Source organism: Flavonifractor sp. An52 (assembly GCF_002159385.1).
Classification (GTDB): Bacteria; Bacillota; Clostridia; order Oscillospirales; family Oscillospiraceae; genus Flavonifractor; species Flavonifractor avicola.
The window spans coordinates 110,939-162,813 of record NZ_NFIB01000001.1 but is presented as its reverse complement, the minus strand read 5'-3'; the positions used below and the strand labels follow the sequence as shown (position 1 = coordinate 162,813).

The following is a 51,875-nucleotide window of genomic DNA, read 5'->3' as shown; positions in this document are numbered from 1 at the left end:
CGTCCCACTGGCGTTATGTTGTAAACAAGGCGGCAGCCGTTTTACCCGTCTGCCGCCCATGATAAATTTCACTCTATTTGCACCGCTTTTGGCGGTTACACAGAATTTGGGATTGCCCCATCAACCCCTACACCGGGAAGCCTTTCAGCAGTTTCAAGGACTTCCTGGCCTACCACCTTCCATGATAAAGGTGCCGCCGCGACGTACATAGACACCGCCTCCGATGCCGCTCTCCACAGTTCCTGTGGACATATTACCAGAGATCGTACCACCCAGCATGGTGAAGGTACCGCAGGAAACCAGCACGCCAGCACCATCATTTTTAGATATATTCCCGATGATTTCTGCGCCAGGATACATAGTGACTGTGTGGCCAGAGAAATTATTGGCCATGCAAATGCCACCAGATTTATTTGTGCTGTAATTGTTTTGTCCCATTTATAGATAAGTATTGGTCAGTGAAACTACACAAATGAGATGGATGGTATCTCATTTGTGTAGTTTCCAATCACTTGAGTTAATATGGAATAAACCTCATTTTCCCTTTTGTTACCACAACCAAGTTATACTTATCTAAGGTTATTTTGTCGCTACCACCCATACTCAGGACATACTTTGGGTAGGTGTTAAGAGTGCCATTTTCCCAAATACCATTCGTTGCCCAAATGCTATATGTTTGTTCATTACCCACTATCTCCAAAAACATTTTCATATCAGGAGCAGTTTCACCTAAATTATATCTGATCCCTATGTTGCTCCAAGCATAGTATCTTTCATCAGAAGGCGGCACAAATTGGTAGATTGCAAACTCTAATGGAGCTTCTACTAATTCCAACTCATACTCTCCAGCAGGTAAATAGTATCCTCTGATATGTTCTCCATTCCCCATAGAGATTTCTTGTTCATAACCATTCTTTTCTGTATAGAGAAAAGTGCTGTCATTATAGTCCCAAGCCCCCTCCGATAGTGTACCACCACAATAAATTGAGTTTCCTTTTGGGACATTCACATCAATCGAGCCAATAACCATTAAAACCAGAAGAACCAGGAATATATTTCTGATTGTGTGTTTTTTCTTAGGTTTAGCCTGCTTAATCTTATAAGTTGGAATAGGGGTTCCACCAATATGCGACATCCCAACATCAAGCTCACCGCAGACGGCGGGGCCGCGCCTTATATCCATAGTCCCCGCTGCCTGTATGCAGAGGAGGATCTGGACTTTATCTTTACATCTTTGGACGACATTGAAATCATTGATGAAATGGAGGAATCTTGAACATGAACAAGAAATTTCTGACGAAGAAAAACGGACGCCGTATCCAGTGTATGTGGGCGGCTTTGGTGCTGGCCGTATCTTTCATGGCAGTTCCCGCTATGGCCGCAAGTGATCCGCTCAGTATCGTCAACAATCTTTCCGATTTTATCTTCTCCATCATTCGTGCCCTGGGCATCATCATCCTGGGCTGGGGCGTGGTGCAGGTGGGTATGAGTATCCAAAGCCACGACGCCTCCCAGCGCACCCAGGGGTTCCTGTGCCTGTTTGGCGGGCTGCTGATTGCCTTTGCCAAGGAAATCCTGACCACCATCGGCGTGGCATGAGCCATGCAAAAGAAAATGGGGAATTGTGTCTCACTGTGAGACGCAATTCCCCAAAGGAGGTGCAGTTTTATCAGCGATAACTGGGTCGTTAATATTCTGGAGGACTCGCTTTCCGGGTGGAACGACAAACTGGCAGAGATATGGACCCTTCTGACCCAGACGCCGGAGACCTTCAAAGGCGGCGATATATGGAACGCTATCCTCGGCATCCATAACGCTTTGGTGGGGGTTGGATATGGCTTGCTGGTTCTGTTTTTTGCCATTGGCATTTTCCAGAGCGCGGCCAGTTTCCGGGACTTTCAACGCCCGGAATTTGCCCTGCGTCACTTTATACGATTTATTTTGGCAAAGCTGGCGGTGGGGAGCTGCATGGAACTGATGACGGCCATATTTGCCATCTGCGGAGGCATTGTCAATACCGTTATGGGCAGTGTAGGCGGTTCAATTTCTACGGCGGCTACGCTGCCCACGGAGATTGTGACTGCGGTGGAAAGTCTGGGCCTTCTTGAGAGTATCCCTCTATGGCTGGTATCTCTATTATCCAGCCTTTTTATCACCATCATGTCCTTTATTTTGCTGCTTACTGTCTATGGCCGTTTTTTCCGGCTCTATCTCTACACCGCGCTGGCCCCCCTTCCATTGGCGTCTTTTGCCGGGGAGGGAACCTCTGCCAGCGGAAAAGCATTTTTGAAAAGCTATATCGGCGTGTGTATGGAGGGCGCGGTAGTGGTTCTGGCCTGCCTGATCTATTCGGCTTTCCTGTCCAGCTCCACACCAGCGGCAGACGCATCCCTTTCTGCTGTAAGCATGGTATGGCAATATGTCGGACAGCTCATTTTCAATATGCTGATCCTCACCGGACTTGTCAAAGGCGCGGATCGGATCGTAAAGGAAATGCTGGGTCTATAACATAAAAAAGCGGGACAGAAAACACCTGTCCCGCTTATGACATATACGCGACTATTCCGTTTTACTTGTCTCCCCTGGGAATGGCCAATAATGGGTGGAAGGGTCGGATAGTATCTGCATTTCCCAAAACCGCTGTTCCTGCTTCCTGCGGTAAATGCGTTGGGCCCATGCCAAAACTGCAAATAGCACACATCCCGCAAAGAGGCCCAGGCACAGGATTTTGTGGTCTGCTGCCCATACAGGGAAAAAGAGTTTTGTAGCAATAAGATAAACGGCCAAGGGTAAAAGGCGGAGCCACCATAGCAGTTTACAGGCCAAAGGGAGAGCCACAAGAATAAGCAGCACGATGAGCAACTGCTTTCCAGCAGTTATGAAAACCTCCATGACAGAGCCTCCTTACTTTGTCAAATTTTCTCGCTTATTTCCTATCTATATTATATTGTTTTTTGCTGAAATGGTCAATTTTCGCAAGAATACGGGGTGATATGTTATCGAAATCAAAATTCCAAAGGAGGTACGCAAGCACCAGGAGACAATCTTTTTCGGACTATCCGCACGACAATTTTTCTGTTCGGTAATCGCTGTGGGATTATCTGTGCTTGTCTATCTGTGTCTTAGTTCCAAAATTGGGAAGGAGACGGCGGGCTGGCTTTGCATCCTTGCTGCCTCTCCGGTGGCTGTGGCTGGTTTTTTCCACTTCAATGGTATGACACTGGAACAATTTCTGTGGGCTGCCATCAAGTCTCAAATCCTTTGCGCCAAGCCCCGACGCTTTGTGTCAGAGAACTTCTACTATGTCTGCCTGGGAAGAAAGGAGCGTGATGACTTTGATTAAATCCTTATTGGCTGCCAACAAAAGCGAGAGAGACCGTTTCGTGATCCCACGCAGCGTTCAGCAGTCCATTCCCATTCGGTGTGTCTACTCCGATGGAATTTGGCATACTGGCCGAAAACATAGCCGTACCTGGCGCTTTGCGGACATTAACTATGCTGCCGCATCAGAGGAGGAGCGCCGGTCCATTTTCCTTTCCTACTGTGCGGTGCTCAACTCCCTACCCACTGACGCCGCCGCTAAAATTACCATCATCAACCGCCGGATCAATCCTGTGGATTTTCAGCGGAAAATCCTGATGAAAGAGCGAGGAGACGAGTTAGACCGCTATCGTCGGGAATCCAATCAAATCCTGACCAGACGGGCCGCCGAAAGCAACAATCTGGTCCAGGAGAAGTACATCACTCTTTCCATCCCACAGCGGAAAATTGAGGAGACCCGGACCTATTTCCGACGGGTAGACGCTAATCTGTCCAAAGGCTTTGGAAGGCTGGACTCCGGGGCAAAACCTCTTAGCACCCATGACAGGCTCCGTATCCTCCATGACTTTTTCCGTCCCGGTGAGGAGCAGTATTTTACCTTTGACCAGACAGCGGCCATCCGCCGCGGGCTCGACTTCCGGGATCTCATTTGCCCGGATGGACTGGCCTTCAAGGCCGGACACTTTGAGATGGGTGACAAGGTGGGCCGGGTGTTGTTTCTGAAGGACTATGCCAGTTACATCAAAGACGAGATGATTGCCGACCTGTCCGACTTCCCGCGAAACCTCATGCTCTCCATTGATATTCTGCCCATTCCCACCGATGAGGCTGTGCGGGAGGTACAGAGCCGTATCCTGGGCATTGAAACGGATATTACACGCTGGCAGCAGCGACAAAACGACAAAAACAACTTTACCGCATCCATTCCCTATGAGCTGGAACAGCTCCGGGGAGAAACTAAAGAATTTCTCTCCGACCTCACAGAGCGGGACCAACGGATGATATTCGCTGTGGTCACACTGGTTCATATCGCGGACAGCCTGGAGCAGCTGGACACGGACACCGAGGCGCTGCTTTCCATTGGCCGGGAGCACCTTTGTCAATTCTCTACCCTGCGCTATCAACAGGAGGACGGACTGAACACAGTGCTGCCCTACGGCCTGCGCCGGGTGAAGGCCCTGCGCACGCTGACCACCGAGAGCGCCGCCGTACTTATGCCCTTCCGGGTCCAGGAAATCCAGGACCCCGGCGGCCTGCCTTATGGTGTCAACGCCATTTCCAAGAACCTGCTGATTTGTGAACGCAAGCGGCTCATTTCTCCCCATGCCTTTTACCTGGGCGTTTCCGGCTCCGGCAAATCGGTGGCTATGAAGTCTACGATTGAAAATGTGGCCCTGGCTACCAATGATGATATTATCATCATCGACGCCGAGCGCGAGTATGGCCCTATCACCAGGTCCCTGGGTGGCACAGTGGTGGAAATCTCCCCGAGCAGCCCCCATCACATCAACCCCATGGAGGTGGCGGATGGATACGGCGATGGAGAAAACCCCATTGCCATGAAATCGGAGCTTATCACCAGTATTCTGGAACAACAGATGGGGGTTGGACGGGTCAGCGGCAGCCATAAGTCTATCATTGACCGCTGTACCGCCAATGTTTATCAGAACTATTTCCATAGCCGAGGTAAGGCTCCTATGCCTCTCTTGACAGACTGGCGCAACGAGGTATTGAAACAGGTGGACCCGGAGGCCCGCGAAATCGCCCTGGCCGCCGAACTCATTACCGAGGGCAGCTTGAATGTCTTTGCCCATCCCGGAAATGTTGATATGAATAGCCGAATCATCACGCTGGACCTCTATGAAATGGGAGAACAGCTCCGTCCTACTGCCCTGGTGGTCACGCTGGAGGCCATCCAGAACCGTGTCATGGAAAACCGAAAGCGCGGCAAGTATACCTGGGTATTTCTGGACGAAGTATATCTGTATTTCAAGTATCATTATTCCGGCGAGTTCCTGTATCGCGCCTGGAAACGGTTCAGAAAGTATGCAGGCATTATGACGGCGGCGACCCAGAATGTGGAGGAGTGCTTAAAGTCTGAAACGGCCCGGCTCATGCTGGCAAATTCTGAATTTCTCCTGCTGTTCAATCAAGCGGCCACCGACCGGGCGGAGCTGGGCAAGCTCCTTCATATTTCCGATACACAGATGGGATACATCACCAATGCAGAGCCCGGACACGGACTTCTGAAGATGGGCGGCTCCCTGGTTCCATTTGACAACTCCATTCCCAAGGATACCGAGCTCTATCGGCTCATGTCCACCACGCCGGGAGAAAACTGATATGGCGCCGGAAATCCCGTCTCACCATGAGATGCAAAACAATACACCACTGACCCTGGGCAGTCTATTTGATGGTATCGGAGTATTCCCCCTGGCCGCCAGCCGCCACGGAATCATCCCGCTTTGGGCCAGTGAAATTGAAAAAGCCCCCATCTCCATCACACGGCGCCATTTCCCGAGAATGGAGCACCTGGGGGATATAACAAAGATGGACGGCGGGCAGATCCCCGCCGTCCATATTCTTACCTTTGGCTCCCCATGCCAAAACTTGTCCCAAATCGGGGACCGTTCCGGATTGGCTGGAGCCAAATCAAGCCTGTTTCATCATGCAATCCGAATTATCAAAGAAATGAGGTGTGCCACTGGAGGTCAATTTCCAATTATCGCTCTTTGGGAAAACGTCATGGGAGCTCTTTCATCAAATGACCGGCTGGATTTTCTGGCCGTGCTCCGATCCTTCCAAGACGCCCCGTTTTCAGTTCCTCCCTCTGGTCGATGGGCAAATGCCGGAATGGTGCGAGGGGGATGTCCCGATTTGGCCTGGCGGCTTATGGACGCCCAATACTGGGCAAGCCCCCGCCTGGCACGACGGCAGCGTATCTTTCTCGTGGCAGATTTTGGAGGGCAGCGTGCTCACGAAATACTGTTTAAGCCCCGCCCAATGTTCCTACTTTCTGAAACTGGCCCAGCGGGCAGGTTGTCCGCCTCCGCCGGAAATCGAGGCCCTTTTCTTGAAACAGGGGGGCGTGTACCCATCCTCCGACCCTTTCAACTGTTCCGTATGCGGGGAGCATCCAAAAAACAGGAACACATCCAGTTCCGAGACAGCTTTGGGTTTCCAACTGACCCTTTTCCCACTATTTTAGCTGGAGTCGTCACGCCCTTTGCCTTCTGGTTTGAGGATGATCCTTTTGGGGGCTGCATCCGTTACCCTACGGAACGGGAGACCGAGCGCATGATGGGATTGCCGGAAGGATGGACGGAGTACGGCGCAGACGGCAAGCCCATCAGTCCAACCCAACGGTATCGTGCCCTGGGCAACTCGATTGCGCTACCCTGTGCTGATTATCTCATGGCAGGGATTGCGGAGGCACTGGGCAAAGATAAAATTGCGTCTCACCGTGAGACGCAAAATGGGAGGTGAATCATGCCGAAGTTAAAAGAGCGCAGTTCTGATGATAAAATCAAGCGTCCCGGTAAAGACCGGAAACCAAAAGGCCCCCTGCGGCAGATAACCGCCAAATTCCGCCGTAGGCTGGTGGAGCGTCAACGGGACAATAGCAGCACCGCAACACCGGACACCCAGGCGGCTGAACAGAGTGTCCAGGCGGGGATGGACGCTGTGGAAGAAGTGGGATACCGAGCCGAAAAGGCAGTTGATCGACTGCTGCACCCAGCGCACCGTCCCAAGGCCCGGAAGGAAGAAATCAAAGAAGGCGGCCGACATCCCAAGGAGAGAACAGATATGGTCCCATCTGCTGATGATACATTGAGAGATGGGAAAACCATTCATCCCAATACCCCGGACAGCTTACACAATGGATCACAGTTTACCCCGGAGACCCGGATGAAACAACAGGCCGTTGAGAAGTTGGAACGCTCCGTCAGAGCCGATCATCCAAAGAACGGCCAATTCCGGGAAGTCCCTCATTATGGCGGTACTCCCCAAAATACATACACCACAAAAAAAGAACACTCTCCAGGAAATCAATCCATCAATCCATCCATCAAGGAGCGCCCCCGGCGCTCCTCCGGGCCAAAAGAAAAGCCGCCCGGTGGGGCATTTACACCCAAGACACGAAAAGCTATGGATAAATCCGCCCAGGTATCAACGAGTGCGGTCAAAACAACTGCCCGAAAGACCGCAGGGACACCCGCAGCCAAGCAAGTAATGGAGCGTGCTCGCCGGAAGGCACAGACCGCCGCCCAGCGGAGTATGCTACAAAAATCCAAACAGACGGCTAAGGCTGCCGCGGAACTTTCCAGAAAGGCCGCTGTTGCGGTGACAAAAGCAGTGGCGGCACTTGTCAGCGCGTTGGTATCATTGGTAGGCGGCGTGGTTTTGGTGGCGGCACTGGCGGTCATGGCCTTGATTGCGGCACTTCTGGCCTCTCCGTTTGGGATCTTCTTTTCCAATGAACCGACCAGAGACGCCGTACCCCTCAGCGCCGCCGTCGCCCAAGTCAATATAGAACTGACGGACAGGCTTGCAGACCTTCAGAACGGAGACGGATATGACCGTGTAGAGATACTCGGCCATCCCCCGGACTGGCGGGAGGTTGCCGCTGTGTTTGCCGTCAAAACCGCCGGAGCGGCGGACGGCGCAGATGTGGCCGCGCTCACCCCCGAAAAGGTGGAACTTTTGCGGGGCATATTCTGGGATATGTGTACCGTGTCATCCGAGATCAAGACCGTGGAACACCCCGCCAGTGGGGACACCGCGGCCTGGAGCGAGGAGGTGCTGTTCATCTCCATCTCCGCCAAAACCGCGGAGGAAATGCGAACCACCTATGCCCTCACGGAGTTTCAGAGCCAGTCTCTCAATGAGCTTTTGGCACAGATGGACACCCTGGGCAGTCTGCTGGGCGACCTGACCATCTCCCAGGCTGACGCCCTGGAGCTGCTGCAAGCCCTTCCCGCCGACCTGGCCCCGGATCGCCGTGCGGTGGTGGAGACCGCCTGCAAGCTGGTGGGCAAGGTCAACTACTTCTGGGGCGGTAAATCCCTGGTTCTCGGCTGGGACTCCCGCTGGGGTACACTCCGGGAAGTCACCGCCGCAGGCAACTCCACAACCGACACCTACCGCCCCTACGGTCTGGACTGCTCCGGCTTTGTGGATTGGGTGTTTTACAACATCACCGGCGGAGAGTATGTCATCGGCCACGGCGGAGGGGCCCACGCCCAGCACACTTATTGTACCGCCATCTCCTGGGAGGAGGCCCAGCCGGGTGATCTGGTGTTTTATCCAGAGGACTCCCATGTTGGCATTGTTGGCGGCAGGGATGAAAACGGCAATCTGCTGATCGTCCACTGCGCCAGCGGAGCCAACAATGTGGTCATCACCGGCCTGGAGGGCTTTACTTCCATTGGACGCCCCTTGTATTACAGGGTATAAAATAAATCTCACGGTGAGACGCAAATGCAAGTGGAAGGCATATTCAGGACTTTGTTGATATGGATGCGCTGTACTCCCGCTGTCCCTTATGTATGTAAAAATCAAAAATGCTTGGTGCAAGCATCTGCTGGAATTTTTGCAGAACCTATGCTATAATACAAATTCAATCAGAAAGAACGGATGATGGGGCAGGCATGATTTTCTCTTGCCGCGGGGAGGTGAAGCAGGTATGATACAACAGAAAAACGATCCCATTTGGAATCTCACCCGGGAACAGTGGTTCCAGGCCGTCTGCTTTTCCCTGTGCTTTTTGGCCTTCATGCTGGCAGAATCGGCGGTCAACGCCCGGGCGGCAGATCTTCTTGGCCCGGGGCGGGTCAACGCCGTTTACGCCCTGGGCTTGGTCTGCACCGGCCTGGGATTTCTGTCTTTTTCCCTGCTGCGCAAATTGGTCGGGAGGGAGCAGGGACGGAAATACGCCGCCTTCCTTGCGGGGGCGCTGTGCGTGGCCTCCGCCGTCCTGCTCCTCACCACCGATCAGACTGCGCTGTTTTCTCTGGGCGCCGCGCTGTGCCTGCTCTCCTGCGGCCACATCGGCGGCTGCGTCTACTACAACCACGCCATGACGTTCCAGGGAAGCAGATGTGCCGGCCGGGTCACCGGCATCGGGATGGGTCTTGCCGTACTGCTCCAGTTCCTGATCCAGAGCGTCATCCCTCTGGATGTCATTTTCCTCATCAGCATGATCGGCAGCATTTTCCTGGTGGTGTTCCTGATGTCCAGGGCGCCCCGGGACTGGGTGCTGGCCGACCCGCTGCCCTATTCCGCGGAGAATGAGACGCCCCGGCGCACCGCCCTGATCCTGCTCTCCGCCGTGGCGCTGATGAGCTTGGTGTCCGGCCTCATCGACGGGGTGATCACCGCCTTCGACAGCGTCGGGACCTATGACATCTACCATGGTGTACGGCTTTTCTATGCTCTGGGGCTGATTCTGGCGGGCTGGGCGGCGGACCTGCGGAGGCGGAGGCTGCTGCCTCTGGCCACGGCCTGTGTGATCCTGCTGTCCTCTGTCTCCACGGCGCTGCTGTCCTCCCCGGCGGGGTACTTTGCGGGCGTGGCATTGATGTATGTGTACAGCGGTTTCTATGTGATTTTCCTGACGGTCCTGTTCTGCGACTTCGCCCCCAGGACCTCCCGTCCGGAACTGTGGGCGGGCCTTGGGCGGGCGGTCCGGAGCTTCGCCGTGGCGGCGGTGGTGCCGTCCATGCCCTGGCTCTATGACGCCTGGGGCAGCACCGCGCTGACGGTGGCCAGCTGTCTTCTCTCCGTGGCGGTGCTGCTGGTGCTGCTGCCCTGGATCAGCCGGGGCGGGCAGAGCGAGCAATCCCTATCACCGGAGCAGGCGCTGGAGCGGTTCTGCCAGAGCTGCCGCCTGACGCCCCGGGAGTCCCAGGTGCTTCGGAAGCTGCTGGAGAGCGACGACAGCCTGCAGCTGATCGCCGCGGATCTGTCCATCTCCGTGCGGATGGTGCAGCGGTATGTGACGGCCATCTACGAAAAGACGGGAGCCAAGTCACGCACGGGACTGCATCAGCGCTATACCCAGCACATGTTGGAAAACCGCTGAATGCTGCAAAAAACAAAACATTTTTCCCACAAAACCAGGGGGTTCGTAAATACGAACCCCCTGGTTTTTCATTTTGGCGGGAATACGGCCTGCACAAATCGGCCCCGGTGGGCTACAATGGCCACATCCTAACAAGGCAATACGGAAGAAAGGAGGAGGCCATGAGCGAGCATAGCGCATGTCGGCTGCTGCCCTATGCCCAGCATTTGGTGAGACTTGCTGTGTGTGATGTGCTGGAACAGGAGGGCTGCCTGGACTTTGTCCGGGACGGGGCCGGCGGGGCCATCCTGGCCCATGTCACGGTCTACGGAAACCCCGGGCGGTTTTCCATCGCGGTCCGGGACGGCCCGGCGGGGACGGAGCTGGCTGTTTCCATCACAGAGCCCAGGCCGGGGCTGTCCCCGGAGGGGCAGCGCCGGGCGGAGAACTACCTGGCCGACCGGGTGGAGCAGCTGATGGAAAATGAGCTGCGGCTGGAGCCGCTGGCCGCGACCCCGGCGAAAAGGGGAGACGTCATCAGAGGACGCCGCCAGAGCTGTCCGGCAGGGTCTGTCTGGCACATCCCGTGAAAAAAGGAGGAGATTTGCATGAAAACCAGAAATTTAAGGCGGCTGCTGGCCAGTCTGCTGTGCCTGTGCATGGTGGCCGGGTTGCTGCCGGCGGCGGGCTTTGCGGCGGAGCTGCCCGCTGCGGACCCGCCGGACGGGAACGGCTTCTCCGACCCCGTCTACCAGGTGGAGGCGGACACAGAGCCGGTCCTGGACACAGAGCCTGATGACGGCACTGGGCCTGACGCCAATACCGACCCGTTTCTCACCACCAACAGCGCCAGCGTCAGCCTGCTGGCGGCCAATGTGAGCAACAACAGGCCCTATCAGGGGGCCGACGCCACCACAGCCAACCACAACACCCATATTTATGTGGTGGAGTCCGCCACAAATAGCGCAAAGTACTGTCCCTACAGCACCTACAGCGGATACACCACCAGCGCCCCGGCGGGTATGCGCTATGATCTGAGCACCAATACCCTGACCCTGGACAACTACAACGGCGCGGGATATTACATCCAGACCAACATGATGGGCAGCGACTTCACGGTGGAGCTCATCGGCAACAACACCCTGGACGGCATGGCCCTCTATGGCTGGCAGTGGGGCTGCGGCCTCACCTTCACCGGCAGCGGCACGCTGACCGTCAACGAATCCAGGGGAAGAAGCTATGGCCTCGCCCTGTATGGCGAGGGGGCGGAGCCCACCCTCCACGTCAGTCGGGAATCCACGGTGACGGTGTACAGCGCCACCGAGGGCCATCCCATCTTTTTGGAGGGCTCCTCCAGTCTGAGCACATCCCCCATCACCTACGATGGCCAGCTCTCCGGCGGAACGCCCGCGGCAAAGCGGCCCAACATGGTCGTGAATGACATCCCCACCGCAAACGGGACCACGGGCAACTGCGTGATCTACACCAAGATCGGGGATACGTCGGGGGACTACTATGGCTTTACCACAGCCTATTCCTACAATCCCAATACAAACGAGTTCCTGAACGCCACCTACCGGCTCTGGAAACTCACCGGCGACCCGGCCGGCGGCTTCACCCTCGCCGAGAGGGTGAATGATGGGAACGGCGAGCAGGTGTCCTATGTGTCCTACATCGAAAATGAGGCGCCCACAGAGGTGGCGGCGGCCTACACCCCGGTGCAGGAGGCCCTCGCCAACTGGTCCATCTCCGCCGACGGCGACTTCCTCCGTCCGGCCCAGAGGGTGGTCTTCTCCCCCTCCGGCGCCGTGGGCGGGGAGCAGGGGATCTCGGCCGTCAACGCCTTCTTCTCCACCTTTAAGTACCAGGATACCCCCAGCATCCGCGGCGGTTTGCCCTATTCCCTCTTCCTCTACACGGCGCAGCCGGTGACGGGGACGGAGAACGCCACGGCCACCGTCCACTACAAGCCCGCCGGCGGGGGGCCGCAGTCCCTTACGGTGAGCCTGACGGGCACGGCCGGCAGCTATCTGCTCTCCGGCGGCGGCGAGGCCTTGGCCAGCGGCGTCACCGGGACCATTGACAAGGTGGTCTTTGCCATGGGTGAGGAGAACAGGGAGGTCTCCGTCGGACTGCCCATTGTCGCCACGGCGCGGGTACACTTCACCGGCACCGTCAGCGCCAACGTTGCCAAATACCTGAAGGTCTATCAGGGGGGTACCCTTCTGGAGACCGTCTCCCTGGGCTGGGACCCCACCCCGCAGGACACCTATGTGACGTGGGCTTCGGCTGACGGCAGCTACACCCTCCAGGTGACTGGCACGCAGTATGGCCGGGAGGTGGTGTACGCCAGTGGCTCCATCTTCTCTGGGTTGGAGACCACCCTGGATCTGGAGGACGTGACCCTCACAAAGGTCAGCCCCTGTGTGGTGGCTACCAATGGCGAGGCATTGGAGCGCTGCTACTATTTAAAGTGGTATGCGAGCAGCGAGGACGATGCCAAGCCCATCGCCACCGGCTCCAGCTATTGCCTGCTCCCGGGTGAGACCCTCTATGTGCAGGCCCACCCGGATGGCGCCTACTTGACCCGATTTGCCTCCGGCCCAAAAACGAAAGTCACCGCTGAAAACCCCACCCCCACGATAAAGCTGGTTGCTCTGCAGCAATACACCGTCTCCGGCGAAGTCCAGCTGGAGGGCGGGACGCCCCTCAGCGGCGTGACGGTCACCGTCTCCAACACCGTCTCCGGCAACGCCGTTTCCGTAACGAAGACCCTCTATAATAGCGGTCCATTTAGCCTCAAAACGCCGGTGCTGGAGGGGGCGGTCCTCACCGTCAGCCGGGGCGACCTGGAGTCGGAAACGCTACCCTTGACGGCCGATCAGGATAACACCGACCTCATCATCACTCTGTCCGCCCGCCAGGGCGTGATCACCCTGCCGACTAGAAATATGTTCACCTCCTGCGAGCTGACGACATGGGACGGCGAATCCGTGGCCTTCACCACCAGCGGCGACAAGAAGTACATCTACCTGACGGAGCCGGGGAAGGCGGAAAACCAGACCCTCCACATGGAGATGTACAACAATCATTACTACTGTGAGACCGACGTGTCCTTGGACAGCAATAGCTGTGCCAACATTCGCAGTACCGAGCTCCCCTCCTTTGTGGAGCTTGGGTCCCTAGCCGTTGCGCTGGCCAATCCCGGTCGCACCGACTGCTACATCCTGCTGTACGATGCGGGGGGCGCTCTGGTGAAAGCGGATCGGTGCCAATCCTGGGGAGATGAGCTCGCCCACTACAACATCTACCTGACGCCCGGCAGGTACACCTGCCTGCTCCTGGGGGATGGCCCCTGGCAGCAGGTCAGCTATGCCCAAAACAGCCTGGCGGAGCTCAAAGCGGCCCTTGCGGAGGCCGGACTCAGCCAGTATTCTCTGGAGCGGTCCGTAGAGATTCAATACAAACATAGCGAGTCGATCAACGGCACGATTCCCGCGGATACCGTAAGCTCCCCGCTGAATCTGGAGGCCAGTGGTCTGACCGTCACCACTGAGGGCGAGGTGGTCTCCGTCCGCATGACGGTGGCGCCCAAGGACCTGGAGAGCGCCCCGAAGGACCTCAGCGTATCCCTATACACCAATAATTTGGGGAAGGAAGCCAGCAGCTACATTCAGGTCATCAACGGCAGCCTCTACGTCAACGGGAAGCGCCCCGGGGATGGGAATACCTACGTTTACCCCAATGAAAGTGATCATGTTACTAAATTTGACGGTGAATACCAAATCCGGATTTATGACGTGGACAAGTACGGCGGCTGGCCGGTCACCCTCCAGTGGCAGTACCGCCGCGGCGACCCGGAGCGGGTGGAGGCCCTCGCCTATGCCAGTCTGGGCAAAAAAAACAGAGCTTATTTTGTGGGGGCGGCCACCCTGTATGAGCCGCTGATCACCCTGTACGCCCCGGAGGCGGTGGCGGAGGCGTCCTTCTACGTCTACGGCAGCGCGCCCGAAAAGAGTAACCTCACGCTGTTTGTGGACGGGGTGGAGACCGCGCAGCTCCAAGCCAACGAATATGGCCGTTACAACGTGCAGCTGAGCCTGGACAACCCCATCGGCCCCGGCGAGCACACGGTGTCCGCCAAGGCGGTCACCAAGGAGGGCCTGACCCTCACCTCCAACGTGATGACCGTGCGGTACAACGCCTCCCTGCCGGTGCTGACTAAGATCCAGCTGACGGATTATATGCATATCCCTGTTACGATGTGGGATTCCCAAAACGGGGTGGACGTCAATTCCAGCCACTTTTATTATTATATGCCCAATACGGCCATGAGATACTTCCTGACCTTCAGCGGCGATGCCAGCGGAGATGCCCTGGAAGAGGTCATGGTCTACCTGCCCCGGGCGGACGGGGTGGAAAAGCTGCCCGCCACCTATCGGGACACCGGACGGTGGGAAACGGACTATTATTACTGCGGCGACAACCCGCCCACCGGCGCGTGGGTGTACTATGTGCCCAAGGAGCCGGCCGCCCAGCTGACCGAGGGGGAATATACAGCCCTCCAAAAGGCAGTCGAAGCGGAAAAAAGCGATAAGGTAACTGAAAGCGGCAAGCAAAATGCAGTCGAAACTGCATTGGGCAATGCCGGCCTGAACAATGTCACCTGGGAAGACGGCAAGCCCACGGAAGGCACGCTGACCTTTACCAACGGCAGCAATACCTACAACTTCAAGATCACCCGCAAGGAAGAAGCCACAGGTGCTGCCGATGCGATCAGCAAATTGCCCACCATGCCCACCGACGACGAGTTGACTGACCAAATGAAGCAGGGCTTCACCTTCATGAACACCGGCGACAACACCCAATACACCCGCATGGGCACGGTGGACGGGGAATTCACCGTGGAGACGGTGAGCAAGTACCAGGCGGGGAACAGCACCATCTGGAAGCACGAGACCATGACCATGAACCGGTATGAGCAGGTGGTCTATGATGAAGCCAGCGGGGCCGTGTCCACCACCATCTACGAGAATACGGCCGCCGGGGCGGCGCGCATCGCGGAGCCCCAGGGCGACCCGGACACCAAGCTGACCGGCTCGTATAAGACTGAGGCGGACAACATGTACAACGCCCAGCAGGTGCTGTCTGTGTGGCAGGCCTTCTACGCCGCTCTGGACGAGACAGAGCAGAAACTGGAAGGCAACGGCACCGCGTCCTCCAATGCGTTGACGCGCAGCATCACGCAGCGGTCTTCCACTGGAGACGACGGCCTCACGCCCTCCGGCCCGCCGCCCACGCCCCCCAGCGGCCCGCCCATCGGCGTGGACCCGGATATGGCCTACATGAGCATTTTGCTCCAGATGCTGGAGCAAAACGGCGTGGACGACATGAACTCCGAGCTCTTCTGGACGGCCAACGCCAACCGGGAGACCCTGGGCGGCGGCCTCTACAACAACCTGAAGTGGAAGGTGGGCGAAAAGCAGCTGGAGATGGTCAAGGACTATCTGAAAACCGCGACGGATGCCACCAAGGCCGCCGGCAAGAGCACAGAGGAACTGGCAAAATGGGCCATGGAGCAGCTGGAGGACGGCATCTGGAACCAGATCACCAACACCCTGGGCTTCGGCAAGAGCAAGGAGATGCGGGAGCTGACCAAGAAGGCCTACGACGCCCTGCTGAAGGCCGAAAAGAACGGACAGGAAATCGACTGGACCGGCTTCCCCTTCAACGACGAGTGCCCCGACCCCCGGAAAAAGCAAGACCCCGACAAGGACAAGGACAAGGACAACGATGGCGGCGGTTCCGGCGGCGACGAGCCCGGCGGCGGCGACGAGCCCGGCGGCGGCGACGAGCCTGGCGGCGGCGACGAGCCTGGCGGCGGCGGCGAGCCTGGCGGCGACAGCCCCCAGGGGCCCGGCATCTCCGAGCCCGTCCCCGACGGGCCCAAGCCGGCCATCGACCCCTCCGGCTATGTCTACGAGGCGGTGGAGAACAACCGCCTGGAGGGCGTGAGCGCCTCCGTTTACGAGGTCAACACGGCCACCGGCGAGAGAACCCTGTGGGACGCCTCCGTGGCGGATCAGGTCAACCCCCAGACCACCGGCGAGGACGGCTACTACGAGTGGTTCGTGCCCGAGGGCGGCTGGTCGGTCACCGTGTCCAAGGAGGGGTATGAGGCCTATACCACCGGAGAAAACGACGGCAGCGGCGCAACACAGGCAGGCGACGGCAGCACCTGGTACATGCCCGTGCCGCCGGTCCAGCTGGATGTGAACATCGGGCTGACCAGCCTGGCCGCCCCCGAGGTGGAGAGCCTGACCGCCGCCACCGACGGGGTGTACATCGCCTTCTCCCAGTATATGAAGGTGGATAGCCTGACCCAGAGTGTGTTTACCCTGAAGGCCAACGGACAGGATGTTCCCTTTACCGTGGAATGTGCCACGGAAAAGGCACCCGACGACACCGAACTGACCCGGTCGGTCGTGCTGAGACCCACCTCCGGGGCGCTGAACCTGGGCGATACGGTGGTTGTCAATGTGGATTCCACCGCAGAGAACTACGCGGGCAAGACCCTGCGAGCCAGCCGATTCACCCAGGCGCTCTCTGTGGTGGCGACGCCCCAGGCGACAAAACCCTCCGCCACGGTTGGCAGCGGCAAAGTAGCTGCCAATACCTCTGTAACCCTGACCTGCGATGCGGGTGCCCGCATCTTCTACACCACCGACGGCAGTGAGCCTAACCTGAACAGCAAGCTCTATACCGGTCCCATCCTCATCACCGCAACCACCACCATCAAGGCCATTGCGGTGCAGGCGGGCATGAAGGACAGCGAGATCGCCACGTTCACCTACACTGTGGACACCTCCGGCGGTACCACTCCCGGCGGCACCACTCCCGGCGGCGATGACACCCCCGGCACCACCCCCGGCGGCACCACCCCCGGCGGCGGAGGCGGCGGAGGAGGCGGCGGCAGCGGCTACTCCGTCTCCGTTCCCGCCAGTTCCAGCATCAAGGGCGGCTCCATCACCGTCAGCCCCCGCAGCGCGGACAAGGGCGACACCGTCACCATCACCGTGAAGCCAGACGACGGCTACGAGCTGAACAAGCTCACCGTCACCGACGCCAAGGGCAACGAACTGGAGCTGACGAATAAGGGCAATGGAAAGTACACCTTCTCCATGCCCGGCTCCAGCGTGAAGATCCAGGTCTCCTTCAAAGAAATCGCGGAGCAGGTGACCAACCCCTTCACCGACGTCTACGAGAGCGACTACTACTATGACGCGGTGCTGTGGGCGGTGGCAAACGGCGTCACTGCTGGCACAAGCGCCACTACTTTCAGCCCCAACGCTCCCGTGACCCGGGCCCAGATGGTGACCTTCCTGTGGCGGGCCTACGGCTCCCCCAAGGCCACCGGCAGCAACCCCTTTGCCGACGTGAGCGCCGGCACTTGGTACTATGACGCGGTGCTGTGGGCGGTGGCCAACGGCATCACCAACGGCACCAGCGCCACCACTTTTAGCCCGGATGACCCCGTGACCCGGGCCCAGGCGGTCACCTTCCAGTGGCGGGCGGCAGGCACCCCGGCGGCCGTCGGCGGCGGCTTTGACGACGTGGCGGCGGACACCTGGTACACCGACGCCGTCACCTGGGCGGTGGCCAAGGGCATCACCAACGGCACCGGCGGCAACAAATTCAGTCCCGAGGTGACCGTGACCCGCGCCCAGGCTGTCACCTTCCTGTGGAGAGAACTGGCGTAATGGTTCTGTAGGTTGGGTGATGATATGATGTTAAATCGCCCCTTTTGCCTTACCGGAGGCGAAACCTCCACCTAATCGAATACGACCACCTGCTGAAAAGGCGCAGGCAACCAACTGGTTGTCTGCGCCTCAATTTTTTCTCGACAAATTACCCGAGTATCTCTCAAAAAATTCTGAAAGATATTGGGGTGATGTGTCGAGGTATGGATGTGTTTTTTGCACATCTCTTTCCCGGTCGGGAAAAAACATTGAAACTTTAGAAAAATTTTTGCATTTTGGCGGAAAAAGATACTCCTGCCGCTCTCCTCCCGATTTTCGTTGACCATCCACGAATCAACGAAAATTAAAGGAGGAGCCAATATGTTTGACCGAAACAGTGACTATGCTCTGAACAAAAAAGACCCGGACGCCATCGTATGCAAAAGCGCCACCGGAATACATATCCGCCTGACCCGTGCCGACTTCTCCAGTGCGGAGGAGTTTGAAAAATGGAAACGCTGGTCCGATGAAAACTACCACGCGATTGAGAAAGCGGATCACCGGCACAGTAACCGGACAATTTCACTGGAAGGACTGGCTGAACTATCCTTTGCGGTGCTCTCTGCCGAAACGGAGGTCATGGATCAATACGACCAAGAGGAACGGGCCCGCCTATGCCGCCTGTTGGCCGAGGGCCTGGACGCCTGCCTGACTGCGCCTCAACGCCGCCGTCTTTGGCTCTACTGTGTGGAGGGACTGACCATAAAGGAAATTGCGGCGCAAGAGAAGGTCAAACACCAGAATATATCCAAGAGAATATTGGCAGCCAAAAAAATTCTAAAAAAATTTTTGGAAAGGTGGGTGCAAAACGGGACCAAAAACGGCGGTAAGTGAAGGACGAGTTTTATTCCTTCGATCTTTCTGACAACTGAATAGGACGAGCCAGTTACTTGCCGTATTCTGTTGAGCCAAACGCTGGGTGCGCCGGGATCTTCTGCCGGGAAAGGAGGTGACAGCTCCGGCAGAAAGGAGCGAACTACACCAGCAGCGTAACACGGTTTGGCAAAGCCGCAGGCCATGACACAAATACGGGATCATGCTACTTGCGTCGGCTATGCGTCACAGAGTAGGACGCCCCGCCCACGGGAATGGGGGGAGGTTTATTGCCTATGGAGCGGTTGCCACCCGCCGCTGGCTTGTCTATCCTTACTTGCACCTATCAGTGGACACTCCGAATGATATGGCTTTTTGCGTCTCACCGTGAGACGCAAAAGATGGGAGAAGAATATGAAACCTTTGGAGACAAAACAATTTCCGAGTGAAGTAATCACGATTGATGGCTGCACTGTAATTATGCGATATGCAGAAAAGCCTGTCCCCGGTGTGATGGACAAGGTGAAAGACACCCTTGTAAATCAGAACTTTATTGACAAAAATTGCTCTATTTCTTGCAAAAACGACTAAAAAATGCTATAATAATAGTGTAAAGTGTACCTTGACAAATAGATAGAGAAATAGAGAAAACAAGGATACATACACTGTTCCCATAGCGAATGAGGTGTATGTTATGGAAAATGTAGTGCGAGTCGATTGCCTTTATCGTGTATCTACGGTAGGACAGGTTGAGAAAAACGACATCCCTATGCAGAGAGAGTTTTGCCGGGCTTTTATTGCAGAACACCCTAATTGGAAACTTGAAAAGGAAGTGTACGAGAAAGGCGTTTCCGGCTTTAAGAAATCTGCAAAAGAAAGAGACGCCATCCAGGAGCTTCAACGTGACGCGGTAGAGGGAAAGTTTGATATTCTTTTGGTCTATATGTTTGACCGCCTGGGCCGCAAGGATGATGAAACTCCGTTCATTGTTGAGTGGTTTGTGCGAAATGGAATTGAAGTTTGGAGTGCAACAGAGGGACAGCAGCGGTTTGACAATCATGTAGATAAGCTGTTGAACTACATACGCTACTGGCAAGCGTCGGGTGAGAGTATCAAGACTTCTGTACGCACCAAGACCCGGCTGGAGCAGCTTACAGAGAGCGGCTTTTATACAGGCGGCTCTATTGCGTATGGCTATCGCCTGGATAAGCGAGGCCGTACCAATAAGCGGAACAAAGAAGTCTTTGATTTGGCGGTAGACGAAAATGCCGCGAAAATCATTCAACTGATTTTTCACAAGTATGTGAACGAGGGATATGGTGCCCAGCGTCTTTCCCGGTATCTGGAAGAAAAGAAAATCCGCAAGCCTAACGGAAAGAACTTTCCGAATACCTCCATCAATCGTATCATCAAGAATCCTATCTATACGGGAGTAATACGGAATGGGGATGCCCAATCGGAGTTTATTCCAGAATTGCAAATCATCGACCAGGAGACCTTTGACCGGGCACAGAAAATCATGTCTGACAGAACGACACACCATGCAGAAACTCCATTGAACCTAAAAGGACAATCTCTCCTGGTAGGGAATATTTTTTGCGGCCATTGTAAAAATCGGCTAACTTTAACCACTGGAGGCAGGAACCGAGTGCGAAAGGATGGCAGCATTTACCACGACATTCGTGCCAGGTATCAGTGTCACTATAATGTCCGTCATCCGGGAGAATGTGATGGACAGTCAGGCTATGGAGTAAAAAAATTGGATGGGATTATAGACCGGATCGTGCGCTATCAGCTTTCTAAAATCAGTGCCGCATCCGGGGAAGATATTGTTGCGAAACAGAACCGGAAAGCCATCGAATTAGCAAAAGCGAGACACCATCTGGCAACGGTGCAGTTAGCAGAAAAGCAAAGAGAACTGGTTGATTACCAGAATGAAGGAATCAAGGTCATTCGCGGGCAGAGCAAGTTTGATATGGAGTTTCTGAACGAACTTGTCAGCAAAGCGAAGGCCGAGGTAACAGAGCTTGAGGCCGCAGTAGAGGCAGCGAGGGAAGAACTGGACATTCATCTTGCGAACGCTGATGTAGAGCGGAAAGAGTATGAGAAGATAAAGACCTGGGCTGACCTCTATGATAACTGTAACTTTGCTGCCAAGAAGATGATTATTTCCCAGTTCATCAAATCTGTTTATGTCTATCGAGATTACACACTGGAAATTGAATTTAATGTCTCCTTTGAGGAGTTCCGCACAATGGCAACAGAGTGCCAGGATCAGGGAACAAATGAACAACCTTTGGTATATATCACGGCATAAAAAAGACAGGCTTGCGCGAACAAGCCTGTCTTTGGTGGACCCAAAGGGATTCGAACCCTCGACCTCTCGGATGCGAACCGAACGCTCTCCCAGCTGAGCTATAGGCCCATATTATTTCAATGTATTCACTCAACACTCCAGTATTATAGCATAATTAAAACGGTTGTAAAGAGGTTTTTGAAAAAAACTAAAAAGTGATATTGATAAATGGTCGGAAATGATGTATGATATCAAATACAGCCTTCCAGCGGACGGCGCTGATGCGTCCGGTCCAAGGCAAGGCCGCACTAGTCGGGGAGTTAGCGGTGCCCTGTACCTGCAACCCGCTACAGCAGGGATGAATCCCGGCCCCCGGATCTGCGTTGTGTCGTCTGACCCCGGTAAGTAGTGATGATGGATCGGTCCCGCGCAAGGTCGCCCCGTGAACCGTGTCAGGCGGGGAACCGAGCAGCACTAAGCGGACCGCGATCTGTGCCGCGGGGTTCCCGCTCCTGAGCCGGCTGCCAGGGTAACGGGCATAGCGCTGATTCCAAAGGTCGGTGTGCGGTCTTGCCATGAACCGGATGTACAAGGAGGGGCGAAGCGACGCGGCTTTCCGCATCCTCCGCCCCTCTTTTTCACTTTTATGACGAGGTGACCGGCGTGTATCAGGCTTTATACCGAAAATGGCGGCCCCGTACCTTTGACGACGTGGTGGGTCAGGCCCATATCACCGATACGTTGAAGCGGCAGGTGGAGACCGGACGACTCTCTCACGCCTATTTGTTTACAGGTACCAGAGGCACAGGCAAGACTACCTGTGCCAAAATCCTGTCCCGGGCGGTCAACTGTGAGCACCCGGTCAACGGGAACCCCTGCAACCAGTGCCCGTCCTGCCTGGGCATTGAGAACGGCTCTATTTTGGATGTATTGGAGCTGGATGCGGCCTCCAACAACGGCGTGGACCAGGTTCGTGCCCTGCGGGATGAGGCGGTATATACTCCAGCGGCGGTGCGGAAACGGGTGTACATTGTGGACGAGGTCCATATGCTCTCTACCGCGGCATTCAATGCGTTGCTGAAGATCCTGGAAGAGCCTCCTGCACATCTGATGTTTATTTTGGCCACTACAGAGCTGCATAAAGTGCCGGCTACCATCAAGTCCCGCTGTCAGCAGTTCTCCTTCAAGCGCATTCTGCCCGGCGATATCGCTGCCCGGCTGGCCTATGTGGCGCGCCAAGAGGGTCTGGAGCTGAGAGGAGAGGGCGCGGAATTACTGGCCCGGCTGGCGGACGGTGGACTGCGTGATGCCCTGTCCCTGCTAGACCAGTGCGCGATACCGGACGGCCCTATCGGTGTTCAGGAGGTGCTGGACGCCTTGGGGTTGGCTGGGAACCTGGAGACAGCCCGCCTGATGGAGCAGATCGGACAGGGTGATACCGCTGCTGCCCTGGAGACCCTGGCCAGACTGTATGGTGCTGGCAAGGAAGTAGGGAGCCTGCTGGGTGAGCTGTCTGCTCTGACAAGGGATCTTCTGGTACGAAAGACGGCCCCTAAGGGTGGAGCAGCACTGCTGACTGGTGGCTACGACGAGAATACCATGCGGCGGCTGTCCAATCTGTTTCAAACGCCCCGGCTGGCCCAGATGCTGGGTGTGCTCCAGTCTACCATTGCCGACCTGTCCCGCAGCGGCAACCGCCGCACAGATGCTGAGCTCTGTCTGATCCGTCTCTGTGATCCGGTGCTGGATGAGAGTATGGCGGGAATCAATGCCCGTCTGTCCAGAGTAGAGGAACTACTGGCAGGTGGGATACCTACCGCCTGTGCGGTACCGCCTGTACCGCAGAAAAAGGTGCCGGATAGCCGGAGCGGGCAGAAGGATACCCCGCCCAGGGAAGAGGAGCGCCCCCCGCTGCCAGAGGAACCCGGGGAGCGTATCGCTTATGAAGCAGAATCGGAGCCTGCCCCGGCGCCTGTTTCTCGGGTGGAGAAGAAGCCTGCCGATACCCCGGTTATGGCGGCGCCGTCTGGTGATTTGTGGCCAAGGCTGGTGGCTGGGCTTCGGGGAAAGTTCCCGGCAGTCTATCCCTTTCTCAGCAATCCGTCCGCAGTACAGGGCCTGCTGGAAGACAGCGTGTTAACGCTGTGGGTGGATACGGATTTTACCAAAAACATGGTGGGCACTTCTGCAGTGCTGGAAGCGTTGGAAAAGCTGGCTGCTGCGCAGACCGGCCGGGCTGTACGGTGTACTGTAAAGGTGGGTGCACCGCCAAAAACAGCTCCGGCGGCACAACAGCCAGCCGAGCATGATAATCTGGATGATCTGTTGGCAATGGGCCAGCAGTTTGACAACATTATTATTGAAGAATAAAGGAGTTGCGACCTATGGCAAAGGGATTTAACAGCCGCGGATTTGGCGGCATGGGCGGCGGCATGAACATGAACATGATGAAGCAGGTCCAGAAGATGCAGCAGGATATGATGAAGATGCAGCAGGAGCTGGAGACCAAGACCTACACTGCGGCAGCCGGCGGTGGTGCGGTCAGCGCCACTGTGACCGGCAAGCGCGTGCTGGAGAGTGTTACTATTGACCCCGATGCGGTAGATCCTGAGGATGTGGAGATGCTGCAGGATATGATTGTGGCAGCCGTGAATGAGGCGCTGCGTGCGGCGGAGAACGACTCTGCCTCTTCCATGCAGCAGCTGACCGGCGGCCTGAACCTGCCCTTCTGAATTTGAAACGGGAAATGGCCGCCTGTGGGCGGCCATTTCCCATTAAAAGCAATGAACCTGAAAGCGGAGGAACATGAACATGGAGACGGCCAAGGGGTTGCAGACATCGGAACGATTTCGGATCGGTGCGCTGTTGGCGGTAGCAGGTGGCCTGCTGGATGCCTATACCTATTTGATGAGGGGCGGCGTATTTGCCAATGCACAGACAGGTAACATTGTTTTGTTAGGTGTGCGGGCAGTGGAAGGGGACTGGAGCGGTGTGCTACATTATTTGCTGCCCATCCTGGCATTTGCAGCTGGTGTGATCGCCGCTGAGTGTATCAAAGAACGATTGAAGGAAGCACGTGTCGTTCATTGGCGACAGGTCACAGTTTGTTTGGAAATTATCCTGTTGGTGCTGGTGGCTTTTCTTCCGCAGCAGTTGAATGCACTGGCCAATATCATGGTCTCATTTGTATGTGCCATACAGGTAGAGAGCTTCCGAAAGGTCCGCGGTAATGCCTTTGCTACCACCATGTGTACCGGTAATCTGCGCAGCGGCACGGAGCGTCTGTATCAGTTTATCCGTACTGGGGAGAAGGATCAACTTTTGCGGGCCGCACAGTACGGTGGAATCATTCTGTTTTTCATTGGTGGTGCGGCGTTGGGTGCATGGTGCAGCAGCTTTTTAAGTCTCTGCACGGTGGCTGTTGCCTGTGTTCCATTGCTGATTGCATTCCTTTTGATGCGCCATTGATAGAAAGGTGTTTGGACACGGAGTCTTGGTATGTATTTTTCCTAAAGTAAAAAAAGATAAAAAAGAACTTGACAATGGGAATCAAAGCTGGTAAAATACAACCTGTTCCGTCGGTGAACAAACACATTTGGGGGTATAGCTCAGCTGGGAGAGCGCTTGAATGGCATTCAAGAGGTCAGCGGTTCGATCCCGCTTATCTCCACCATGAAAGTACTGGGAAAGTACACGAGAAAGCCTTGAACCCGTAAGGGTTCAGGGCTTTCCTTGTTACTTGGCTAAGTGTCGTGAGGTATTGGCTTTGTAGCCAATACCTCGTGTCTTTTCGTGCCTAATCTTGGCTTTTGATGGGGAGTTCGGAGCGTTGGCTATGGATTTGGCTCCTGGCTACGAGCCAAAAATCGGGGAAATTCCTCATTTTTTAAGTTCATTTGACAACCGTGGACAAAGTTTCTGACCTGTGATAAAGTGTAACTAATCTAGCGGTGATGATTTTGACAAAAAATAGTCACAGGGGGAAATGACCATGGCAGCACCAGTATGGAGCATAGATAACAAAGAGCTGGCAGAACAGCACGTAATAGAAGGCAACAGCTTTCGGCTGGAAGTCGAGCGACTGAAGGATAGATGGAATAACGAAGAAAAAGTTTCAGTCACGGCGTATCGTTTGGGAAACGCTGAACCTGCCCTTTTGGGGACGACACAGCTGGAACCAGTAGACCTTGAGGGCGGCTTGGCAGCGTTTAAGAAATACGGTGTCATGCTCTCCCGATCTGATTGTATCGAAATCGCAAAGTGTATTCGGGAAAACTATTATAGTTTCCATCCCCTCCCCTGCTACGATGGCAGTACCATTGACGAGAGCTGCTTACAGGATATTCTTGAACTGCTGGGCAACATGATTGAGGGCAACCATATTGAAGCTGCCACCGTAAAGCCCCGGCATCTGCCTGACAGCTGCATCATATACCCTATTCCCGTCAAACTCTTTAATGAGGAGATACAGCGGAGCCAGTTTCAAGCGATCACCCCGAAAGCAATCCAGGAGTACCTATATCAAGGCGGATTTACACTGGTAAACCGGGGCAGCTTGGATTATGTGGCCTCCACAGGAGACGGAAAAAGCAAGCAAAAGTGTGTTTGCCTGTATAAAGAAAAAATGAAAGATTTCGTCGAACAAGCTGGGCAAGAAGGGCCGCAGGCATGAGAAACCAGACATTGAGCGCCTTTCCCTACTACGGCGGGAAAGCGGCCCTGGCCCCTGTCATCTGTGATATGCTGGACTACACCAACACAGAAATATTTATTGAGCCCTTTGGGGGCGGCGCCCGTGTCCTGCTCAATAAGCCGAGGCACCCTGTTGAAATTTATAATGACGCCAGCGCCGGTCTCTGTGCGTTTATGCGGTGCATGAGCGACCCTCAGAAAGCTCAGGAGGTCATTTACCGGCTTTATGATACCGACTATACCCCTGAGACCTTCTATGCCGCTGTGAAGCTCAGAAACGAGGAAGAGGACGACTATTTTTCCGAGTTAAAACGCCAGTTCAAACAATATCTGAGCCTGCTAGGCAAGAAATATACAGCTACGGATATGGTTGAAAACTTCCAGTTGCTTCGACAAAGCATAAATAAATGTACGGTACAAATGGACTGGTCACCCCTCCAGCGGCTAAAGTTGAGAGGGACACTGACAGAAACAGAAGTTGCCCAGCTTACCCAGTTTCAGAAGGAGACTGAGGATTTTTTGACACTACTCCGCCCCATCTATGCAGATGTACTACGGGAGCAAAGCGATGAGCTTGCGCCTGAGGCTGTCCATACTTATATTCAAAGACTGTCGGCCCAGGTGAAAAAGTTATCAGCCGAGGTAGAACCTGAAAAGCTTGCCCGGAAAGCTGCATTGGAAAAGAGAATACAAACAATTCAGCATGGGAAGCCAAACCGGATTGACGCAAAGCGGATAGAGGAACAATTCAGACAGCAGCTCTATCAGTCTGCCTACTTCCATACACTTAACAATCATGAATTCAGTTTTGCGGATGATGTTAGTTTAGCGGTTGCAACATGGATCGTTTATACCATGAGCCGTGACGGAATGGGGACTGCATTCAGCCCTCAGAAATTCAAAACCAATGAACAATACCATGCACAAATCAGCAGACTGTATGATGTGGCAGAGCGTATGAATGGCGTACAGGTCAGCCAGTCAGGTGCATTGATGTATCTGATGGAATGTAGTTACTTAAATGACAAAACCGCTTGCTTTTACCTGGATCCTTCCTACCTAGATCCGGAAGATGAGCAAAAGAATTTGGGGAGTGTATATAAACTCTCCTCCGATTACGCAAACCATGAATTGCTGCTCAAAACCATTTGTAACGCAAAGGCAAAAATTGTAATCAGTAACTATGATGTTCCACTATACAACGCATATCTCCAAGCGCCCCAATGGAAGAAATACGAGGTTGATACCAAGACAAGCGTGGGAGGTAAGGCCGACAACTATCGGACGGAAGTAATCTGGAAGAATTTCGATTGACTTTGAACGGCAAGTGTAGTATTCTGATTATGATAATAGTAGCTTTAAGAAAGTTACCGAGTTACTAAGTTACAGATAATCAACACAAAATCCTGTACTCATTTATATGGGTACAGGACTTTCTGCTTTTACCCCTCCCATCTCACCAATCCATAGGTGCATATTCCGGCTATTTCGTCAGCAGTCAAGAGGGCTGTGTCAGCGTTATAGTTTAGTTGTGGTTGAGAGATAGAACTTGACCGATAACTAATTTAAGGAGTGTGTACTATGGATAAGAAGTTCATCATTAACCGGGTTGACCTGGGGCAGAGAGTGACTGGGTATGAGGTCTTTAACCCCGGTGTGAATGGCGGCGAGGTGATTGGTATGACCGCCAAGCAGTTGAGTGAGGCGGTCAAGTCCGGTGAGGTGCTGGGGATGGTGCTGGACGGTAGCGGGGCCTTGAAGCTGGACGAGGCCAAGGGGTTCCGGGCCATCATGGTCAAGACGGGCGTGGGGACTCTGACCAGCACCGACCCGGCAGCGGTGGCAAATCTGATGTACACGGTGTACCACCGGGACGGAGAGAACTACAAGGTAATTTCCTCCCGGTTTGGCCGTCAGACCTTCTGCGCCGATAAGATCAAGGCTCTGCTTGACCTGGGAGCTGTGAATGGTGTGGTGCTGGACGGTGACACCATCAAGTGTGCCTGGGAGTGGGAGGAAATGCCCCAGGGCAAGACAGTGAAAAAATAAGGAAACAGTAAGCGGGTCACCCGGTCAGGGTGGCCCGCTCAGTTTAAAAGGGAGGTGAAGCAGATGTGCCATATTGCAGAGCTGGTGATTGGGGGTTGTGTACTGATTGCCATGACCACCCTGGGAGTGGTGGCGATCCTGGGGGTTCTGGGGGTGCTGGAGAGGACTTTTGGGGTGCTGGGGGGTATGTGGTATGCAGAGGAGGAAAAGGGGGTGAAACAAGCCCCAGAGGGTGAGGAAAAGATGTAAGGGGGCCTTTGGAGCGGCGTAGCCCGGCAGTGAGCAAAAAATAGGGATACTCTGCTGTTCCCAGCATTTTTATATTATAATATTGAGGAGGTGAACAAGTACAAAAGATAAGAAAACTGGTTTTTACATTTGAAAATTAGGATAGACAGTAAGCGATACATGGCTTAGAAGAGTGGGGATACAGTAGAGGCGGTTTGACCAAATTACCAAATTACCAAAAATTTTGTGATAAGAGAGGCGTAGAAAGATAGTGACAACAAGTTTTATGGAAAGGGGGTGTGAAAATGTTTGAAAATTATATTGATAGTAATGAGCCATGGGGAATTTCCAGTACCCAAGAAGATAGTTGGGACCCCAATGCACCGGAAGAGGTGCAGGATGATCTCGAAGACCGTTATGCTAGGATGCTTGATGAACTGGAAAAGAAGGAGCGACTTGAACAGGAGCGGCGGGCATTTGAGGGGAAACGCTTGCAAGGGAAAAATGCCCATGCATATAAGCACGGCTTAGATAATCAAAAAATATACAGTTTAAAAGTAGAAGGAAAATCATACCGTGAAATTGGGCGGCTATTGGGGTGTTCTCCTAATACCGTAAGAAATCGGCTCAATAAGTTTCGCAAGTAAATAGAACATAGGTCCCGAATCTGCACAGACGTATTTTGCACAGGAAATACATAGGTATTTTCAAAGAGAACAAGGCTATATAGAAGAGTTTACAACTAAAAAAATTCTTCTACCGCTACGCCTACATTGGAAATATGGGAGATAGGGATGCACACAGATGTACCCTTCAAATATAAAAAAAGAAAGGAGACTTGATGTTAAATTTAAAAACAGATGTTAATGCCTTGGCTTGCATTTTCTACCTATATGGTTTAGAATGAGGTTACGAGGCAAAAAAATAGTGCGGCAGGGATAGAGGGCGGCAACCCTCTATCCCCTGTACAGGTGTCGTGACCACCATGCACAACTGCGTCAGCAGTACCACATCCACAGTATAATGCAATCTTGTTGAATTAGCAAGGTGCGTTATACGAGTTGTGTAAAGCACATAGCAAGATCATTTCGTGCGTGCATGGGTATCTTTATACCTGTGTGCGCTCTTTTTGTCTCGGCGGCAGAAGCTCAAGGGGAGACAGATTGGCTCTGTCCCCCTTGGGTGGAAGCTGTTGAGAGTCAATAAAAAAGCCGTCACTGTGACGGCACGGGAGGAAAACGTAATGAAAAAGGCGATCATATATGGTATGTCCCTGGCCCTGATTTTATCCATGACAGCCTGCGGTGGTTCCAATGAAAACGCCGCTGATAAGAGCCAGGAAACCAGCACCCCCGAAGTCTCCCAGTCCATGGAGAGCAGTACCCCCACCCCAGAGCAGACCACCCAGACCGCACCCGAAACCACCCCCACCCCGGAGAGCGTTTCCACTCCTGCCCGGGATGATACCACGGAACAGGAGCAGCTTTTCACCGATTGTAGCGAGACCTTATATGCAACCACCACAGTAAATGTACGAGATACATATAGCACCTCTGGTAACAAGTTAGGTAGTTTGGCAAAGGCCCAGGAGATTACAAGAACCGGTATTGGAATCGGGGATGCAGACGGTTGGAGCCGTGTTGTGTTCCAAGGGCAGGAGGCTTATGTCAGCAGTGACTATCTCAGTGCTACCAAGCCACAGGTCAGTAAGCCGAGTACACCTACAGGTGGTTCTTCTAGTGGTCAAACCAGCAAGCCAAGCACTGGCGGACAAATGAGAATACCAACTGAGGAAGAGTTGGATGCAATCAATGATGAAGGCAGGAAGGCGGTTGAAGCGGCAGGCCAAGGTTTGTCAGGACTTTTAAATGCAAACAATGGCGGAAATCCAGATGCTTTTAAAGACAACCAGTCCGTGGGCAACGCAGGTATCAATGTTAATTAAGAGATCATACTTAAGAGGATAAGAGGTACAATCAATTATGAATCGACTGAAAAAGATGCTGTGCGGAATTCTGGTAGCCTGCATGATGTGCGGTTTGCTGGCGGGCTGTGGCTCGGATGGTATTCCTGAGACAGGCTATGTGCATTTCAATACTTCCGGTGGTGGAGTTTGGAATATGTATGGCTGGATGACTCAGGATGAGCTTGACTGGTACAAGGAAAATGCCATTGACAGCTACCAGCAGTATTATGCAGACAAGGTGACCGACCTCAGGGTGGTAGGTAATGACGGTAAAACGTATGTAGCTCTGGACAATGAGGAGAATTTCAGCAATGTGCAGTCTATCCTCTACGCCTTTGAGAACGACTATCTGCTGGAAAACATCTCTGCTGGTATGACCACGGAAAATGGTCAGAATTATATGAATATCAGCTTTACAGTCAAGAGCCAGCCTGAATTTGATGCTCGAATTGAGAAGGAAATTGCGGAGCAGTATCCTCATATTGGACCTGTTGAAGTCGCAGATCAGCAGGCCGCAGATGCCCGAGCCAATAAGCTGGTAACCAGTTTTGCTGAGTTTGACTTTACTTTCCCTGGTGAAGTGACAGTTAGCGGCAACTCCAACATTGTGAAAAGGACTGGCACCAACACTGCCCATATTACCCTGGATCTTCAGGATAAGAAGGAGACCATTACCATCAAGGGCAGTTTGACTGATAACGGTAATGGTACGGTTACCCCTCCTGCTCAGGGTAGCTTGGATAACTTTAAGAAGGTCAACACCTACAACGGCCAGTTTACCGATGTTCCCGCCAATGCCTGGTACAAGAAGGACATGGCTACTGCCTATGAGCTTGGTCTGGTGTCTGGTACTTCTGCCAACTCCTTTAATCCCAATGGGCAGCTAAGCATTACGGAGGCAATGGTGCTTGCGGCTCGTGTTCGTTCTATTTATAACGGTGACAACCATGACTTTACTGCTAAGGCGGGCGAATACTGGTTTGATCCCTATTTTGATTATGCATTTGAGCAGGGGATCATCAATGAGGGCACCTTCCATCTGCTGAATGGTGGCTTTACCAATATGAGTTCTGGAACGCCTGATTATGGCCCCATTACCCGTTCCAGTATGGCTTATCTGTTTGCCAGCGCACTGCCCGATACTTGCTATCCTGCCATCAAGAACGTGACCAACATTCCCTATGACAAGACGGATGGAAAGCCTGGCTATGCAACTTGGTGTTTGCCCATTGAGCTTTGTGATTCCGCAATCTACAAGCTGTACAATGCAGGTATTCTTAACGGTGAGGACAGCAAGGGAACCATGAGTGTTTATAAGTATATTACCCGGGCAGAGGTTGTTACTATTCTCTCCCGTGTAGTAGACATTGACTCCCGTAAGTAACACCATTTCCTTGAGACTCCTGACAGTTTGCAGAACTGTTTGTCGGGTAAAAGACGGGAAGTCTCCTGTGAAATGGTTGTGCCCTTTGGAGATAGCCCGGAAAGAAAGGTGGCAAGACAAGGAAGTCAGGCACAACCACAATTTTAAAGAGAGAAAGGGAACATGGATTATGAAAAGAATTGTTGCTCTGTTTTCGGCTGTGGTTCTGTGCATGGGACTGGCTGTCCCGGCAATGGCAGCTGGTGGATATGGCCCATATTCAGTAAAGGATAGCGCCGGAAAGGATTGGTCATTTACCTCTGCCAAGGTGGAGGAGCGGACCATTACGCTGGACTGGTTTGGCGAGACCATGGAAGAAAAGGCTTCCGTTATTGTGGTAGAGCCTGGCAGCAGCATTACTTACTCCGAAGGCTATGGTACCTATATGGAGTACATCAAGAACGGTGATCGTTATGCTCCTGTGGAGGCCACTGTGGGAGAGATCAGTGAGACAGTAACTACTAATGAGCTGTTCCGGGACAACATTGGCATGATCAGCTTCTCCACGGGCACAAACTTTACCGAGGTTTATGTGGTCTTGGGGGACGGCTCTAGCCAGCCTCAGCCTGACAACGGCTTTTCCGATGTTGCCGCCAATGCCTGGTATGCTGAGCCTGTCAAGTGGGCAGTAGAGAAGGGCATTACCAGCGGTACCAGCGCCAATACATTTTCTCCTGATATGACCTGCACCACTGCTCAGATTTTGACCTTCCTGTGGCGTGCCAATGGGTCTCCCGCCCCCACGATCAACAACCCCTTTACCAATATGGCAAATGACGCTTACTATGCAAGTGCCGCTGTGTGGGCCTATGAGAAGGGGCTGGTTTCCGGTTCTTCTTTTGAAGGCGATACCCCCTGCACTCGCAGCGCCACTGTGACCTATCTGTGGAAGCTGGCGGAAAAGCCTGTTGTAGCGGCTGCTGATTTTACCGATGTAGCCGCTGACGCAGAATATGCTCAGGCAGTGGCTTGGGCGGTGCAGCAGGGAATTACCGCTGGTACCAGCGCCAAAACATTTTCTCCTGATATGACCTGTACCCGTGGTCAGATCGTCACCTTCCTGTATCGTGATATGGCATAATGAATAGAGTGACCGCCCCACCTAAACGCAGGTGTGGGCGGTCATTTTTATAGGCGCTGTGTTTAGTTGGGTACTGTAGACTCTGAGCAAGTAGCGTGTGGGGCGGCAATTCGTCCGATTAGAAAGCATATATGTGCAACTTTGCAAATTAAGAGTATATCCTTGTTAAATACTCCATTTACAGATGGAGTATATTTTTTATTGGGAGGGAATTTAGCCATGATGAGTGGTATGTATGTGGTTCAGCGGGGTCAGCAGTATGCAATATTCACGCCCCAGGGCATACAGGTGGGGTATTTGTTCCTGGGGCAGGATGGCCAGTAGTCTATGACAACGGTATGCGACTCTCGCAGCTCTATGATGGGCGTCATTTTCCGCAGTATTTCTATGAGCCTCCCCTGCTGACCCTGACGGTACAGCAGAGTATCACAGTACAACGCAGGAGGCTATGGGTACTATGTGATGATTGATCACGGTAATGGGCTCTCGACGCTCTACGGTCATAACTCCAGACTGCTCGTTCAGGTAGGCCAGACCGTAGAGGCTGGAGATATCATCGCACTCTCTGGCTCTACCGGCCGTTCCACCGGGCCTCATCTGCATTTCGAGGTTCGTGTGGACGGTGAACAAACTGACCCTCGTGCTTATCTACCTACAGCGGGAGGGTAAAATCACGAGTCGTAGTGATGAGAAAGGAGGATGGAAGTGAAAAATATAGCTCCTGAACAGCTCGCACTGCTCTCCCAGCTGGAGGAATTCAGAAAAAGACATGAGAGCAAAAGCGAGCCTTCTGATTGGGCCATTCGCATGTGTCAGGCCATTGTGGAGCATAGTCTGGGGTTTACCGACCGGAACCAATGGACGGACTTGCTGAAAAAACAGGGTGAAACTCTGTTCAATTTTGAATGGACGGAAGGCAGCGTCAGCGAACATGTGATCCGCTGGTGCAAGGAAACTGGTCGTGATTGGCGGTACAGCCATCTGGGCGAGTTGCAGGTTGCCAGCGGCGGTGAGTGGCGGCGCATCGATTACGAATGCGGCGAACACGCGCAGACCAGGGTGTTCCTCGCTCCAAAACCGTTGCCCGAACAGGAACTGAAAGCACTCGCGCAAGAGCCTGCCATCCGGCTGAGGAATCTGCTGGAACTCGGCCTGCCGGAGCATGATGTGTATCTGGTCCACACCACTGCCGATGTCGGATGGGTGCCTGCGGCAGAACTGACCCAGCTGAGCGACCGTGGGAAGGAGCAGTTTGCCGAACTCCTGGATGCCAAGGTTTCCGCTGTACGCTCCGGTCCCTACGGGACAGAACTGGTTCTTGCTGGCGTAGACCCTCAGTTGTTGGTCCAGTATGACCAGGCAATCGCGGACTGTGCCAGAGCAGAGAGTGCCATGAAGATGTTTATGTGAGGAGGATGTATATGAAAAAAACAAGTATCAGCATCGACATGGAAGCGGAAAAGCTGCGGGCGCTCCGGTTCTATACAGAGAAGAAGGAAACGACTTTGGAAACGGAGCTGGAGGATTTTCTCGCCAAGCTCTACGAAAAGTATGTTCCGGCTCAGACCCGTGAATATATCGAGAGCATGGAGGAACCTGCTGAACCTCCACGCCCCCGCATCAAACGCCAGCCCCGCACTCCGGTCGATACGCCCACTGCGGTGAGCGAGGAGGTGGTGTAATTGGACTCTGTTTCTATCGAACTCTGGCTGGACAAGCGCCAGCTTGCCGCACTGGAGCAGGCTCTGACCGAAGACGGAACCACCGTCGAGAGAACCATGCAGGAGCAGCTCAATGAACTTTACGCTCAGCGTGTTCCGCTGGAGCAGCAGGAGAAGATCCAACAGGCGCTGGATGCCGAGCGGCTTGAAAGCCAGCGAAACGCTGAAGCCAGTGCCCGGTATGCAGGACTCCACATCACGGAGAACGGGCAGGAACACTATCTCTCCACCAAAAGCGGCCAGGAATTTTTGGATATGGCGATCCTCATGCGACGCTATGTGCGCGGCACATTCGGTGACAAAGAAAAGGGATTCGCCCGGTGTATCTATGGTGCAGAGGAGATTTCACCTCAGCGGTTTGAGCAGCTGGCCGCATGGAGGCTGGAGAATTTCGGCAAAGTCACCGGTCTGGTGGAGATCGACTTTGACAAAGGACTTCTCTCCGCCCTCAATATTATGGATGGCTGGCAGAGCTTCCGGCTCAAAGATGTGTCCTCCGCCGCCTACTTTGCGGACAAGGGCGGCCATGTGAACAAGGAGGTTCGCTGGAATATTTTCCTCTCCCGGCTGGAGGGCAAGCAGCTCACCAGCCATACGCAAGCCCCAGTCGAGCTCCACGGCTCACGCAGATTGCGTCCAGAGGAAATCATTTTCTCCGACGAGATCTCCGAGCTCGACGGCCGATTGAACTTCTACATGGACTGCTCTTTCAATCCCGATGAGGTCTTTGGAACCCATGTAGATTCGGCGGACAACAACAACTGGCTCAATATCTATGCCGAATATGACCTGGAGAACAGCCAGGTATGCGACGCTCTCAAAGTCATCCTCTGCCGTGAGGATGGCTTTGATTACTGTGAAGGTGTCCAACAGCCGTCCTTCTGCCGGGTTGACAGTCACTGTAACATTGACTCCCGACGAGGGCTACAAGGCCGATGGTGTTACCGTTACCGATGCCAAGGGGAACGCCGTTGCCGTGACTGACAAGGGCGACAGCAAGTATACCTTCAGAATGCCCAGAAGCAATGTCACCGTGAAGGCCTCCTTCACTAAGGACGATACCCCCGTGGAGACCGGCCTGCCCTTCACTGATGTGAAGTCCGGCGACTGGTTCTATGAGGCGGTGAAGTACGTCTATGATAATAAGCTGATGGACGGCATCTCCACCACCACCTTTGCTCCCCTCATGACCACCAACCGGGCCATGGTCGTCACCATCCTGTGGCGGCTGGAGGGTCAGCCTGAGACCGACGCCACCCTGCCCTTCACCGACGTGGAGAGCGGCGTGTGGTACACCGACGCTGTGAACTGGGCTGCCTCCAAGGGCATCGTCAAGGGCTACAGCGACACCGTGTTTGCCCCCAACGACACCGTGACCCGCGAACAGCTGGCCACCATCCTGTACCGCTACGCTGAGTACAAGGAGTACGACGTGTCCGCTAAGGGCGACCTGACCACCTTCGCTGACAGCACCGGTACCTCCTCCTGGGCCGCTGAGGCTATGGAGTGGGCGGTAGGCTCCGGCTTGCTCACCGGCAAGGACGGCGGCAAGCTGGATCCCACCGGCACCGCCACCCGCGCTGAGATTGCAACCATCCTCATGCGGTTTGCGGAAAACGAGAAATAAGCATCTGCCAACAGGCGTTTCTCCTCCGAAAGCGGGGCGGAAGTTTTTGACTTCCGCCCCGCTTTTATTTGAACTCCGCAATGGGATTTCGCAGAGTTTTCTTGCTGTGCGAAGAAAGGGGATAGTTGTAGAAAAGACAAAGGTGTAGTATAATAATTGACAATCTGTAAAATATCGGAAGGCCTTGTGGCGAGAATCATCTGCTGCATATTGGGTCGGGAGCAGCAACCAAATGGGAAGGAGAAGTGAGCACTCATGGAAATTGATGTATTTGTCAGCCATCATACCGCGTCCTCCTTGCATATTGTGGAAGGTATTGTCAATAAATTGGAGGCCGACGGCGTTCGCTGCTGGTATGCGCCCAGAAATACAGAGGGCGCGTATGCCTCCAGCATTGTAAAGGCGATCAACCAATGCGCAATTTTTCTCCTGATCCTGAATCGTCAGGCATCGGAGTCTGTTCATGTGCTGAACGAAATCGACATGGTGAGCCGCAGACTTACCCGGAATGAAGAAGTAAAGATTATCCCATTCCATGTAGCCGATGATGAGATCGGTGAGGAGGCCCAGTATTACTTGGGCCGGCTGCACTGGATCGATGCTATGACGCCGCCCATGTATAAGCGCATCGATGAGCTGGTGGAGCGCCTGGAGATGCTGCTGGGCAAGAAAAAGGGAGAGCGTACACAGCAGACGCAAAGCCCCGTCCGTCAATATCGACTGCTGGCCCGTATGCCCCAGGCCAGAGATGTATTTGAGGGCAGAGAGACACTTCTGGAGCAGATTCACGCTCACCTTGCTCAGGGGAAACGCTGCATCTTTCTGGAGGGGATCGGCGGTATCGGGAAGAGCGAACTGGCAAAGCAATATGCGTTAAGATTCCAAAAGGAATACGAGCAGACGCTGTTTGTCAGCTATCAGGGCAGCCTCCAGCGCTTGGTTTGCGACGAAGAGGCGGTCTCCATTGAGAATCTGGAGCCGCAGAAGCCCACAGAAGATGAGCGGGCCTTTTTCCTGCGGAAGCTGCGGGTGCTGCAGAGCATTACCAGTGAGAAAACCTTGCTGATCGTAGATAATTTTGATGTGGATGGGGACCCGGACCTGGACAAATTCCTGGAGGGCAGCTACCATGTGATCTTTACCACCCGCAATGCCCATCCGGGGTATCCGGCGCTCCGGGTGGAGGCCATGCAGGATTTTGATGTGCTGCTGGACATTTTCCAGAAAAACTATGGCGAGTGTGTGGAAGAGGGCGACAAGGACAGCCTGAAGAAGATTTTTGACAGGATTGCCTGCCACACTTATACGGTGGAACTGATTGCCAAGCAGATGAGCGCCAGCTTTCTCAGTGCGGACGAGATGTTGGCACTGTTGGAGCAGGGAGATATGCAAAGCGGACTGGCGGAGACCGTATCCGGCCGACAGTCTGTAAATACCGCTTTTGGGCATATCTGCTCAGTGTTTAATACCAGTAACCTGAGTGACGAGGAGAAGCAGATCCTGCGATGCCTGTCTCTGATGGGGCACAGCGGTGTGCCTGCGGTCCGTTTTCGGGAGTGGATGGATCTGCCTTCCTTTGAGCCCATCAATCAGCTGATCCGCAAGAGCTGGGTGCTGAAAGGGGCGGAAAGACGGATCTCTCTGCATCCTCTGGTGATCGAGGTGGTCCATGCGGTTTTACGGCCTGATGTGGATCAGTGCGGCAAATTCCTGGACAATATGTCCCGGTTCCTGTTCACTGCCTGGCTGCGGCCTTATCAGGAAAATCTGGCGGTTACCGACAGTGTGCTGGCTCTGGCGGATTATTTTCCGGAGCCGGATACCCGGGCAATCGATGCCTTTGAGCCGATCTCCGGCTTTCTATGGCAGGTCGGGCGTTTTGATGCATCTATTGAAAATGCCCATCGTTTTTATGATGCCTGCCGCAAACAGCTGGGAGAGGACAACCCCATGACCGGCTACGCGGCGAAAAATCTGGGAGGATGTTACTTCAACAGCCGCCGCAACAAGGAATCCATCCCCTGGTACCGACTGGGACTGGAGCTGATGCTCCGCAGCGGTATGCCGGAAAATGAGGATCTGGCCATGGCCTATGAAAAGGTGGCCCGTTGCTATACCTGGGAGTACGACCAGGACTTTGACAAGGCGCAGACCTATTTTCAACAGGCTCTTGCCATTCGCCAGCGCAACATTGCAGCCCTGGAGCGGGGAGAAAAGCGGGATATGCTCATGAAAAATGAGCAGTATGACCTGGCACTGGCTCAGGAGCGGGTGGGCGAGACCTATATGGAAATGGGGCGGATGTACCAGAGACAGAGAAACTATCAGAAGGCGCTGGAATGTACCCTGTTGCATGAGCAGACACTATCAGAGCGAAACCCGTCAGGACTTGCTTATTCGCTGTACGATCAGGGCGTATCCCATTATCACCTGGGTCTGGAAGCGGAGGCGGATGGGCGCGGAGAGGATGCACGGGCTCAGTGGGCACAGGCGGAAGATAAACTTGTCCGGGCCCTGGAAATCAACCAGCATATGCGGGGCGCCCTTGCGGCGGATACCATTGAGAATCAGGAGATGCTTGGCGACCTGTATGCCGCGCAGGGGCGCTATGGCGAGGCCTCCAACGCTTATATGGCGGTTATTTCCATGGTAGAAAAACTGTTTGGAAAGGATTCAGACAGGATTGAGTCGGTAAAGCAGAAAATGGATTTTTTCGGGGCGGATACTTAAACTGCAAAAAGCCACCTGCGCACCAAAGGGCGCAGGTGGCTTTTATTATCATGCGGTTGAACGGAATGGTGTGAGATCAGCCGGGTGGGGCATAGTTGGCCAGCCAGTTGAGAAAGGAGGATAGGGCGGGGGTGACCAGCTGGCGGTCCCAGGCGGCCACCAGATCAAACAGATGGCTGGAGGGCTGCTCTTCCTGTTCCAGTGGGATAAAGACCACGCCGGGATGCTGCCGGAACTGAAAATCGCTCATCAAGCCGTAGCCGTTGGGGTCGATCTGGAGTTGAAGCAGCACGGACTCGTGGCTGGTCAGCCTGCGGGTCTCTGACGGGCGGAAGTGGTGCTCCAGAAAGTAGTTCAGAATGCTGGCATAACCGTTGGGGCTGACGTCGGGCCGCATGGTGTAGTAGGTGGCCCCCGCCAGATCGGCCAGCCGGAGGGTGGTCAGGCCAGCCAGGGGACTTTGCTTTCCTACCAGCACGAACAGGGTGCCGTCCTCCAGCTTTTGAGAGGCCAGACGGGGCTGATCCAGCAGCTCAAAGCTGACGGTGAAGGCGCCGTCCAGCTTTCCATGGACAAGGGTGGGGACCAGCGTGCCGAATTCAAACCAGTCCAGAGTGACGGAAATCTGGGGAAAGTCCTGGCAAAACCGACGGAGCAGGTCCGTGATCTCGGTGGACAGGGCGCTGAATGCACCAAAGTGCAGCTTGTCCGGCAGCGGCGCGGCGTCCTGCCGGAGGGCGGCGGCGGCATTTTCCATCCGCTCCAGCAGATCAGTGGCCTCCCGGTAGAAGCGGGTCCCGGCGTCTGTCAGCCGGACCATACGGGTGTCCCGCACAAACAGATGGACCTGCAGCTCTTTTTCCAGCTGGTGGATGTGCTTGCTGACGGCGCTTTGGGCCAGATAAAGCTCCTTTGCCGCGGCGGTGAAGGAGCAGTGATCGGCTACCGCCAGAAAGGTTTTTAATAATTTATCATCCATAGAGCGCTCTCTCCTGTATGCCTCTATCTCAATTTGGAATGGGCTTATCTGCAATCATGATTTCTCTTTGGGCGGGAACTGTGCTTTAATGCAGGTACCATAGACAAAATTAGGGAGGAATCACGGTGCTGAACAATTTACTGACGGTAACCGGGCAGGTGGCCACGCTGTTTTTGATGATGGCAGTGGGATTTGGCCTGGGAAAGATGAAAAAACTCTCCTCCGCAGGACTGAGCCAGATGTCGTTTTTGCTGCTGTACATCGTATGTCCCTGCGTCATGATCGAGTGTTTCCAGGTGGAGCGGACGCCGGAGCTGGTGCAGCAGCTGTGCGTGGGCGCGGTGATCGCTGTGGCCTGCTATCTGGTCTACCTGGCGGTATCCATGCTTTTCTTCCGGAAATGTCCGGCGGATACCCGGGACAGCCTGCGCTTTGCCATGGTGTACGGCAATGTAGGCTTTATGGGAGTCCCTCTGGTGGAATCCATCCTGGGCAGCGAGGCACTGGTGTATGGCGCCCTCTCCCTTGCGGCCTTCAACCTGACCACCTGGACGCTGGGTGTGGTCATCATGGGAGGCAAACAGGCCTTTTCTATCAAAAAGGCCATCATCAACCCGGGTGTGATCGGCCTGGCGGTGAGCCTGGTAATCTTTTTCGGCGGATTTCGTTTCCCCGACGCAGTGTCCTCTACCATCTCGTTCCTAGGCGACCTGAACACGCCGCTGGCCATGATCGTCATTGGCGCGCAGCTGGCCGCAGCTGACCTGGGGGGCGCCTTCCGGCAGCCGGTGCTCTATCTGGCGTCCTTCCTTAAGCTGATCCTGGTGCCCGGGCTGACGGCGCTGGTCCTGCTGCCCTTTGGACTGCCCGCCGGACTCTACTGTGCCCTGGTGCTTCTGGCCGCCACCCCGGTGGCCGGTACCACCAGCATCTTCGCCCAGCAGTTTGGGCGGGACACGGTGCCCGGCGTGCAGGTTATTACCCTTTCCACCCTGCTGTCTATCATCACTCTGCCGGTATTTGCGGTCATTGCCAAGACCATCAGCGGCTTTTAACACAGTGTAACACATTTCAGGGAGGCGGTCCATTGGACCGCCTCCTTTTTGCATTTATTGGATCAGCTGCAAAAAGGCCAGCGTCAGCTGGATCCGCATCCGCTCGCTGCCGTCCTCCAGATGCAGGCCGAAGCGCTCCTTGATTTGCCGGATGCGGTAAAACAGGGTGTTCTTATGGATAAACAACTCATCTGCCGCTTTGTGGGGGGTCTCAGCGTATTTCAGATAACTGGACAGGGTAGCCAGATACTGGGTCTGGTTGGCATGATCGTACTCCGCCAGGCGGAGCACAGCGGGATGGCAGAAGGAGCGCAGGGGGGCATGGCGTGACAGTAGCTCTCCGATATGATAGGGCAGGTAGTCCCGATAGCAGTAGACCGTCTGGCCGGGATTGACCCGGCAGCCCAGTTCGAAGGCGGCCAGGCTTTGCTGGTAGGCCTGACGGAGTTCCAGCAACGTCTGAAAACGGCCGCTGATGGCGGCGGAGAGCTTATTTTTGGACAGATATTCCAACAATCCGTCATTTAAGGCTTCCTCCGCGTAGCTATCGGCGGGATAGGTAACGAAATAGACGATTTTATTGTCATAAATGACCCAGCGGCTGTTAGGCAGCAGGGAATGGAGCGCTTCCGATACCAGTCTGGCTTTTCGATCAAAAACGCCGAAGTGCTGATCGAACACCGTGATGATATACATACTGTTGCTCAGCACCCAGCCCAGCTGGGCGCTGCGGACGGTGGCGGTCTCTCCGTCAGTTACATCGCCGTTGAGCAGGTCGCCCAGCAGCACGCTGTGCTGCAGGTTGACGTTGGTGCCGTAAAAATCATTTTTCTGCATATCCAGTGCCACCAGCCGGCAGAGGAAATGGACCAGTTCAAAGTCGTAGCGGTGAAACGGCCGGTTGCAGTCCATCACGCCGATCTGGGCTACTTCGATGCCGTCGGAGTACACCAGGGCGGTAATCCAGCCGTGAGCAGCCTCCGGATCCTTCCGGTAGTAAGGATAGTGGAATTGCCGGGCGTGTTCGTACAGCTTGACCCGCTTCATGGCCTGAATATTGGCATCCAGCATATAACCGATATCCTTCTGACGAGCCAAGTCGGCCCGCTGAAGGGCCAGGTCGGCATTGATGGCCAGGATTTTATAGCTTGTGTCTACTACGATCAGTGGGTTGCCCAGTACCCGGTAGGCGCAGTCCAGCAGGTGCTGAAGTCCCCGGCCGGTGGATAAGGCGCCTACCAGTTCTCCGCAGGCAGACTGATAGCGGTACTGCTGGGCCAAGCTTTCGCTGACCCGCCGGATCACATAGTCAGGGGGACTGGAGGTCCAAACCAGATTGACCCCCTCCCAGGCGGGCAGCTGACTGTCATCCGGCATGGGGCCGGTGCACAGATAACTGATACCGAATCGGGGGGAAGGCAGATGTTCCAACGGCCCCACATAGAGAACCCCGATCTCCGGCGCGTCGTTATGATCGGAGGCAAAAAGGTATCGATCTCCGCGTGACGGTCAATGGAACGCAGCCAGACTACGTCTTCAAATTTCGACTCCTCCAGCAGACGAAACAGTTCCAAGCATACTTCCCTCCATCCTGGTTCCATTGTGCTGAAGCACAAATGCGCCGCGCATTTTACCGGGTCAGTTTACACTCCAGCACATTTTGAATCGCTTTTTATTATAGTACAATACACCACATGAAAGCAAGGAAAGTTGCTGAATCTATTCAAAATTAACAATGGAGGGTATAAAAATGTCTGCATCTGTGCGTGAAGAAGTAAAGGCCAAGCTGATCCAGCGGGCAGCGCCCCTGTTTGGGAAAAAGCCCGAAGAGCTCACCGAGGACCTGCGTTTTGTGGAGGATCTGAACGCGAAATCCGTCCATTACTCCCAGATCACCACCTTCCTGGAGGACGAGTTTGACGTAGAGATCCCCTACATGACCTTCCGCCGGAAGAAGACCATCGGCGAGGCCATTGAGTATGTGTACGATCTGGTCGAGAACGGCTAAAAAAGCGAGAGGAGCTGAATACCATGGCAGAGTGTCCCAAGGGTGAATATGTAGTCAAGAAGGAAGTGTTCGGCGGCGAGGAGCTGGAGGCCATCTACCGGGTGGCCCGCAAGCCGGTGGCCAATCAGGAAGAGATCGACCTGGCCACCAGCGACGACCCCATGGCCCGGATGGGTCAGGGCTTCTGCCCCGCTTTCAACCAGCGTGTCTATGAGGCCGCCCCCGGCATCCTGTGCGAGCAGGACGTTCCCGTGAAGATGCGGGACGGCGCGACCATTTACTGCGATATCTTCCGTCCCAAGGATGAGAGCCGCACTTATCCCGCCATCGTGTCCTGGAGCTGGTTCGGCAAGCGCCCCGGCGACGGCATGAGCGAGTGGCAGATCATGGGCGTGCCCCCTCACACCGTCTCCAAGCTGGCCAAGTTCGAGAGCCCCGACCCCATGTACTGGTGCTACCAGGGCTACGCGGTGGCCAACGTGGACGTGCGGGGGGCCGGCCACTCTGAGGGCGACGTACATATGTTTACTCACCAGGACCGGGAGGACGGCTACGACTTCGTGGAGTGGCTGGCCGTGCAGCACTGGTGCAACGGCAAGGTAGGTATGTCCGGCAACTCCGGCGTTGCCATGCACCAGTGGGGCATCGCCGCCATGCAGCCCCCCCACCTGGCCTGCATCGCTCCCTGGGAGTGTACCACCGACCTGTTCCGTGAGAGCCTCTACGAGGGCGGCATCCCCGCCCTGAGCTTCAATGAGTTCATTGCCGCTCAGGTCACCGGTACCGGCGGCGTGGATGACCAGGTGGCCATGGCCCGCAAGTACCCCTTCATGAACGCCTACTGGCAGGACAAGATCGCCGACTGGGCCAGCGTGAAGATCCCCGTCTATCAGACCGCCGGCTGGAGCCACTTCCACCTGCCCGGCTCCATCAACGCCTGGCGCCGGTGCAAGAGCCGCCGCAAGTGGCTGCGTATCCACCGGGACTTTGAGTGGCCCGACACCTACACCCCCGAGAATCTGGAGGATCTGAAGCGCTTCTATGACCGCTATCTGAAGGACATCCACAACGGCTGGGAGATGACCCCCAAGGTGCGTGTGGACGTGATGGACGCATTCGATCTGGATCATGATGACCGCCGTCCCGAGACCAGCTTCCCCCTGGAGCGCACCCAGTACAAGAAGCTCTACCTCAACGCCGCCGACACCAGCCTCCAGACCACCCCTGTGGAGACCGAGAGCCAGATTTCCTACGACGGCAACACCGGCAAGGTGGAGTTCGACATGGCCTTTGACGAGGATACCGAGCTGACTGGCTATATGTACCTGCGCCTGTATGTGGAGGCCGATGGCCACGACGACATGGACCTGTTTGTCAACATTCAGAAGGCGGACGCCTCCGGCCGCTGGATTCCCTGGTTCACTCTGAACGAGCCCCACCCCGGCGCCTGGGGCAAGATGCGTGTGTCCCGCCGTGAGCTGGATGAGAAGCTGTCCACCAAGTTCTGCCCCGTGCTGGCCCAGAAGCGGGAGCTGAAGCTGTCCAAGGGCGAGATCGTGCCTGTGGACATCGCTATCGTGCCCTCCAGCCGCTTCTGGCACAAGGGAGAGCGCATCCGGGTCCAGATCGCCGGCCGCTACATCCGTGAGGGTTGGTTCGAGCCCCTGGCCTGGGATACCGACAACCACGGCAACCACATCATTCACACCGGCGGACAGTATGAGAGCTTCCTCCAGGTGCCCATGATCCCCACCAAGTACGACTACTACATGGACATGGGCTTTGAGAGCAACTGATTGATAGAAAGGCGTGGAGTGTGGTATGGTAGTGGGAATTGGCACTGACATCGTGACCAAAACGGAGCTTCGGCCGGAATGGCTGAAGCCGGAGGACCCCTTCTGCCATGCCACCTTCACAGCCAGGGAGCAGCGGGAGGGAGCGGAGCGCCGGGACCGGCACAGCTACTTCTGCGGCCGGTTTGCCGCCAAAGAGGCGGTGTTCAAGACCCTGGGCCTGCCCACCGACACCAGACTGCCCCTCCGGGAGATTGAGATCCTGGGCGGTGATCTGAGCGCCCCGGCGGTGCGCCTCCACGCCAGTGCAGCGGAGGCTGCCCGCCGCCGGGGGATTCGCTCCATCCTGCTGACCCTGACCCACAATGCAGATTACGCGGTTGCCTTTGCCCTGGCGCAGGGGGGACCGAACAGCAATGAGGAGGAACTATGGCAAACCTGATTCAGGAACTGATTCAGAAGGCGGCTCAGAACCCCAAGCGGGTGGCGCTGCCTGAATGTGAAGCAGAAAAGACCCTGCTGGCCGCCCGTGCGGTGCTGGACTCCGGCATCGGTATGCCTGTGCTGGTGAACGATCCCGCCGTGATCCGGGAGACCGCCGAGAAAGCAGGGGTTTCCACCGAGGGCATGGAAATTGTGGACATCACCGACGAGGCCGGCCGGGCCGATCTGGCCGCCCGCTTCCCCAAGGAAGAGATGATGCTCAGCGAGAAGGCCTGCCTGCGGAAGATGAAGAACCCCATCTACTATGCCATGATGCTGGAGAAGGTGGGAGATGTAGACTGCACCTTCTGCGGCCACACCAATACCACCGGCGACGTGCTGCTGGCAGCCCAGACTGTGATCGGGATGCAGGAAGGTGTGGAAGTGCCCTCCATCTTCGCCCTGATGGAGGTGCCCGGCTTTGAGGGCCCTGAGGGGGACCGCATTGTGCTTACCGACTGCGGCCTGAACCCGGCCCCCACCCCCAGCGAGCTGGCGGGCATCGCCATTGCCACCTGTGACAATGTGAGGGCCCTGATGGGCTGGGAGCCCAGAGCGGCCTTCCTGTCCTTCTCCACCCTGGGCAGCGGTGCCGCCGACAGTGTGGACAAGATCACCGAGGCCCTGCGCATTGCCCAGGAGCGCCGCCCCGACCTGAAGCTGGACGGTGAGTTCCAGCTGGACGCCGCCCTGGACCCGGCGGTGGCAGCCAAAAAGCTGGGCCGGGAGTCCTCTGTGGCAGGCCAGGCCAACATCCTGGTGTTCCCCGAGCTCAACGCCGCCAACATTGCCGTCAAGCTGATCCAGCGCTTCGGCCACGGCAAGGGCTACGGCCACACCCTCTCCGGCTTCCAGAAGCCGGTGGCCGACTCCTCCCGCGGTTCCAGCGTGGAGGAGATGACCGGCGACATCGCCATGGTGGTCATTGCTGCCGCCAATCAGTAAGAGAACAGGAGGAACACCATGGGATACAAGATCTTTACCCTGAGCCCCGGCTCCACCAGCACCAAGCTGGCGGTTTTTGACGGGGAGGAGCGTATTTTCAAAGCCAACGTCACTCACGATCCCGAGACCCTGAAGAGCTTTGCCAAGGTCAACGATCAGCTGCCCTACCGGGTGGAGACCATTCTGGCTGAGCTGGGCAAGGAGGGCATCTCCCTGGAGGAGATGGACGCCTTCGCCGCCTACTCCGGCGGCCTGGAGTCCACCCCCGGCGGTATTTTCCCTGTGAATGACAAGATCATTGCCGACTGCACCAAGCCCCGGATCTTTGAGCACCCCGCCATTCTGGGCGCTCAGATCATCCAGCGCTTCAGCCAGCAGACCGGAAAGCCCGCCCTGCTGGTCAATCCCCCTGACACCGACGAGTTCCAGGACCTGGCTCGTGTGTCCGGCATCAAGGGCATTTACCGGGAGAGCCACGTCCATGTGCTCAACCAGAAGGAGGTGGCCATGCGGGCCGCCAAGGAGCTGGGCAAGACCTACGAGACCAGCAGCCTGGTGGTGTGCCATGTGGGCGGCGGCCTGTCCATCACCGCCCAGCAGAATGGCCGCATCATCGACGGCAACGATGTGCTTCAGGGCGAGGGCCCCATGGCCCCCAACCGCTCCGGCAACGTGCCTCTGATGCCGGTGATCCGGATGTGCTTCTCCGGGGAGTACAGCCAGAAGGAAGTGGAGAACAAGGTCAGCAAGACCGGCGGCTGGCTGGGCCTGGCCGGTACCGACAGCGCCCTGGAGCTGGAGCGCCGCATTGCCGAGGGCGACAAGTGGGCGGAGCTGGTCTTTGACGCCATGGCCTATCAGCTGGCCAAGAACATCGGCAGCTATGCCTGTGTGCTCCAGGGCAAGGTGGACGCGGTGGTCATGACCGGCGGCGTGTCCAACAGCAAGCGGTTTGTGGACAAGGTCAAGGAGTACGCCGGTTGGGTGGCTCCCTTCATTGTCTACGGCGGCGACTTTGAGATGGAGGCCCTGGCCAGCGGTGCCATCCGCTACCTGACCGGCGCCGAGGCCCCCAAGGAATACACCGGCGTACCGGTGTGGTCCGGCTTTTCTTTTGAACCCTGAGGTAAGTTCCGTGTAACAGAATCAGCGCAGGCAGCGGCGCTTTTGAACCCCATGACCCATTTCGGCGCCGGATATGATGCCTTGATTCAATGAGAAAAGAGGAATGGAATATGAAAAACAAACATAAGGTTTCCTCTGCCGTCAACTTCGGCGGCTGGGGATGGTTTCTGGTCCTGATCTGTATCGTCTACCAGATGATGTACTCCGCCTTTGCGGTGGACGGCATCAACGGTTACGGCGCCAGCCTGGCCGCCTACCTGTCTCAGGTCAGCGGTACCGAGATCACCAGCGATATGCTGACCGCCATGCTGACCCCCATCGGCATCATCTGCTGCCTGTTGGGCCTGCTCTTCACCACCCTGGTGCTGAAAAAGGGCACCAAGTTGGTGGCCGTGGTCTCCTGCTTCGGCATGGCTATCGCGGTGTTCTGCTTCGGCCGTATCACCAACTTCACCAACTATACCATCGGCCTGTTTTTCGTGCAGATCTTCGGCACCTGTCTGGCCTTTGCCGTCCACCACGGCTTTGTGGGCTCCTGGTTCCCCACCCTGAAGGGTGTGGTTATGGGTTGGACCACCATGGGTCTGCCTCTGACCAGCATGATCCTGGTGCCCTTCGTGACCTGGTGCTTCGCCGGCAGCTGGGGCTGGACCGGCTTCTGTAACGCCCTGGCTGTGGTGCTGCTGGTGCTGGGCTTTGTCACCCTGATCTTTATGACCAATACCCCTGAGGAGAAGGGCTGCTATCCTGACAACATCCGTCCGGAGAACCGGGCCCATCAGGACACCCGGGAGGACCTGACCCGCTACTTCAAGACCAAGTATTCCATTGTAGACCTGCTGAAGAACAAGAGCGTGTGGATGATCGTCATCGGCTTCGGTATTCCCTGGGCCACCACCGCCGGCGTCATGAGCCAGATCATCGTGCGTATGATGAGCACCGGCTATTTCGCCGATCCCTTCGGGCCGGTGGCCATCCTGTCCGGCTGCACCCTGGTGGGTCTGATCGGCAGCTTCTGCTGGGGCTGGCTGGATACCAACATCGGCACCAAGCGGGCTGGCGTGCTCTACAACCTGGCCTATGTGGTGTTCCTTATCGGCATGATGTTCCTGCACCAGATGCCCGTCATTATGTGTACCGTGCTCACCGCCTGCCTGTGCTTCACCGCCGGCGGCATCCCCAACCTGATGCCCAGCATGGTCATCTCCAAGTTCGGCCGCTATGAGTTCATGTCCGCCAACCGGGTGTGCACTCCGCTGGCCACCATCATCCAGAGCTGCGGCTTTGCCATCCTGGTGCTGGGCAAGAGCCTGGGCGGCGGCAACAACTGGTTTGCCGGTTACGGCGTGTTCGTGGTAGTCCTCTGCTTGTTCGACTTCCGTTATCTCCCTTGCTGTTGCGGTTACAATCCGTATGCCTTTATCGCTCATACCGTCCAGCAGCGCGTCAAGCTGCCGCCGCCCGGTGGATTTCTCCGCATTGCTGTTCGGGAAGAAAAATTGATCTACCGAAATATGATACCGGGTTACAAGGTCATAGAATACCTGTAAACTCGGCTGTTGTCCCTTGTTCTCGATATTCGCAAGGTAGCGCGGGGAAATATATAACTCGTCGCTTACCTTTTTGCGGCTCTCGCCGTATTCATTTCTCGCGGCTTTTATAGCTGCCCCGAAAGCCTTAAAGTCGTACAATGGTACGGGTCTTTTTGCCATTTTCATTCACCCTGTTACATTTTACAGTTCACCTTTCTTTTTGGATATGTCCACACAATTCATATCATTAGGTTAAATACTTCCTGTTGTGTATTGACAGTAGACTGATTTTCTGATAAAATAAAATTTATGTAAAAGGAGACGGCGTTTATGTTGCATAGCATGCGTATTAGATAAGCATTGAAAAAAAGGATTTTCCCATTTTCAACATGGGCTTTTTTGTCATGCTTATTTTGCGGATGCTATACAAAAAACTAACGACGTATAGATATAGTATAGACATAGTGCAAGCTATGCCTTAGTTTTGTTGTACTGCTCTGTGCATTATAAATGCAGGTCAATGCTCATGTTGAGGATTGACCTGCATTTTTTTGTGTAAAAAGGACGAGTGAAATATAATGCTTAAAAAATATTGGATAAAATGTCCGATTTGTAACGGAAAGACGAGAGTTCAAGTATTTCATAATACTGTATTAAAAGATTTTCCTCTTTTCTGCCCTAAATGCAAATTGACGCATATCATTGATGTAGAAAAATTAGAGATTGTAATCAAAAATACAGAAAAACAAACTTTTATTATTTAGAAGAAAGGATATAAAAATGAAACGTTTACCTAAATATACGCCTGCGGAAGTACGGAATGATCCATACGGATTTACTTACAAAGAAATGTCGGAAGTTATTGGCGAGAATGAAGCAAAAGCCTTATATGAAGAATTATATAAGCAATTACCACGCAAAAAAAATCTATCAATGTTGGTAAAAAATATTTGCAAAAGCAGTGATACTGAAAAGTATGTTTACGAACTGAAAGACAACAAATACATTGAAACGGTTTTTATCAAGCGGCGAGATGGTGGAACTGTTTGCGTGAGCACACAAGTCGGTTGTCCTGTTGGTTGTATTTTTTGTGAGTCCGGGCGAAATGGCTTTGTTCGTAATCTAACATCGTCAGAAATCGTACAACAGATTATATTGTTGCGTCGAAAAGTAAACCGTATCGTTTTTATGGGTATGGGAGAGCCTTTATTCAATTATGACAACTTGATAAAAGCAATCCATATTCTCCGAGATAGATATGGGCTCAACTTTCCAACCGACGGCATTACCATATCAACAGTTGGTCCGGTCGATCAATTAAAAAAATTGCGCGAGGAACATCTTAAAATTCAGTTGACAATATCTTTACACGCAGCAACACAATCTGCAAGAAATCGTATTATTCCTCACATGCGCATATATGCTATTGAAGATGTTGTTAAGCAAGCCTTATCCTATTCTGAAAGGCATAATCGCAAAATTGTCTTTGCGTATTTGCTTTTACCGGGTATAAATGACCGGCCCTCAGATGTAAGACAACTTGCAAAATGGTTTCGGGGCAAAAAAGTTATGATTAACGTGTTACAATACAACCCAACAAGCAATTCAAGAATTAAAGCACCACAGAAACGGGAAATAGTTGCATTCAAACATCAATTAGAGCAAGCAGGACTTGAAGTTACTATGAGAGTTTCTCATGGCAGAGAGATTAACGCGGCTTGTGGACAGTTAGCTAACACATATAATAAATTCAAAAAAAAATGATTAAAAGTGCCAGACGCATAGACGCAGAGCCGATAACGCATTAGGTCAAAAAACCTATGTGTTATCGGCTTTTTTATTTAATATTGCGCAAAAGCCGCTGTTCCCTATTATAGAATGGATTGCGGGTAGTGTATTAAAGTCGCCCTTTTTTAAGGATACGGCGGTATCGGGGAGGTATCGCCGTGTCCATTTTTATTTACTGTAACCCGCCTAATGCTTTGCGGTCAAAAAAAGCTATGCTCCGCAAGCGGGATATTCCGGCTATGAATGTGAACTGTCAATACATTTAGCTACTGCTTACATTTCCTTTGCGCCCGTCCGCGTCTTGCGGACGGGCGCATTTTGCTTTTTTCAACTTTTTTCTGAAAAGCGCACTCAAGAGCCATCTCCCGAACGGGTACGGAGCGAAAGGGGCAGAGAGGACAAGCCCTTAACTCCCGTCCTCTACTCCACGCGGGAAGGAGGTGAACTCTATGGAGCTATCTTCTTCCGACAAGGAAAGAATACAACATCAGTACGACGCATTAGCAAAGAAAACTTTGGTCGGCGAAGCGAAAAGCCACCGTCGCACTCTTGCGAAACGCGCAGCACGCGAAGTTACTTTTTCGGATTTGAGCGAAAGCGAACTCGCGCAGCTTTTCACAACGGACGAATACGAAAGCGATTATTTCCGTTTTCAAGTGTCCGGCTTTGATGTACTCGTCAAAAATGAACTGCTTGCCGAAGCCCTTAACGCTTTGCCCGAAAGGAAACGCGACATTATCCTTTTGTCCTACTTCTTGGATATGAGCGACGCGGAAATTGGCGAACTGCTGAATGTTGTACGCACGACGGTTTTCCGGCACAGGAAATCCGCGCTTGCGAAAATCAAACAGTATTTGGAGGGAAAAGCAGATGATGAATACCGTTAGGAAGTCTGAAAATCTGTTGCCGTTCCCTGTCATTTCCGCAGCGGCAAACGGCGACACAACCGCCATGTGCGCGATCTTGAAGCACTACGAGGGTTACATAGCGAAACTTTGTACCCGCACGCTGAAAGACGACGCGGGCAATACCTATTCCTATGTGGACGAGGAAATGCGTAACAGGCTGCAAGTGCGCCTTATTACCCGCACCCTTGCTTTTCATGTAGGATAATCTTTTAGCCCATGCGGGGAGCGTGTCCCCTTTCCACGCTTCCCGTTATGGGCTATTTGTCGTTCCGCAAAAGCATATCCGCTGTTGATGTGCTTTTGCAGGCCGACAAAGCCTATTGTTCTTTGACAAAGAAAGCCTTCGGGCAGCATAAGGCAGACGGATACGATCTGTCTGTGTGGAGCCGATCGGCCGGTGCGCCATGACCCTGTTGCAAGTCCGCAGGACGGGACCCCTACCAAACAGGC

General features: G+C 54.5%; 44 protein-coding genes, 2 tRNA genes, 1 other RNA gene and 3 pseudogenes. 42 read left to right on the top strand and 8 right to left on the bottom strand.

The features are described 5' to 3' along the window. Positions 1 to 153: 153 nt before the first annotated feature. Both B5G06_RS13800 and B5G06_RS13795 read right to left on the bottom strand, forming a co-directional pair. Positions 154 to 393: a hypothetical protein gene (locus B5G06_RS13800; protein ID WP_143382688.1), complete on the bottom strand. Its 240-nt coding sequence runs from the start codon at positions 391 to 393 to the stop codon at positions 154 to 156. Positions 394 to 517: 124 nt separating this feature from the next. After that, on the bottom strand, positions 518 to 1,183 hold the full coding sequence (locus B5G06_RS13795; RefSeq protein ID WP_143382687.1) for a hypothetical protein: 666 nt from the start codon (positions 1,181 to 1,183) through the stop codon (positions 518 to 520). Positions 1,184 to 1,326: 143 nt separating this feature from the next. On the opposite strand from B5G06_RS13795, the gene B5G06_RS00795 reads away from it, so the two are divergent. The 5 genes from B5G06_RS00795 to B5G06_RS00770 all read left to right on the top strand — a co-directional run bounded on the left by B5G06_RS00795 (position 1,327) and on the right by B5G06_RS00770 (position 6,807). Then, positions 1,327 to 1,599 carry a glutamyl-tRNA amidotransferase gene (locus tag B5G06_RS00795; protein ID WP_242955296.1) on the top strand — a complete coding sequence of 91 codons (273 nt, stop codon included), beginning with the start codon at positions 1,327 to 1,329 and terminating at the stop codon, positions 1,597 to 1,599. Between the two features lie 69 nt (positions 1,600 to 1,668). Next, positions 1,669 to 2,508 (top strand): hypothetical protein, encoded by an 840-nt coding sequence (locus B5G06_RS00790; protein ID WP_087187202.1) that lies wholly within the window; start codon positions 1,669 to 1,671, stop codon positions 2,506 to 2,508. Between the two features lie 490 nt (positions 2,509 to 2,998). Then, the gene (locus B5G06_RS00780; RefSeq protein WP_087187200.1) at positions 2,999 to 3,343 is read left to right on the top strand and encodes a PrgI family protein; all 345 of its coding nucleotides are present in this window, start codon (positions 2,999 to 3,001) and stop codon (positions 3,341 to 3,343) included. Then, complete coding sequence (locus B5G06_RS00775) at positions 3,336 to 5,663, top strand: VirB4-like conjugal transfer ATPase, CD1110 family (protein ID WP_087187199.1); 2,328 nt, start codon at positions 3,336 to 3,338, stop codon at positions 5,661 to 5,663. The genes B5G06_RS00780 and B5G06_RS00775 overlap by 8 nt, the downstream gene beginning before the upstream one ends. A 1-nt stretch (position 5,664) precedes the next feature. Continuing rightward, entirely contained in the window at positions 5,665 to 6,807 is a 1,143-nt protein-coding gene (locus tag B5G06_RS00770) for a DNA cytosine methyltransferase (protein WP_343286344.1), read from the top strand. Positions 6,808 to 6,819: 12 nt separating this feature from the next. Here the strand turns inward: B5G06_RS00770 and B5G06_RS00765 are convergent, their stop codons facing one another. Then, positions 6,820 to 7,176: a hypothetical protein gene (locus B5G06_RS00765; RefSeq protein ID WP_087187198.1), complete on the bottom strand. Its 357-nt coding sequence runs from the start codon at positions 7,174 to 7,176 to the stop codon at positions 6,820 to 6,822. Between the two features lie 194 nt (positions 7,177 to 7,370). Further along, a complete protein-coding gene (locus B5G06_RS14245) occupies positions 7,371 to 7,799 on the bottom strand; it encodes a hypothetical protein (RefSeq protein WP_242955291.1) in 429 nt (142 codons plus the stop codon). A gap of 151 nt (positions 7,800 to 7,950) precedes the next feature. On the opposite strand from B5G06_RS14245, the gene B5G06_RS00760 reads away from it, so the two are divergent. From B5G06_RS00760 to B5G06_RS00735, 7 genes are all read left to right on the top strand, one after another. Next, on the top strand, positions 7,951 to 8,778 hold the full coding sequence (locus tag B5G06_RS00760; RefSeq protein WP_242955290.1) for a C40 family peptidase: 828 nt from the start codon (positions 7,951 to 7,953) through the stop codon (positions 8,776 to 8,778). 229 nt (positions 8,779 to 9,007) lie between these two features. Continuing rightward, on the top strand, positions 9,008 to 10,405 hold the full coding sequence (locus tag B5G06_RS00755) for a helix-turn-helix domain-containing protein (protein WP_087187196.1): 1,398 nt from the start codon (positions 9,008 to 9,010) through the stop codon (positions 10,403 to 10,405). A 161-nt stretch (positions 10,406 to 10,566) separates the two neighbouring features. After that, a complete protein-coding gene (locus tag B5G06_RS00750; RefSeq protein ID WP_087187195.1) occupies positions 10,567 to 10,974 on the top strand; it encodes a hypothetical protein in 408 nt (135 codons plus the stop codon). Between the two features lie 18 nt (positions 10,975 to 10,992). Then, complete coding sequence (locus tag B5G06_RS00745) at positions 10,993 to 18,144, top strand: S-layer homology domain-containing protein (protein ID WP_087187194.1); 7,152 nt, start codon at positions 10,993 to 10,995, stop codon at positions 18,142 to 18,144. 318 nt (positions 18,145 to 18,462) lie between these two features. Next, positions 18,463 to 19,017 (top strand): RNA polymerase sigma factor, encoded by a 555-nt coding sequence (locus B5G06_RS00740; protein WP_242955289.1) that lies wholly within the window; start codon positions 18,463 to 18,465, stop codon positions 19,015 to 19,017. A 393-nt stretch (positions 19,018 to 19,410) separates the two neighbouring features. Next, entirely contained in the window at positions 19,411 to 19,587 is a 177-nt protein-coding gene (locus B5G06_RS13975; protein WP_158094648.1) for a hypothetical protein, read from the top strand. 103 nt (positions 19,588 to 19,690) lie between these two features. After that, positions 19,691 to 21,313 carry a recombinase family protein gene (locus B5G06_RS00735; RefSeq protein WP_087187192.1) on the top strand — a complete coding sequence of 541 codons (1,623 nt, stop codon included), beginning with the start codon at positions 19,691 to 19,693 and terminating at the stop codon, positions 21,311 to 21,313. Between the two features lie 32 nt (positions 21,314 to 21,345). On the opposite strand, the gene B5G06_RS00730 is transcribed toward B5G06_RS00735, so the two are convergent. After that, positions 21,346 to 21,421 (bottom strand) — tRNA-Ala (locus B5G06_RS00730). Between the two features lie 174 nt (positions 21,422 to 21,595). Here B5G06_RS00730 and ffs point away from each other — a divergent pair. From ffs to B5G06_RS00635, 19 genes and pseudogenes are all read left to right on the top strand, one after another. After that, positions 21,596 to 21,860: signal recognition particle sRNA large type (gene ffs, locus B5G06_RS00725), an RNA gene on the top strand. A 95-nt stretch (positions 21,861 to 21,955) separates the two neighbouring features. Then, a complete protein-coding gene (dnaX, locus tag B5G06_RS00720; protein WP_087187191.1) occupies positions 21,956 to 23,662 on the top strand; it encodes a DNA polymerase III subunit gamma/tau in 1,707 nt (568 codons plus the stop codon). Positions 23,663 to 23,676: 14 nt separating this feature from the next. Beyond that, complete coding sequence (locus B5G06_RS00715; protein WP_087187190.1) at positions 23,677 to 24,024, top strand: YbaB/EbfC family nucleoid-associated protein; 348 nt, start codon at positions 23,677 to 23,679, stop codon at positions 24,022 to 24,024. 79 nt (positions 24,025 to 24,103) lie between these two features. After that, positions 24,104 to 24,760 (top strand): YoaK family protein, encoded by a 657-nt coding sequence (locus B5G06_RS00710; protein ID WP_242955288.1) that lies wholly within the window; start codon positions 24,104 to 24,106, stop codon positions 24,758 to 24,760. Between the two features lie 129 nt (positions 24,761 to 24,889). Beyond that, positions 24,890 to 24,965: transfer RNA gene (locus B5G06_RS00705), tRNA-Ala, on the top strand. 318 nt (positions 24,966 to 25,283) lie between these two features. Next, entirely contained in the window at positions 25,284 to 25,964 is a 681-nt protein-coding gene (locus B5G06_RS00700; protein WP_087187188.1) for a hypothetical protein, read from the top strand. Beyond that, positions 25,961 to 27,298 carry a DNA adenine methylase gene (locus tag B5G06_RS00695; RefSeq protein WP_087187187.1) on the top strand — a complete coding sequence of 446 codons (1,338 nt, stop codon included), beginning with the start codon at positions 25,961 to 25,963 and terminating at the stop codon, positions 27,296 to 27,298. Before B5G06_RS00700 ends, B5G06_RS00695 begins: the two co-directional genes overlap by 4 nt. Before the next feature lie 267 nt (positions 27,299 to 27,565). Beyond that, positions 27,566 to 28,033, top strand: coding sequence for a hypothetical protein (locus B5G06_RS00690; RefSeq protein WP_087187186.1), 468 nt, complete (start codon positions 27,566 to 27,568; stop codon positions 28,031 to 28,033). Between the two features lie 63 nt (positions 28,034 to 28,096). Continuing rightward, positions 28,097 to 28,282, top strand: coding sequence for a hypothetical protein (locus tag B5G06_RS00685; RefSeq protein ID WP_087187185.1), 186 nt, complete (start codon positions 28,097 to 28,099; stop codon positions 28,280 to 28,282). Between the two features lie 284 nt (positions 28,283 to 28,566). Next, on the top strand, positions 28,567 to 28,908 hold the full coding sequence (locus B5G06_RS00680; RefSeq protein ID WP_087187184.1) for an RNA polymerase sigma factor: 342 nt from the start codon (positions 28,567 to 28,569) through the stop codon (positions 28,906 to 28,908). 596 nt (positions 28,909 to 29,504) lie between these two features. Continuing rightward, positions 29,505 to 30,206 carry an SH3 domain-containing protein gene (locus B5G06_RS00675; protein WP_087187183.1) on the top strand — a complete coding sequence of 234 codons (702 nt, stop codon included), beginning with the start codon at positions 29,505 to 29,507 and terminating at the stop codon, positions 30,204 to 30,206. A 37-nt stretch (positions 30,207 to 30,243) separates the two neighbouring features. Then, positions 30,244 to 31,611, top strand: coding sequence for an S-layer homology domain-containing protein (locus B5G06_RS00670; protein WP_087187182.1), 1,368 nt, complete (start codon positions 30,244 to 30,246; stop codon positions 31,609 to 31,611). A 169-nt stretch (positions 31,612 to 31,780) separates the two neighbouring features. Next, positions 31,781 to 32,731, top strand: a complete 951-nt coding sequence (locus tag B5G06_RS00665; protein ID WP_087187181.1) for an S-layer homology domain-containing protein — start codon at positions 31,781 to 31,783, stop codon at positions 32,729 to 32,731. Between the two features lie 423 nt (positions 32,732 to 33,154). Beyond that, a pseudogene (locus B5G06_RS00660) lies at positions 33,155 to 33,400 on the top strand (M23 family metallopeptidase); the annotation flags it as partial. 30 nt (positions 33,401 to 33,430) lie between these two features. Continuing rightward, positions 33,431 to 34,141 carry a hypothetical protein gene (locus tag B5G06_RS00655; RefSeq protein ID WP_087187180.1) on the top strand — a complete coding sequence of 237 codons (711 nt, stop codon included), beginning with the start codon at positions 33,431 to 33,433 and terminating at the stop codon, positions 34,139 to 34,141. Positions 34,142 to 34,152: 11 nt separating this feature from the next. Continuing rightward, positions 34,153 to 34,413 (top strand): DUF6103 family protein, encoded by a 261-nt coding sequence (locus B5G06_RS00650; protein ID WP_087187179.1) that lies wholly within the window; start codon positions 34,153 to 34,155, stop codon positions 34,411 to 34,413. Further along, positions 34,414 to 35,436, top strand: a complete 1,023-nt coding sequence (locus B5G06_RS13970; RefSeq protein ID WP_158094647.1) for a hypothetical protein — start codon at positions 34,414 to 34,416, stop codon at positions 35,434 to 35,436. Continuing rightward, on the top strand, positions 35,342 to 36,079 hold the full coding sequence (locus B5G06_RS00640) for an S-layer homology domain-containing protein (protein ID WP_242955294.1): 738 nt from the start codon (positions 35,342 to 35,344) through the stop codon (positions 36,077 to 36,079). Before B5G06_RS13970 ends, B5G06_RS00640 begins: the two co-directional genes overlap by 95 nt. Before the next feature lie 255 nt (positions 36,080 to 36,334). After that, positions 36,335 to 38,809 carry a toll/interleukin-1 receptor domain-containing protein gene (locus B5G06_RS00635; protein WP_087187176.1) on the top strand — a complete coding sequence of 825 codons (2,475 nt, stop codon included), beginning with the start codon at positions 36,335 to 36,337 and terminating at the stop codon, positions 38,807 to 38,809. Positions 38,810 to 38,885: 76 nt separating this feature from the next. Here the strand turns inward: B5G06_RS00635 and B5G06_RS00630 are convergent, their stop codons facing one another. Next, positions 38,886 to 39,788: a LysR family transcriptional regulator gene (locus tag B5G06_RS00630; RefSeq protein ID WP_087187175.1), complete on the bottom strand. Its 903-nt coding sequence runs from the start codon at positions 39,786 to 39,788 to the stop codon at positions 38,886 to 38,888. Between the two features lie 125 nt (positions 39,789 to 39,913). On the opposite strand from B5G06_RS00630, the gene B5G06_RS00625 reads away from it, so the two are divergent. After that, positions 39,914 to 40,843 (top strand): AEC family transporter, encoded by a 930-nt coding sequence (locus B5G06_RS00625; RefSeq protein ID WP_087187174.1) that lies wholly within the window; start codon positions 39,914 to 39,916, stop codon positions 40,841 to 40,843. Between the two features lie 54 nt (positions 40,844 to 40,897). Here B5G06_RS00625 and B5G06_RS00620 read toward each other — a convergent pair whose 3' ends face one another. After that, entirely contained in the window at positions 40,898 to 42,274 is a 1,377-nt protein-coding gene (locus tag B5G06_RS00620) for a PucR family transcriptional regulator (RefSeq protein WP_087187173.1), read from the bottom strand. 319 nt (positions 42,275 to 42,593) lie between these two features. Here B5G06_RS00620 and B5G06_RS00615 point away from each other — a divergent pair, with 319 nt between their 5' ends. From B5G06_RS00615 to B5G06_RS14240, 6 genes and pseudogenes are all read left to right on the top strand, one after another. Further along, a complete protein-coding gene (locus B5G06_RS00615; RefSeq protein WP_242955287.1) occupies positions 42,594 to 42,851 on the top strand; it encodes an acyl carrier protein in 258 nt (85 codons plus the stop codon). A gap of 23 nt (positions 42,852 to 42,874) precedes the next feature. After that, the gene (locus B5G06_RS00610; RefSeq protein ID WP_087187172.1) at positions 42,875 to 44,647 is read left to right on the top strand and encodes a CocE/NonD family hydrolase; all 1,773 of its coding nucleotides are present in this window, start codon (positions 42,875 to 42,877) and stop codon (positions 44,645 to 44,647) included. Positions 44,648 to 44,672: 25 nt separating this feature from the next. Beyond that, positions 44,673 to 45,086 (top strand): holo-ACP synthase, encoded by a 414-nt coding sequence (locus B5G06_RS00605; RefSeq protein ID WP_087187171.1) that lies wholly within the window; start codon positions 44,673 to 44,675, stop codon positions 45,084 to 45,086. Continuing rightward, complete coding sequence (locus B5G06_RS00600) at positions 45,074 to 46,072, top strand: phosphate acyltransferase (protein ID WP_087187170.1); 999 nt, start codon at positions 45,074 to 45,076, stop codon at positions 46,070 to 46,072. The genes B5G06_RS00605 and B5G06_RS00600 overlap by 13 nt, the downstream gene beginning before the upstream one ends. Positions 46,073 to 46,090: 18 nt before the next feature. Continuing rightward, positions 46,091 to 47,197: a butyrate kinase gene (gene buk / locus B5G06_RS00595; RefSeq protein ID WP_087187169.1), complete on the top strand. Its 1,107-nt coding sequence runs from the start codon at positions 46,091 to 46,093 to the stop codon at positions 47,195 to 47,197. A gap of 89 nt (positions 47,198 to 47,286) precedes the next feature. Continuing rightward, positions 47,287 to 48,399 (top strand): annotated as a pseudogene (locus B5G06_RS14240) (MFS transporter); the annotation flags it as partial. A gap of 156 nt (positions 48,400 to 48,555) precedes the next feature. Here the strand turns inward: B5G06_RS14240 and B5G06_RS00585 are convergent. Continuing rightward, positions 48,556 to 48,909: pseudogene (locus B5G06_RS00585) on the bottom strand (helix-turn-helix transcriptional regulator); the annotation flags it as partial. A 398-nt stretch (positions 48,910 to 49,307) separates the two neighbouring features. Here B5G06_RS00585 and B5G06_RS00580 point away from each other — a divergent pair. The 4 genes from B5G06_RS00580 to B5G06_RS00565 all read left to right on the top strand — a co-directional run bounded on the left by B5G06_RS00580 (position 49,308) and on the right by B5G06_RS00565 (position 51,630). Then, positions 49,308 to 49,493: a cysteine-rich KTR domain-containing protein gene (locus B5G06_RS00580; RefSeq protein ID WP_003431289.1), complete on the top strand. Its 186-nt coding sequence runs from the start codon at positions 49,308 to 49,310 to the stop codon at positions 49,491 to 49,493. Between the two features lie 16 nt (positions 49,494 to 49,509). Next, positions 49,510 to 50,493 (top strand): 23S rRNA (adenine(2503)-C(2))-methyltransferase RlmN, encoded by a 984-nt coding sequence (rlmN, locus tag B5G06_RS00575; RefSeq protein WP_002584956.1) that lies wholly within the window; start codon positions 49,510 to 49,512, stop codon positions 50,491 to 50,493. 473 nt (positions 50,494 to 50,966) lie between these two features. Beyond that, positions 50,967 to 51,404, top strand: a complete 438-nt coding sequence (locus B5G06_RS00570; protein ID WP_002604474.1) for a sigma-70 family RNA polymerase sigma factor — start codon at positions 50,967 to 50,969, stop codon at positions 51,402 to 51,404. Beyond that, complete coding sequence (locus B5G06_RS00565) at positions 51,388 to 51,630, top strand: helix-turn-helix domain-containing protein (protein WP_002604473.1); 243 nt, start codon at positions 51,388 to 51,390, stop codon at positions 51,628 to 51,630. The genes B5G06_RS00570 and B5G06_RS00565 overlap by 17 nt, the downstream gene beginning before the upstream one ends. Positions 51,631 to 51,875 lie beyond the last annotated feature (245 nt).

Bases quoted from the DNA above. Each gene is read 5' to 3' on its own strand.
- B5G06_RS00685 (WP_087187185.1), top strand. From the start codon at position 28,097: ATGTGCCATATTGCAGAGCTGGTGATTGGGGGTTGTGTACTGATTGCC.
- B5G06_RS00600 (WP_087187170.1), top strand. From the start codon at position 45,074: ATGGCAAACCTGATTCAGGAACTGATTCAGAAGGCGGCTCAGAACCCC.
- B5G06_RS00635 (WP_087187176.1), top strand. From the start codon at position 36,335: ATGGAAATTGATGTATTTGTCAGCCATCATACCGCGTCCTCCTTGCAT.
- B5G06_RS00765 (WP_087187198.1), bottom strand. From the start codon at position 7,176: ATGAATGGTTTTCCCATCTCTCAATGTATCATCAGCAGATGGGACCAT.
- B5G06_RS00715 (WP_087187190.1), top strand. From the start codon at position 23,677: ATGGCAAAGGGATTTAACAGCCGCGGATTTGGCGGCATGGGCGGCGGC.
- B5G06_RS00565 (WP_002604473.1), top strand. From the start codon at position 51,388: ATGATGAATACCGTTAGGAAGTCTGAAAATCTGTTGCCGTTCCCTGTC.
- B5G06_RS00770 (WP_343286344.1), top strand. From the start codon at position 5,665: ATGGCGCCGGAAATCCCGTCTCACCATGAGATGCAAAACAATACACCA.
- B5G06_RS13800 (WP_143382688.1), bottom strand. From the start codon at position 393: ATGGCCAATAATTTCTCTGGCCACACAGTCACTATGTATCCTGGCGCA.
- B5G06_RS00665 (WP_087187181.1), top strand. From the start codon at position 31,781: ATGAAAAGAATTGTTGCTCTGTTTTCGGCTGTGGTTCTGTGCATGGGA.
- B5G06_RS00700 (WP_087187188.1), top strand. From the start codon at position 25,284: ATGGCAGCACCAGTATGGAGCATAGATAACAAAGAGCTGGCAGAACAG.
- B5G06_RS00680 (WP_087187184.1), top strand. From the start codon at position 28,567: ATGTTTGAAAATTATATTGATAGTAATGAGCCATGGGGAATTTCCAGT.
- B5G06_RS13795 (WP_143382687.1), bottom strand. From the start codon at position 1,183: ATGGATATAAGGCGCGGCCCCGCCGTCTGCGGTGAGCTTGATGTTGGG.
- B5G06_RS00670 (WP_087187182.1), top strand. From the start codon at position 30,244: ATGAATCGACTGAAAAAGATGCTGTGCGGAATTCTGGTAGCCTGCATG.
- B5G06_RS00755 (WP_087187196.1), top strand. From the start codon at position 9,008: ATGATACAACAGAAAAACGATCCCATTTGGAATCTCACCCGGGAACAG.
- B5G06_RS00615 (WP_242955287.1), top strand. From the start codon at position 42,594: ATGTCTGCATCTGTGCGTGAAGAAGTAAAGGCCAAGCTGATCCAGCGG.
- B5G06_RS00750 (WP_087187195.1), top strand. From the start codon at position 10,567: ATGAGCGAGCATAGCGCATGTCGGCTGCTGCCCTATGCCCAGCATTTG.
- B5G06_RS00610 (WP_087187172.1), top strand. From the start codon at position 42,875: ATGGCAGAGTGTCCCAAGGGTGAATATGTAGTCAAGAAGGAAGTGTTC.
- B5G06_RS00690 (WP_087187186.1), top strand. From the start codon at position 27,566: ATGGATAAGAAGTTCATCATTAACCGGGTTGACCTGGGGCAGAGAGTG.
- B5G06_RS00605 (WP_087187171.1), top strand. From the start codon at position 44,673: ATGGTAGTGGGAATTGGCACTGACATCGTGACCAAAACGGAGCTTCGG.
- B5G06_RS00650 (WP_087187179.1), top strand. From the start codon at position 34,153: ATGAAAAAAACAAGTATCAGCATCGACATGGAAGCGGAAAAGCTGCGG.
- B5G06_RS00570 (WP_002604474.1), top strand. From the start codon at position 50,967: ATGGAGCTATCTTCTTCCGACAAGGAAAGAATACAACATCAGTACGAC.
- B5G06_RS00580 (WP_003431289.1), top strand. From the start codon at position 49,308: ATGCTTAAAAAATATTGGATAAAATGTCCGATTTGTAACGGAAAGACG.
- B5G06_RS00745 (WP_087187194.1), top strand. From the start codon at position 10,993: ATGAAAACCAGAAATTTAAGGCGGCTGCTGGCCAGTCTGCTGTGCCTG.
- B5G06_RS00735 (WP_087187192.1), top strand. From the start codon at position 19,691: ATGGAAAATGTAGTGCGAGTCGATTGCCTTTATCGTGTATCTACGGTA.
- B5G06_RS00710 (WP_242955288.1), top strand. From the start codon at position 24,104: ATGGAGACGGCCAAGGGGTTGCAGACATCGGAACGATTTCGGATCGGT.
- B5G06_RS00795 (WP_242955296.1), top strand. From the start codon at position 1,327: ATGTGGGCGGCTTTGGTGCTGGCCGTATCTTTCATGGCAGTTCCCGCT.
- B5G06_RS00655 (WP_087187180.1), top strand. From the start codon at position 33,431: ATGGAAGTGAAAAATATAGCTCCTGAACAGCTCGCACTGCTCTCCCAG.
- buk (WP_087187169.1), top strand. From the start codon at position 46,091: ATGGGATACAAGATCTTTACCCTGAGCCCCGGCTCCACCAGCACCAAG.
- rlmN (WP_002584956.1), top strand. From the start codon at position 49,510: ATGAAACGTTTACCTAAATATACGCCTGCGGAAGTACGGAATGATCCA.
- B5G06_RS00675 (WP_087187183.1), top strand. From the start codon at position 29,505: ATGAAAAAGGCGATCATATATGGTATGTCCCTGGCCCTGATTTTATCC.
- B5G06_RS00695 (WP_087187187.1), top strand. From the start codon at position 25,961: ATGAGAAACCAGACATTGAGCGCCTTTCCCTACTACGGCGGGAAAGCG.
- B5G06_RS13975 (WP_158094648.1), top strand. From the start codon at position 19,411: ATGAAACCTTTGGAGACAAAACAATTTCCGAGTGAAGTAATCACGATT.
- B5G06_RS00630 (WP_087187175.1), bottom strand. From the start codon at position 39,788: ATGGATGATAAATTATTAAAAACCTTTCTGGCGGTAGCCGATCACTGC.